The following is a 57,671-nucleotide window of genomic DNA, read 5'->3' on the forward strand; positions in this document are numbered from 1 at the left end:
CTTTCGCTTTTTCTTCTTCCGTTACTTCTTCTGTTCCTTCTCTTTTCTGCTTCGCTAACGCTGCCGCTTTTGCTTTTGCTGCCGCTGCTGCACGTCGTTTTGCTTCTTCTATAGTAATATCATCATTTTTTGGTAGCGCTTTCTCTTTTTCTTGATCTTCTGCCTCAAGCTCACTTATTTCCGCCTCGTGTTTCGCTACAAGGCGTTTTCTCGCTTCTTCTTTTGCACGCCTAGCTGCTTCTTTTTTCAGATCCTCTAAATCTTTGTTTGGATTACTCATTTATTCGTCACCTGCTTCCCGGTCTTTGCTTCGTAACGAATTTTTTCTTTTAATTTATTAATTCCATAAATTAAAGCAGCCGGATTTGGGGGACAACCAGGAATATACACATCAACTGGTACGATTTGGTCTACACCTTTCACAACAGCATATGAATTTACATACGGACCACCCGCTGTCGCACAAGATCCCATCGCAATAACCCATTTCGGTTCAGGCATTTGATCATATAAACGCCGAACAATAGGAGCCATCTTCTTCGTTACTGTTCCCGATACAATCATGACGTCCGATTGCCTTGGTGAAGTTCGAAAAAATGACCCAAATCGATCTAAATCATAATGTGATGAGCCTACTCCCATCATTTCAATTGCACAGCACGCCAGTCCGAATGTCATCGGCCATAAAGAATTGCTCCTCGCCCATCCTTTCAACTGTTCCAATGTAGAAAAAAAGATATTTCGTTCTAATTCTGCTCGCTCATTTGGATGTAATTCCTCAAAATTTATAACCATTGTAACACCTTCTTTTTCCAAGCATACGCTAATCCAACTAGCAACATTACAACAAAGATGAGCATCTCAATTAATGCAAATAAACCTAGCTTGTCATACGCAACAGCCCAAGGATATAAAAATAAAGTTTCTACATCAAAGATCACAAACAATAAAGCGAAAATATAATAACGAGCATGAAACCTAATATTTGCATCGTGAAAAGGCTCAATTCCACTCTCATACGTCGTCGCCTTTGCTGCACTTGGTTTATTTGGGCGCAGCATCCTTCCTAATGTAAGAGCCACTACCGGCAGCAATATACCTAATAGCAAGAAAATCAAAACGATCATATAACTATTTTCATATACACTTGCCATTGTGAAACCCTCCCCCCCTAAATTAAGAACAAGTTCACATAGTAAACAATATGTCCTAGTTGCAGTAATTATTATTTTTAAATTTTTCTAAATAATGCAACTATTCTAATCATTATAGCAAACTTCAAATTCCTATGTCGATATGTTGGGAGACAGAAACAAGAATTATTAAAATCTATCTTTACAACTTGCTATAATTGTGCAAAATAAATATAAAACTTATATATGCTTTTCAAGGAACCGTAGGTGATATAAATGAAAAAACAAACACATGTAAGTATTCTTATAAGCATTGTATTGCTGTCCATAACGCTTCACTACGTAGCGATGCCTTTTCTATATGAATACTCATTTCCTTTTCAGCTATTAATCGGAACGAGTACCCTATTAATTGATATTATCGCTTGTAGTTATATTCTTTACTTTTCAAACACGAAAGAAGGGCTACCTCGTTTATTTTGGATCATATTATCTGTTGGAGCTCTCTCTTATTTTATCGGTGATATAGTCGTTGCCTATCAGCGTTTAATTGTAAAGGACTTCTATACGTTCGTTGATCCGTCTGATTTTTTTTACTTACTTTTTTTAGTTAGTTTTGCATTTGCCTTTCTATACGAAATCATTTACAACCGAGATTTATTAGAAAAACTTTTTATGCTATGTGATATTTGTATTATCGTTACAGCCCAATTTACTTTAAGTTACTACTTACTTATTGAACGAACCATTCACATCTTTACAACATCCTATATCGACATATTTGTTCAACTTACCTATCCAATGGCTGATTTACTCTTTCTCTTAATAGGAATCAATCTTTTATTCAAACCACTATCCTTATTACCTAAAAAGGTTGGTGCGCTTCTTGGCAGTGCTTTAATTTTATATGCTACTACCGATGCGATTTATGCTTATATAAAATACTTCATACCAGAGTATTCTATGTTTACAGTTACTCCTTTCTATCAAGTAACCTTAGTACTAGTAGCAATTGCCTGTATTCTCCATACAAAAGAACCTGAAAAACAAGAACAAGTACTACTAACACTTAAAATTGGTGAAGCAATCCGATTATCATTACCGTATATTTCGGTAGTAATGCTTATTGTTTTTATATTAGTCGAATACGTTTTTGCACCTATTATAGTAATCGGACTTATAATAACTTTCTCTTTCGTTCTCATACGTCATAGTTTAGTTCGAAAACAAAATAAAATATTATTGCTAGCTCAAATGCAATTCAACTCAGAACTCGAGAAACAAATTGAACTACGTACAGAAGATTTAGTAGAACAGAAAAATGAACTCTATCATAATCAACAAATGTTTAAATCTTTATACGAGCATCATCCAGATCCAATCTTCACATTAGATTTGTACGGTAATTTTCTCAAAGTAAATAACGCTGGTACTACTTTACTTGGTTATCAAACGAATGAATTATTAAATCAGCCTTACTATTCACTCATATACGAAGAAGATTTAGAAGAAATGATTAACGCCTTTCATCGTGTAAAAAAGGGATATTCTATCTCTTTAGAAATACGGGCGTACCATAAAAACAGAGATATTTACTACTTGCACGTTACCGCCGTACCGATCTTTTTAAAAGAGAAAATTTCTGGGGTTTATTTAATGATTAAAGATATTACGGAAAGCAAACAACAACAAGAACAAATTAATTTCCTAGCATACCATGATACTTTAACAGAGCTTGCAAATCGTCGTGCATTTCATCAACATTTAGAACAGGCAATTGCACGAGCAAAAGTATCGAAAAAGTCTTTTGCTGTTATGTTTCTCGACCTAGACCGTTTTAAAGTTATTAATGATACCCTCGGTCATCGAGTAGGAGACCTATTGCTTATCGCAGTAGCAAAAAGGCTCGAAAGAATATCAACATCAAATATGAAACTCGCACGGCTAGCTGGGGATGAGTTCACGATCCTTATCGAAAATTACAAAAAAAAGCCAGATGTCCAAAAAATGGCTGATATGATTGTAGCGGCCATGAATGAGCCATTTGAAATCGAAAATCAACATTTACAAATCTCACCAAGTATCGGAATTGCAATATATCCTGAAGCAGGTGAAGATCCGCTATCCATTTTGCAGCATGCTGATATGGCCATGTACGAAGCAAAGAATAAAGGAAAAAACGGTAGCACTCTTTACACGAAAGAACTATATAAAAAAATGGAGCGAAAAGCTCGAATTGAAAAAGATTTGCCAATCGCTTTAGTAAACAAAGAATTTTATCTCGTTTATCAACCACAAATTGATACGACAACAAATAAAATTATCGGTGCTGAAGCTTTAATACGGTGGAAACACCCGCTATTAGGTGACATTTCACCATGTGAGTTTATTCCAATTGTAGAAGAGACGCCACAAGTAGTCCCACTTGGACATTGGGTATTACAAGAAGCTTGTCTCCAATTAAAAATATGGCATACCTTTGGCTACCAAAATTTAAAAATAAGTGTTAATTTATCTGCAAAAGAGTTCCGGCAAGATCAATTAATCGAAAACATTTCACAAATATTAAACGACGTGCAAGTCGATCCAAAATATGTAACCCTCGAGTTAACAGAAAGAATTGCAATGATTGACGAGAAAGAAACGTTATTGAGACTGAAGCAATTAAAAGAATACGGTATCCAAACTTCCATTGATGACTTCGGTACTGGGTATTCTTCTCTTGCTTATTTATCAATTTTTCCAATCGACACATTAAAAGTACCGAGAGAATTTACACAATTAGCTGATCATCGTCCTGAAGAACGAGCCATCGTTTCTACAATCCTTTCCCTCGCAAATACTTTAAATCTTTCAGTCGTTGCCGAAGGAATTGAAACCGAAAAACAGCTTAAGTTTCTGCAAAAACATAAATGTAAATATATGCAAGGTTACTATTTCAGTAAACCACTTACTAGCAATCAATTTATAAAGTTTCTACAAAAAACCCCCAGTATGAACAAATAATTCATACTGGGGGTTTTATAGTGCTAAATATTTTTCTCATAATATTCTTCTGCGATCTCTTCGTAAAAAGCCGCAGATGTTGTGTAGAAATATGGAATTAACCATAAGAATCCAATCCCTAACGTAATACAACTTAATATAAACCAACCGATAAAACTTAAACATAAAATGAAATACTCCATCTTATGTCCATCCATCATACGACGACTTTCTGTAATAGCTTGGTTCAGTGAATACTCAGGATGATCATTTATAATAAAGTATGTCATCGCATAAGAAAATGATTTAATAATACCTGGAATAACGAACAATAACGTCCATAAGAAAAGATAAAGATTTACTAATAAATATAATAAAAATGATTTTAGAAATCTCTTTCCCTCTGAAAACCAAATGAATACATTACCGATACTAGCTTGATTTTCACGAAGGATATTTAAACCAAGGTAATATCCACCTAAAGTTAACGGTCCAGTAACAAAAAATGTAAGAATATTCGTTGAAAGTGAACCATTTGTTTTTTGCCAACCGAAAATTAAAGAAAATCCCCAATCAACACTAAAACTAAAAGCCGTGATAAGAATTGAAATGAGCAGTGTAGCCCCAACAGCTAATCCCCATTTCCCTTCTAATGAATCTAGTGCTTCTCCTTTTAGATCACTAATCATGCGTAGCCTCGCCTCCTATACACAATAATTCTATTAGTATAGCATGTTCCTATTGAAATTCACCTTTTGAAATGTAGCGATAAAAGTGTGCTGTCGTTGTACTCATATACGGACTAAGCCAAAGAAATCCTATTCCAAAAGTAAGAAGCGCTAAAACAACCCAGCCTATGAAGCTCAGCCATAAAAGAAACAAATCTAACTTATGACCCCTCATAAGATTCTTACTTTCCTTCATCGCCTGCGAAACACTATATTCTGGATTTTCAATCATCACATAGTACGTCAGTGCATAAGAAAAATACATCACAATCATACCAACAATTGAAATTGCTAATAGTACGAAGAAAGCTATTGTAAACGACAGATTTCCTTCTTCACCTAAGAATATGAATAAACCTGTTAACAACATCGGAATCCATGTACCTGTATATAACAAAATCGCAAGCATTGCCCACATTGTTTTCATCATTCTTTTAAAGCCACGAAATCCTTCGAATAAGTAATCTACTTTAGCATCTTCTCGTTTACTAATCTGTAAAAATACATTTGTATAACCATATGACGTAATCCCATACGATGCGTTACTCAAAATTATCATAATGCAATAAAAAATTCCAAAGGTAATACCCGCTCCAATTGACATCTTTTCCGCTTCAAATGATCCAGTCACACTTACAACTAAAAGAAATATAATAATTCCTGGAATTAATAATATAAGCATTGCAGCCATCGAAACGACATAACTTAAAATAAAATATAAAATCGTTGATCCAACACCTAGTCCCCATTTCCCCTTTAAAGAGTACAATGCTTCTCGTTTCATTTCACCGATCATTGATTCATCCCCTTCATAAAATATAAATTGCTGTACACTTCTACTTATACAAGCATCAATATAATTATACCAGTTTTGTAAAATTATCCATAAAATACACAAAAAAATCCGTAAAGGCAAGGCCCTTACGGATTTTTTTACTTCATATCAGAAACATTTAAACGGTTCACAGCACGTTGTAATGCCATTTCTGCACGTCTAAAGTCAACATGTGCTTGTTTGTCTTGCATACGTTGCTCAGCGCGACGCTTCGCTTCATTTGCACGATGGATATCGATATGGTTTGCTTCTTCAGCAGATGATGATAATACAGTTACTTTATCTGGACGAACTTCGATAAAGCCACCGCTTACTGCTACATAATCAGTGTGTCCACCATTTTTCAGACGAACTGCACTAATTTTTAATGGTGCAACAGTTGGAATGTGACCTGGTAAGATCCCCATTTCCCCACTCTCTGCTTTTACACTTACCATTTCTACTTCTTTTTCGTAAACCGGTCCATCAGGAGTTACAATACTGACTGGAAATGTCTTCATACTTCGTCCCTCCTAAGGCCTTACGCCATCATTTTCTTCGCGTTCTCAATAACTTCTTCAATACTACCAACAAGGCGGAATGCATCTTCTGGAAGGTCATCATATTTTCCTTCTAGAATTTCTTTGAAGCCACTAACTGTATTTTTTACAGGTACGTAAGAACCTTTTTGACCTGTAAACTGCTCAGCTACGTGGAAGTTTTGAGATAAGAAGAATTGAATACGACGAGCACGATGTACAACTAACTTATCTTCTTCAGATAACTCATCCATACCTAAGATAGCGATGATATCTTGAAGTTCTTTGTAACGTTGTAAAGTTTGCTGCACTTGACGTGCTACTTCATAATGCTCTTCTCCTACGATTTCTGGAGAAAGTGCACGAGATGTAGATGCTAATGGATCTACGGCTGGGTAAATACCCATTTGTGTTAAACGACGCTCTAAGTTTGTTGTTGCATCTAAGTGAGCGAATGTTGTAGCTGGTGCTGGGTCAGTATAGTCATCGGCTGGTACATATACCGCTTGGATAGACGTGATAGACCCTTTATTTGTAGATGTAATACGCTCTTGTAATTGACCCATTTCTGTTGCAAGTGTTGGTTGGTAACCTACCGCAGATGGCATACGACCAAGAAGGGCAGATACTTCAGAACCCGCTTGCGTGAAACGGAAGATGTTATCGATGAACAGAAGTACGTCTTGTCCTTGCTCATCACGGAAATGCTCAGCCATTGTTAAACCTGTTAATGCAACACGTTGACGTGCTCCAGGTGGCTCATTCATTTGTCCGAATACCATCGCAGTTTTCTTGATTACGCCAGAATCGCTCATTTCGTGGTATAAGTCATTACCCTCACGAGTACGCTCACCTACACCAGCGAATACAGAGATACCACCGTGCTCTTGTGCGATGTTGTTAATTAATTCCTGAATTAATACTGTTTTACCTACGCCGGCACCACCGAATAGACCGATTTTACCACCCTTAATGTAAGGAGCAAGTAAGTCTACTACTTTAATACCAGTTTCAAGAATTTCTACTTTAGTAGATAATTCTTCGAATGCAGGTGCTTGACGGTGAATTGGATCACGGTGTACATCCGCAGGAAGTTCACCATCTAAGTCAATTGCATCACCTAATACGTTGAATACACGACCAAGTGTTGCATCACCAACTGGTACAGAGATTGCTTTACCAGTATCTTCTACTTCTGTGCCACGAACAAGTCCATCTGTGGAAGACATCGCAACTGTACGAACTGTATCATCACCTAAATGAAGTGCAACTTCAAATGTTAAGTTCATGCTTCCGTTTTCGTTGCTTTGTTTTACCGTAAGGGCGTTGTAGATTTCTGGTAGCTTTCCGCCATCAAACTTAACGTCTACAACCGGACCCATGATTTGCGTAACGCGCCCTTTATTCATCGGGTTCCCTCCTAGCTTTCTTTTAATTAGCCAGCTCTCTAAGCGAAGTCGGCTTTTAATTTTTTATTAGTTTAGCTTACGCGACTCTTTTGAAAGAGCCGCTTCCACTTTTTATTGAATCTAGTTCTAGCGGCTAGAACAGTCGGTCATTTCGCGCCTTCCTGTGAGGCAAACTACGCCTCTTCGTCAGGAGCTCCAATGCCCTCCTGTTCTGGACGAGCCGCTTCCACTTTTTATTACTATTCTAACGCTGCTGCTCCACCAACGATTTCCGTAATTTCTTGCGTAATCGCTGCCTGACGCGCACGGTTGAATGAAAGTGTAAGTGAATCGATAACTTCCATTGCGTTGTCTGTAGCACTCTTCATTGCTGTCATACGCGCTGCGTGCTCACTTGCTTTACCATCTAGTAATGCACCGTACACTAAGCTTTCTGCGTATTGTGGCAATAATACTTTTAAAATTTCTTCTTCAGAAGGTTCAAATTCATAAGCTGTCGTCGGTTTGTCAGACGCCACATCAGTAAGCGGTAAAATTTTATTTTCCGTTACTTCTTGTGAAATTTTACTTACGTAATGGTTGTAGTAAATATACAGCTCATCATAAGCACCATCTGCGAACATCGCAATTGCTCGAGAAGCAAGATCTTTAATATCAGTAAATGATGGGTGGTCAGATAATCCAACTACTTCATCAATGATGTTAAAGCCGCGACGTTTTAAATAATCACGTCCTAGTCGTCCAAGTACAATAATTGAATATTGATTTGAATCCATATTATGACGTTCACGAATTACGTTACTTACTGTACGTAATACGTTACTGTTATAACCACCTGCTAGTCCGCGATCAGATGTAATAACGATGTATCCTGTACGCTTTACAGGACGCGCATTTAGCATTGGATGATTAATTCCTTTACTTCCTTGCGCAATGCTCGCTACTACTTCTTGAATCTTTTCCATATACGGAACGAAAGATTTAGCATTTTGCTCTGCACGGTTTAACTTAGATGCAGATACCATCTCCATCGCTTTCGTAATTTGACTCGTTTTCTTTGTCGAGGTAATCTTCGCTTTTATATCGCGTAAAGATGCCACAGGTTTTCACCACCTTTTTTCCGGAAGTTGGCACGATTAGTAAGAATCCTCTTCCTAATCTACGTTGCAAGATATTCTTGCTCATGATTGAAGGAAAAGAATAGGTGCACCTACTCTTTTCCTTTACATAACCGTCAGCAATCTCAGAGTCTGAGATGCCTTATATATTATCTAGCGTCGGCGGCTTGTACGAGCCGCTTCCGCTTTTATTAATCTAGTTCCGCCTCTTAGCCGATGAGGCTGAACAGTCGGCTTCACTTTTATTATTATTCAGAAGCTACGAATACTTTTTTAAATCCGTTAATTGCTGCTGCAAATTTGTCGTCATCCGCAAGTTTCTTAGTTGTGCGGATTTCTTCTAATAAGTCAGTCGCATTAGAATCTAACCAAGCATGGAATTCTTCTTCGAAACGAGTGATATCTACTACCGGGATATCATCTAGGAATCCACGTGTTAAAGCGTAAAGAATGATAACTTGTTTCTCTACACGTAACGGTTTGTGTAATCCTTGTTTTAATACCTCAACAGTACGAGCACCACGGTTTAATTTCGCTTGAGTTGCTTTATCAAGGTCAGAACCGAACTGAGCGAACGCTTCTAACTCACGGTAAGATGCAAGGTCAAGACGAAGTGTACCTGATACTTTACTCATTGCTTTAATCTGAGCAGATCCACCTACACGAGATACAGAAGTACCAGCATCGATCGCTGGACGTACGCCAGAGAAGAATAGGTCAGATTGTAAGAAGATTTGTCCATCCGTAATAGAAATTACGTTTGTTGGGATGTATGCTGATACGTCCCCTGCTTGTGTTTCGATGAAAGGTAGTGCAGTTAAAGAACCGCCGCCTCTTGCATCACTTAATTTTGCTGCACGCTCTAATAAGCGAGAATGTAAGTAGAATACATCCCCTGGATAAGCTTCACGACCTGGAGGACGACGTAATAGTAATGACAGCTCACGGTAAGCCGCTGCTTGTTTTGATAAGTCATCATATACTACTAATACGTGTTTACCATTGTACATGAACTCTTCACCCATTGTTACACCAGCATAAGGAGCTAAGTATAATAATGGAGCTGGTTGAGAAGCAGATGCAGTTACAACGATTGTGTACTCTAATGCACCGTGCTTACGTAGTGTTTCTACTACGTTACGTACAGTTGATTCTTTTTGTCCGATAGCTACATAGATACAAATCATATCTTCATCTTTTTGGTTAATGATTGTATCAAGTGCAACTGCTGTTTTACCAGTTTGACGGTCACCGATGATTAACTCACGTTGACCACGGCCAATTGGTACAAGAGCGTCGATCGCTTTAATACCTGTTTGAAGTGGCTCATGAACAGATTTACGATCCATTACACCTGGTGCTGGACTTTCGATTGGACGAGTGTTTGTTGTATTGATTGGGCCTAAACCATCAACTGGTTGACCTAATGGGTTTACAACACGACCAATTAGTTCTTTTCCTACTGGTACTTGCATGATGCGACCAGTACGACGAACTTCGTCACCTTCACGGATTTCTGTGTAAGGTCCTAAAATGATAATACCTACGTTGTTTTCCTCTAAGTTTTGTGCTAGTCCCATAACGCCGTTAGAGAACTCTACAAGCTCACCAGCCATAACGTTATCAAGACCATGAGCACGCGCAATACCGTCACCAACTTGGATAACTGTACCAACATCACTAACTTCGATTTCAGACTGATAGTTCTCGATTTGTTGCTTTATCAGTGCGCTAATTTCTTCAGCTCTGATGCTCATGTGCTTCACCCCTATCTATTCTTCATTAATTCACGCTGAATACGTGCTAATTTTCCTTGTAAACTTCCGTCATAAATGCGATTTCCAATGCGTACTTTAATTCCGCCTAGTAAATCTTCATCTACAACATTTTTCACGCGAATTGCATCTTTTCCCGTTCTCTTTGCAAATGCTTCTGCAATGTTAAGCTTCTCTTCTTCAGATAGAAGACGAATAGAATATACAGTTGCATCCGCTACGTTACGTTCTTCATTAGCAAGAACAACATATTCATCTGCAATTTCAGGTAAGATATCAATACGCTTGTTATCAATTAAAATATATAACGTATTTAAAATTGATTCAGAAACAGATCCGAATACGTTTGCAAGAAACGTTTTCTTCTGCTCTTTTGAAATGTTCGGTTGCGTTAAAAAGCTATGTAGTTCTCCGTTCTTTACATAAACGTTTTGTACAAGGCGTAATTCTTCTTCAAACATTTCTAATACGTGTTTTTCTTTTGCAATTTTAAAAAGAGCGACAGCATAACGTTTTGCTACAATCCCATTGCTCATCGCGCTTCTCCTACTTCTTTAATATAATCGCGAATTAACTTAACTTGATCTTCTTCTTTTAATTCTTTTTCAATTACTTTAGAAGCAATTTGAACAGATAAAGAAGCGACTTGTTCTTGTAAAGCAGCAATCGCTTGCTCTTTTTCGCGTTGAATTTCTTGTACAGCAGATGCTTTAATTGATTCTGCTTCTTCTTTCGCAGCAGCAACAATAACATCCTTTTGATCTACAGCTTGTTTTTTCGCTCTTTCGATTAACTCTTGTGCTTCAACACGTGATTGTTTTAACATTTCACGTTGTTCTTCTACTAACTTCTTCGCTTCAGCGTTACTTCTTTCTGCAGCGTCGATTTCATTAGTAACATGCTCTTCACGTTCTTTCATAATTCCCATTAAAGGACCCCACGCAAATTTGCGTAGCATTACTAATAGAATTAAGAAAATGAACAATGTATAAGCAATCGTTCCAAATGGAATGGCAGCTCCTAATAATAAAGTTGGCACAAGGATTCACTCCCTTCAAAATATCTAAATTGATCATATGAAAAAAAAAGACATACGTTTCGTTCATAAAGCAATGGCGAAGAAAGTTCGGAAAAACACTCTTCGCCATCTATGTAAGGGGAGTCTCCCTTATTTGTTCATTACGATGAATGCAATAACTACACCGATGATTGGAAGTGCCTCAACTAAAGCAACCCCGATGAACATAATTGTTTGAAGTGCGCCTTTTAATTCTGGTTGACGAGCAACACCTTCGATTGTACGTGATACGATAAGACCGTTACCAATACCTGCACCTAATGCTGATAAACCAATTGCAATTGCAGCTGCGATTACACCTAAACTCATTTAATTTGTCCTCCTTTGTATTATAAAAAAATAAATTTTTTCTTACTTAAATTATATTAATGGTCATGACTTACTTTATGAGCCATATAAACCATCGTTAACATAACGAAAATAAATGCTTGGATTGATCCAACGAATACACTGAATCCCATCCATGCTAACATTGGTACAAGCGCACCTAATGCTCCAAGGAATGATGCCCCGCCTAACTTAGCAAGTAATCCTAATAAGATCTCACCTGCATAAATGTTACCGAATAAACGAAGACCTAACGTTAATGTGTTAGCAAACTCCTCAATAACCTTTAATGGGAATAAGAATTTCATAGGTTGGAAATAACCTTTAACATACTCTTTCGTACCCTTCATCTTAATTCCATAATAATGGGTGAGGGTAACTACCATCACGGCTAATGTTAATGTAACTGCTGGATCAGACGTTGGTGACCTCCACCATGCAATATGTTCGCCAGCTTCAGTTGCTGAATACATGAATGGTAAACCAAGGAAGTTCGATACGATGATAAACATGATAAGCGTAACGCCAAGCGTTAAGAAACGTCCACCTGTTTTCCAGTCCATCGTACTATTGATAATCCCTTTCACGAAGTCAAACACCCATTCCATGAAGTTTTGCATCCCGGTTGGGCGAAGGGCTAAGCTGCGAGTTCCGATAACAGCGATTAAGAAAACAATAACTGCTGCTACAGTAACCATCATAACTGATGACAAATCGAACGTTAAACCTAGAAATTCAACTAATTTACCGTGTTCCACTAGTAATTCACCTCTCTTCCCTGCTCTTATACTCTAAATAAAGAAAATCTATGATCATGACAAGGTATCCTGTCAGCAATCCTACACCTAAGCCCCACATCGCAATTAACTCTTGATATTTGGCTGCAAATAAAATTAATAACCCAATCGTGGCGAATCTTGAATATGTACTTACAGCTGTCGCCTTAAACTTCACGTTTTCTCCATTTGTTACGCGATCTAACAGCTTGTCTGTTCTACGTGCAATGATGCGCAAACTAAGAAAACTGAAAATCGTTCCGATAATCAGCCCAAGAAATACATCCTTGTAAGAGGTAAATCCCCATCCTAGCACTAGAAGCGCAAGCAAGTAGTACATATATTTCTTTTGTCTTTGGACAAGTCCATGTACGTCTATCATCATTGCTCTCCCGAATAGTAATGTCGAATGAGTCGAATCATTGCGTATACCCCTGTTCCTAACCCGAGTAATAACCCTATAATAAGAAACAATGGAAACGTTCCAACCTTATTATCAATCCACTGCCCACCAAAGATTCCAACAAGTATAGAACCGACTAACTGAGCAAGAATTCCTGACATTAAAGCATATGCTTTTATATGGCTGCGATCGTTTTTTTGCAAGGATTCATCCCTCCAATATGTAACCCTCATTCACGATGTATTAATAATAACTCATTTTTTTGCATAAATCCTATACAAAACAAAAAGTTTACATTTTCGTCACGGAATAGATGTAATTTTGTCACTGAAAGCCCTACCATCTATCCCCGTTGTTAGCATACAATAGGGTATTAACAGTGTCAACGAGAAATCGTAAAAAATCTAAAAATTTGAGTATTAGGCATTTCCTCCCAAAAATGAAAACGTTCCCCTTCTAAATACTGGTTACATATATGCAATTTCTAACAGTTTTCTCTTTATAATAGAAGGAAATGTTCACAAGTTTGTCACTATTATATTTTCGAGATATAACGCTTTTCTTCCATAATATAGTGTTCCTCAGACGTAAGACTTCTATATTATATGTGATGTGTATGCAACTTATGTTGTATATACGATGTATATTTATCCTCCCCCTCCCCTACTTGTTTGCAGCAAAAAAAAACGAGCAGGGGAATCTCCCCTGCTCGTCAGTTGTCTTACTTCGTTCCGAATAAACGGTCACCAGCATCACCAAGACCTGGTACTACATATCCGTGGTCATTTAATTTCTCATCTAATGCTGCTACATAAATATCAACATCAGGATGTTCTTCTTGTACTACTTTCACCCCTTCTGGAGCTGCAACGATACACATTAATTTAATTTGTTTCGCACCGCGCTTTTTCAGAGAGTTAATTGCTTCAGCCGCAGAACCACCTGTTGCTAGCATCGGATCTAGTACGATAAAGTCGCGCTCTTCTACATCCGTTGGAAGTTTCACATAGTATTCTACCGGTTGCAATGTTTTAGGGTCACGGTATAAACCAACGTGTCCTACTTTTGCTGCTGGAATTAATTTCAGAATTCCATCAACCATTCCTAAACCTGCACGTAAAATCGGAATTAAACCAAGTTTTTTACCAGCGATCACTTTTGTTGTCGCTTTGCTTACAGGCGTTTCAATTTCGATGTCCTTAAGCGGAAGGTCGCGAGTAATTTCGAAAGCCATTAAGCTTGCTACTTCGTCCACTAATTCACGAAAATCTTTCGTACCTGTATTCTTATCGCGAATATATGTAATCTTATGTTGAATTAACGGGTGATCAAATACATACAGTTTTCCCATGTGAATCTCTCCTTTAGATGATATTCATGCGTTTGCACGCTTTTTTACACTATTTACGATTGTAAAGAAAACGCTACTAATATTCAAGGGCAAATTTGGCAAAATCATGATTTTACGATGAATCTATCTAGTATCTTTACCAATTATGGGAGCTGTATCCTTCATTATATCGCCAAAATTTATTCATCATTTGTATACATACTTTAAAAATAATATATGTCCACAAAAAAGACCGCCAAAACAATTAAGTCTCGGCAGTCTTCTTCAATCTATTATAGATTTGGATACATTGGGAATTTGCTAGTTAACGCTTCTACACGCTTACGTACTTCTTCTAATGCAGCTTCATTTTCATGATTTTTTAATGTATAAGCAATAAGTGACGCAATTTCATCCATTTCTTCTAAACCGAAACCACGAGATGTTACAGCTGCTGTACCGATACGTACACCACTTGTTACAAATGGGCTTGCTGTTTCAAATGGAATTGTATTTTTGTTCACTGTAATACCAACTTCATCTAATACGTGCTCTGCTACTTTACCTGTGATTTCTAAGTTACGAACATCAATCAAGATTAAGTGATTGTCTGTTCCGCCAGAAACAAGTGTAAGTCCTTCTTTTTGAAGACCTTCAGCTAAGCGGTTCGCATTGTTAATGATATTTTGTGCATATGTTTTGAAATCATCTTGAAGTGCTTCACCAAACGCAACAGCTTTTGCAGCGATTACGTGCATAAGTGGACCACCTTGAATACCAGGGAAGATTGATTTATCAATTTGTTTTGCAAATTGCTCTTCACATAAAATCATACCACCACGCGGGCCACGTAACGTTTTATGTGTTGTCGTTGTAACGAAATGTGCATGTGGTACTGGATTTGGATGTAAACCAGCAGCTACTAAACCAGCGATATGTGCCATATCAACCATTAAATAAGCGCCCACTTCATCTGCAATCTCACGGAATCGCTTGAAATCGATAACACGAGGGTATGCACTTGCACCTGCAACGATTAATTTTGGTTTATGTTCTTTCGCTTTTGCTAATACATCATCGTAATTAATACGGTGAGAGTCAGCATCCACGCCATATTCTACGAAATTATATTGTACTCCACTGAAGTTAACAGGGCTTCCGTGTGTTAAGTGACCACCATGAGATAAATTCATACCAAGTACTGTATCGCCTTGCTCTAAAATCGTGAAGTATACTGCCATGTTCGCTTGTGCACCAGAGTGTGGTTGAACATTTACGTGCTCTGCGCCGAAAATTTCTTTCACGCGATCACGTGCGATATCTTCTACTACGTCTACGTGTTCACAGCCACCATAATAACGTTTTCCAGGATATCCTTCAGCATACTTATTCGTTAAAACAGAACCTTGCGCCTCCATTACTGCTTCACTTACGAAGTTTTCCGAAGCAATTAACTCAATCTTCGAACGCTGTCTTCCTAGTTCTGCCTCAATTGCAGCAAATACCTTTTCATCTTGACGTTTTAAATGATCCACCAAAATCCCCCTTTTCTGAACGAATTACATCAATTCCCAACAGTTTTTTCTTATTTATTCAGAAAAAACGAAAATTCAGGTTGTAATTCTTTCGAACCTTCATGTTTTCAACTACATTCTAACATGACTTTCTATATCATAAAAGAAAAAAAAGACCGAAAATCGGTCTTTTCTTTCTTCTACTATAAAGTCAGACAACATACCTTTTATCTTATGATAAACAGCTACTATATGACTTCCTAATTTCTCATATTTAACTGCAAGTGGTAGTCTCTTCCGCCACCGCGTAAACAGCACGTGCTCCACCTATTAGTTTTCCACGTGTTTTGGCCATCGTTACATGTGCACTTCCAATTGCCTTCACACTTGTACGAACCGGAACAGCTACATGTTTTAAATGCATACCAATAAACGTATCACCAATATCCATTCCTGCATCTGCTTTAATAAACTCAACTACTACCGGATCTTTCAAATTGTGATACGCATATGTCCCCAATGCACCACCTGCTGATCTAACAGGCGTAACTGTTACAATTTCAAATTGATATTTTATCGCTACTTCTCTCTCAACCACTAAAGCACGGTTTAAATGCTCACAACATTGAAACGCTAATTCAATACCTGTTTGCTCTTGAAATTGTTTTAACTCAGAAAAAATCGCCTCTGCTACTTCCATCGTTCCTGATGTTCCAATTCTTTCGCCTAGCACTTCACTCGTGCTACAACCCACTACAAAAATTTGACCGCTTTGTAATGAAGCTTGTTCTTGGAAATCAGAAAGCGACATTTGTAGCTGTTCTCTTACCTTTACGATTTCTGTCATTACGCCTCTTCCTTTCACAGGTTGGTTCACCAAATTATATTTCACACTACTGATAGTTAGAATGTATTACTTTGTTTCGTATGTTTTAATTTTTCCTACGCGGTTTTCGTGACGACCACCTTCATAGTCAGTTGTTAACCAGATTTTCGCGATATCACGCGCTAGACCAGCACCAATTACACGCTCGCCCATTGCTAGCATGTTAGTGTCATTATGCTCTCTCGTTGCTTTCGCGCTGAAAGTATCATGAACTAACGCACAACGGATACCATTTACTTTGTTTGCTGCGATTGACATACCAATGCCTGTCCCACAAACTAAAATACCACGATCCACTTCACCATTCGCTACCATTTCAGCTGCTGGAAACGCAAAGTCAGGGTAATCAACAGAACCAGCTTCACATTCACAACCTAAATCAACATATTCAATATTTAACTCTTCTAATAAATTTACAAGTTCTTTGCGGATATTCATACCGCCGTGATCAGATGCTATTACTACTTTCATTTTTACCCCTCCAAAGTTTCAATCAATTATCTTCATTTCACACTCGCTACCTCAATAGGACGAAGTGATCTCCAATATCGTATTATACACGAAACATCAACCTACCGAATGTTTTTTCAGTAAAGTTTGTACAAGTTTTTCCATCTCATCTAACGTTTCTTTATAAATAGAAAGCGAGCCTCCAAATGGATCTGAAATGTCCTTGCCTATACCTTCAGTTAATCCATATAACGTATTCAATTTCTTTTCAACACTCGGATAATGCCCAAGTACAATTTGTTTATGATTTTCTGTCATCGTTACGACAATATCAGCCCAATCAAGCAAAGTTTCGTTTACTTGCTGCGCGGTATGGTCAATTGAAATCCCTTTTTCAGCTAAAGCTTCCTTCGCATGTACCGATGCATCGCTCCCAGGATAGGCGAAAACACCGGCAGATTGTACTTCAAACCTATCTCCTCCGTGATGACGAAGCAACGCCTCAGCCATTGGACTACGACATGTATTGCCAGTACAAACAAATAATACTCGTTTCATCCAAACCCACCCCTATATTCGATTTCTTACCACTCATCATAACTTACATTAGAATAGAACAAAAGAAATGTGAATATACAAAAGGCGCATTTCTCTTATATTTTTTCTAAGAAAAATGCGCCTTATCCACATATATGTGAAACCCTATTTCCAAGTGCCCAGAGTATTTTAACATACCTACTGAATATGCAACAAAAATAAGGAATCCATTTCATACGAAACGGATTCCTCTTATACAGCAATTATTTCATTGTAACTTTCATTACTTCTGTTGAACCTTTTGTAGCTGTTACGCCTACAGTTGTCTTAATAGACTCAGCTGCATCTGTGTTTGTAATAACGATTGGAGTAATTGTGCTTTTCGCTTTTTCACGGATTAATTCTAAGTCGAATGAGATTAATTTATCTCCAGCTTTTACAGCTTGGCCTTCAGAAACGTGAGCTTCGAAACCTTCGCCTTCCATTTTTACAGTTTCTAACCCAACGTGGATTAAAATTTCTGTGCCATTTTTCGCTTTAATTCCGATAGCATGTTTTGTGTGGAATAATTGTACGATTTCACCATCAACTGGAGATACAACTACACCTTCAGTAGGATCGATTGCAACACCGTCACCCATCATACGACCAGCGAATACTGGATCTGGTACTTCTTCAATATTTTTCACTGCTCCAGTTAATGGAGCTACGATTGTTTCTTCATTTGTTTTTGAACCAAGACCGAATAATTTTTTAAACATAGGATAGTCCTCCTTATAATTTACCTAAAAGTTTATAGGGCAATCCCTAGTAAAGCTCGGGATACATGTAAGACTTCATACTTCGAATATTATACTGTAAAAACGCTTTCGAAATAAATTACGTCATTACTAATAGACTCTTATTGTAGCGCTTCACAAAATTCCAGTCAATTCTGATTGTCTGAATAACAATAAGAAGTTAACTTCTATTTATATTTTCTCTTTTTTTGCCCAACTTGTCTAGAGGTCTTTACTACATTTTATTTTTTGTTGTTAATTTGTAAAATTTAATTCAAACTTTTTTCAAAATCCACTTGACTAAAGTAAGTAACTATTTTATTATTACTTACGTAAGGTAAGTTAATAACTTTTAGGAGGTTTTTAAAAATGATGGATTTCGGTCTACTTATTATTCGTCTTATTATAGGAATTACATTCATGGGTCATGGCGCTCAAAAATTATTTGGTTGGTTCGGCGGTTACGGTTTAAAAGGAACAGGTGGCTGGATGGAGTCAATCGGTTTACGCCCTGGTGTATTTATGGCATTTATGGCTGGCGCAACTGAATTACTAGGTGGTTTCTTATTCGCATCAGGTATTTTCATTGTAGTTGGTTCATTATTTATCGTTGGAACAATGTTAATGGCTATCTTCACTGTTCACGGAAAAAATGGTTACTGGGTAACACAAAATGGATATGAATATAACTTAATGTTAATCGCTGTTGCTGTTGGTGTAGCTTTAATCGGACCTGGCGCATACGTTTTACTTTAATTTTTATCTCAGATTTGAGATTCTTGAAAAAGAACTTACTTCATTACAATTGAAGTAAGTTCTTTTTATGAAACAAAATATTATTTCCAGCAGGATTTTCTCATCGTTATCTTGTAAACAAACAATAAGTATTCATATTTAGAAAGGGGATTACAAGCATGTTATCCATTAATCCAAATGAACAAACTGAAAAAGATAATTACAAATTACTTACTGGAAGTATCATCCCTCGCCCTGTCGCATTCGTTACTTCTTTAACAAAAGACGGTGTATTAAACGGCGCACCATATAGTTATTTTAATATTGTCGCTGCTAATCCACCACTTATCTCAGTATCTGTACAACGAAAAGCCGGAGAAAGAAAGGACACTTCCCGAAACGCAATTGAAAAAGGTGAATTTGTCGTACATATTTCTGACGAATCATATGTAGCAGCAATTAATGAAACAGCAGCTAATCTCCCGCCAAATGAAAGTGAAATTGAACTAGCAAAACTAACACCAATTGAAAGTGAAGTCATCTCCGTTCCAGGTGTAAAAGAAGCAAATATTCGAATGGAATGCGTATTAGAACGTGCAATTCCACTTGGTGGAACAGAAGACTCACCAGCTTGTGATCTACTAATTGGACGCGTCGTTCGTTTCCACGTTGCCGAACATCTATATGAAAAAGGGCGCATTCACGCAGAAGGACTCAAACCAATAAGCCGCCTAGCAGGACACAACTATGCAAAATTAGGAGAACAATTTGAATTAGTTAGGCCAGTTTAAAGGTGGAAGTGGCCCGTTTAGCTCTGACCAGCTAAGGTTCTCTCGCACAAAAGGTGCTTTTTACCTTTCGTGCGGGAGGTTCTTAGATGCGAAGAGCTGGCCACTGGAACTGGATAATATCTAAAAGCGAAAGCGGCTCGCTCAGAATCGATTCCTGCCATCACTCAAACATAAAAATCCCCTGCTTTTTAGCAGGGGATTTTTATCATTGTAATTCTTCCTTCTTTTCCTCTAAAGTAGGCAGTTTTTCTTTTTTCGGTTTCCCTAGCTTCATTACGAAGAAGTATAGGGAAAGCAGTGTAATAAGAAAAACAATTAAAAACGGGTACGGAGAGTAAAAGGCACGCGCCGCCTCAGTCTTTCCTGCAACAAATTTCAATGACTCAATATCTAAAAACTCAGCAAACATTTGTACACCGAGCATACTAAACCAAAAAACAAAAAAACTAATAATAATACCGAAAACTTGCTTCAATCTCGTCATTCATCTCATCCTTTCTATATCTGTAATTTTTAGTGCAATAAATATAGTACCAACAAAATATTCACAGAAAGGAACCGTCTCACCATTCACGAATTAACTTAATCCAACCTAACATCGAAATTTGCAAAATAATACCCCAAATTATAAGTATTCTTAGCCATCGAGGAAAGAAGGTTAAAAACTTAACCTACCATTCCAATAGATTGTTCATAATTCCCTCCTACATAAAATTATATAGGAAAAAGGATATACAATCCAAATCCAACCAAAATGATGCCACCTACTATCTCGCCATATGTACCGAGCATATCTTTCGCATGTCTACCAATTAATAAACCAATCCACGCTAATAACATGCTAACAAATCCAAAAAGTAATATTGTAATGATTGTTTGTGCCCCATAAATACCAAGACTAAGCCCTACTGAGAAACTATCTATACTAACGCCAAATGCAAATACGAATAAGCTAATTCCAATAGGGGCAGTTCTAGTCTCTTCATTTTGTAAAATGGTCGAATATACGATATAAAAACCTAGTCCGATTAATAAAATAGCACCCGCAAAATGTGCAATCTCTCCATACTTCTCTGATAAAAAACGACCTAGTACCATTCCTATAAACGGCATAATAATATGAAATATCCCTATCGTCATACCAATATACAGGATTTGTCTTAACTTTAGGGGCATCATCCCCATACCAAGACTCACCGAGAACGCATCCATCCCTAAGGCGAATGCCATAATTATTAAAGGTATTAGCTGTTCAAACGTCATTCATGCCCCTCCTTGGACGTGCTACTTCACAATATGCTTATCCAAGGAGAAATATTCTGTTTGCTAATCGTACCTTATCATTCAATAATAATATGATGTCCTGCCGCTTTTGTTAAACGATTCATAATAGCATTTCCTATTCCTTCATTAGGGAACGACTCACTAAAAATAACATCCACTTCACTTGCATCAAATGTTCTAAGTACATCATATAATTTAGTCGCAACGCTAGCTAAGTCACTTCGAACACCACAAGATAATATAACATCTGCGCTATATACATGCTGATACTCTTCCGTCGTTAATACGCCTACTTTAAATCCTTCTTCCTTTTTCTCATCTACAAGATGCTGAATAAACTCACGTGAGCCCTCAACAATACTAAGTGGTGCTTTCGGCGCATAATGTGTGTATTTCATTCCAGGTGATTTCGGTTTTTCCTTCTCATCCTTTAAAGCTGGATCTAAAGAAACGGTACCTATCACTGCTTCTAATTGTTCTTTCGTAATCCCACCTGGACGTAATATTGTTGGAACCGTGCTTGTACAATCAATTACAGTTGATTCAACGCCTACTCCAGTTGCACCACCATCAACAATACCTGCGATCTTCCCGTTCAAATCTTCATATACGTGAGAAGCTAGTGTTGGACTTGGACGCCCTGAACGATTCGCACTTGGTGCCGCAACAGGTACATTCGCCTCTTCAATAAGAGCAAGTGCAATTGGATGATCAGGCATTCTTACTCCAACCGTATTAAGTCCTGCGGTCACCTTCTCTGAAATCCCTTCTTTTCTCGGCAAAATAATTGTTAATGGCCCTGGCCAAAAATGCGCCATTAACTTCTCTGCAACTGGTGGAATTTCTTTCACAATGCCATCTAACTGAGATTTTGTACCTATGTGGACAATGAGTGGATTATCACTCGGTCTTCCTTTCGCTTCGAAAATTTTTGCGATTGCTTCATCATCCATCGCGTTTGCACCTAACCCATATACTGTTTCCGTAGGGAAAGCAACCGCCTCATTTTCTCTTAATAATTTTGCTGCTTCTTGTAACTGTGGATAATATTTTTTTCTTTCCACAACATTATCCACAACCCACATATTTGTATGCATTTTTTTCCACGTCCTTTTCTACCCTTAAATACTTGTCTATTTTTAGTTTACTATGAGATTTATCCAAAAGACAAACAAGGTTTATCCACAAAATGTGGATAAACCTAATTAATCCGTGGATAACTTTGTGAATAGCTGACAATTTAGTATTATTGCATTCTGCTCTTTTATATTTTTACAAAAATGTTCTAACTGTTGAATTCCCTCTGGAACCTCATCCTTTTCTATAGTAAAAAAGTCAAAGAACTGAAAGATTGGTACAGATTGTGGATGGTTTGTTAGTAAGTACAATTGTTGAACACTTTTTTCTTTCATATACTGCAAAAACATTTCAAAAAAATATAAGAAAGTCTGTTTATCCACATGAGGTGTGAATAAACAAGAACGAATAAGTACATCTTCCCCACTTTGTTCATAACCAATTACAGCTCGTATTTCTTCCGCCTCTTCCAAAATCATAAATTGTGCGTACAACTCATTTATTTTATCATCTTTTTTATTAGCTTGTCCGAAAAAAGAATGTAATCTTTCCACATCTGCCTTCGTAGCAAAATACACTTTCTTCATAATAAATCCCTCCTCATTTTTATATATGAGGAGGGATTTATTAATAGTACTATTTAGAGAATAAAGATGTAAAAGCTTCTACAATAAACAATTTAACTTCTGGCTTTTCTTCTTCCTCTTCTACTTTTACATACTCATTTTGCTTTTCTTGTTTTTTCTCCACAGGTTTCTCCACTTTTTCCACAGTTTTTGTTTCTTCTTTACTTACAGGCTGCTCTTCGACTTTTGTTTCATTTTTTACTACTTTCTTTTCAGAAGATGTTACTTTTTTTACTACTTCCTGTTTTACAACTTTCGTTTCTTTTACCTTATCCACTTTCTTCTCTTCTGTATTTACTACTTCCTCATCTAGTTGTTTCACCTGCTCCTCTTCAGGAGATTCCGCCTTCACAACGTGCTCTTCTTTTCTTACAGCTGTCCCACTCGAAAAATCTAAGAAACACATTGGTGGAAATAATACACACCACCAGTTCGCCCCTTCACCTTCTCCAATTGTAATCAATACCGCTTCATATTCTCCTGCTGGATAAATAAAATTCCCATATACCTTTGTAGGAAACTTTACATTCTTACTAAATTTCACTTGAAATGATTCTTTACTTCCTTCTCTTTTTAACGTATTTTCCACCGTTTTCTCGATTTCTGGAATATGACTTTGAATTACTTTGCGCGCCTCTTCAAATGAAGTTAAATCCGCTACCCATCCATCAATTTGTGCTTTTACTTCATCACGCACTTTACGCTTTAATGCCTGGTCTTTATCTGAATCACTATTTGCTAAAATTCGTAATCGAACGGCCTCTTTCGGAATAACTGAAGGCCCTTTTGCATCAGCTTTCATATATCCAAACTGCACAAGTAACTGTGCACCAATTAATAATATAAGAAGATAAGCAATAACTTGTTTTTTCATTTCCTCCACCGTCCCCTCTACAAACAGTGTGGACAGACTTTCATATTTCTAAACTATTAAATTCAAAATCTATATGAATTTTCCCACAAAAAAATGGAGTAAGGTGTGAACCTTACTCCATCTCTGCAAATACCATACGGTCTTTTCCGTTAATATCGAAAACAACCTCAACATTGGCATGTGGAAAAGCTTGTTGTAACAATCTTTTTACATCCTCACCTTGTCCTACTCCAATTTCAAACGCTACAATTGCTTTCTCCTGCAACACATTCGGCAATTCTTCCATAAAACGGCGATAAAAATCTAATCCGTCTTCTCCACCAACAAGCGCTCTCTTCGGTTCATGCTCTTTCACAACAGGAGAAAGACCACGCCAATCCTCTTCCGGTATATATGGAGGATTTGAAACAACAACATCTAGCTTTTGACCCGTTTTATGAAATGGTGACAATAAATCACCGTGATAGAACGTTACTTCTGCACCTAAAGCTTTTGCATTTTCTTTTGCAACTTCAATCGACTCTTGTGCAATATCTACTGTATACACGTGGAGATTTTTATTTTCTAAAGCAAGCGTAATAGAAATCGCTCCACTACCTGTGCCTATATCTGCTACATGTAGTTCCTTGTCGCCAAAATGGCGCTCAATTCTTTCTAATACTCCTACTATAAGCTCTTCTGTTTCCGGTCTTGGTATTAATACTTCTTCATTCACAAAGAACGACCGGCCATAAAACATTTCATAACCAATCATATATTGAATAGGAATACCTTCTACATGCTTGTGGATAAACTCCGTAAAGCTTGCCTCTTGTTCCTCATTTATTTCTTCACGCATATTCATAAGTAATCCTGTTCTGTTCATCTTTAATACATGACAAAGGACAATTTCTCCCGCATTTTCATCTCGTCCATTTTCCTGTAAAAAAGAAGAAGCCCATTTCAGGGCTTCATAGACACGCATTACTCAGCTGCCTCCATCCTTTGAGCCTGATCTTCCATCACTAAGGCATTGATGAAATCATCTAACTTACCTTGTAAGATTTGATCTAGCTTTTGAATCGTTAAACCGATTCGATGGTCTGTAACACGGTTTTGCGGGAAGTTATACGTACGAATACGCTCTGAACGATCACCCGTACCAACAGCTTGTTTACGGTTTTGATCATATTCAGCTTGTGCTTCTTGTCTAAACTTATCATAAACACGTGCGCGTAATACTTTCATCGCTTTTTCTTTATTCTTAATTTGTGATTTCTCATCCTGACAAGATACAACTACACCAGTCGGTAAATGCGTTAAACGTACCGCTGACATCGTTGTATTAACACTTTGTCCACCAGGACCACTAGAAGCGAATGTATCAACACGAACATCTTTCTCGTGAATGTCGATTTCTACTTCCTCTGCCTCTGGTAATACAGCTACAGTTGCTGTAGATGTATGAATACGTCCACCAGATTCCGTTTCAGGAACACGTTGTACACGGTGAGCACCATTCTCGAATTTCAGCTTCGCGAAAGCACCTTTACCGTTAATCATAAAGATAATCTCTTTATATCCACCTAACTCTGTATAGCTAGCCTCGATAATCTCCGTTTTCCAGCCCTGTACCTCAGCGTAACGGCTATACATACGGTATAAGTCACCAGCAAATAAAGCGGCCTCGTCGCCACCAGCAGCCCCACGAACCTCAACGATAACGTTCTTATCATCATTAGGGTCCTTTGGAACTAGTAAAATTTTCAGACGTTCTGATAACGTTTTTTCTTGTGATTCTAACTCAGAAACCTCTTCTTTTACCATGTCACGCATTTCTGCGTCTAACTTCTCTTCTAACATTGCTTTCGCATCTTTTAATTGCTCACGAACATCCTTATACTCACGATACACCTCTACCGTTTCCTGTATATCAGACTGTTCCTTTGAATATTCACGAAGTTTATTTGTATCGCTAATAACCTCTGGGTCACTTAACAATTCATTTAACTTCTCATAACGATTTTCTACAGCTTGCAAACGATCTAACACATCATTCACCTCTACATCCTAGTATCTAATACAAATAGTATATGGTACTTACTCAAAAAAACGCAAATTATATTTAAAAGCGTAAGCGGCTCACACCAACCACACTCTCTATTCTGAAAAAAACCCGCCTTGCGCAGCGAGTTTTACTTATCTTTGTTTGTAGGAACTGCATGACAATGACGACAGCGTGGCTCATACGATTCTGAAGCCCCAACTAAAATAATCGGATCATCAAATGCCGCTGGTTCTCCATCAATTAATCGTTGTGTACGACTTGCCGGAGATCCACATGCAGAACATACTGCTTGTAGCTTTGTTACATGTTCAGCAATCGCCATCAGCTGAGGAACTTGTCCAAATGGTAGACCACGGAAATCTTGGTCTAAACCAGCTACAATGACACGATAGCCACGATTTGCCAATACTTGCACCACTTCCACAATGTCCCCATCAAAGAATTGTACCTCATCGATTGCAATTACATCCATATCTTCAGTGATATGTTCAAATATATCTTTTGAAGCTGAAACAGGAACTGCTTTTACCTTTAATCCGTTATGTGATACAACGTCTTCTTCACTATAGCGATTATCAATACATGGTTTAAATACAATTGCATGTTGTTTCGCAAATTGCGTACGGCGCACACGGCGGATTAACTCTTCTGATTTACCAGAAAACATACTACCGCAAATCACTTCAATCCAGCCATTTTGATTTATTAAGTACATGAAGCTCTCCTTTCATCTACTTTTTAGTTAAAAGTAGGGTAAAGGTATAATATTTTCACAAAAAAAACAGACAAGCGAATACATACACTTGCCTGTTTTATGTTTTTATTACTTGATACCGTATTTCTTATTGAAGCGATCAACGCGTCCGTCTGCAGTAGCAAACTTCTGACGTCCAGTGTAGAATGGGTGAGAATCAGAACTGATCTCAACTTTTAGTAATGGATAAGTGTTACCATCTTCCCACTCAACAGTTTCGCTAGAGCCTTTAGTAGACCCGCTTAAGAATTTGAAGCCTGTGTTTGTGTCCATGAATACAACTTTCTTGTAATCTGGGTGAATTCCTGCTTTCATTCTTTTCATCTCCTTCCGCCCTGAATCATTTTCGAAACAGAGTTTTTCATCTTCAGCTGCATACACAACTATATTGATGAAACACATATGATGAAATTATAACAAGGCTAACTTCATTTTGCAACTACCTGTTTTTGTCTTTTGAAATTAAAAGTGTAGACGGCTCGTTTAGCTCTGACTGGCTAAGGTTCTCTCGCACAATAGGTGCTTTTTACCTTTCGGGCGGGAGGTTCTTAGACACGAAGAGCTAGCCGTCGGAACTAGATACAATTTAAAAGCAGAAGCGGCTCGTTCAGAATGGGAGGGGGATGGAGCTTCTGACGTAGAGGTGCTTTTTACCCCGTAGGAAGACGCGAAGCCACCTACCATTCTAGCCGCTGGAGCTGGATATCACCTTAAAAGTGGCGGGGGCTCGCTCAGCTCCGACCAGCTAAGGTTCTTTCGCCCTAAAGGTGCTTTTTACCTTTCGGGCGGAAGGTTCTTAGATGTGAAGAGCTAGCCACCGGAACTGGATATCACTTAAAAATCCAGGACACTTCACACCCTCTCACTTGAGGCGCTTTTTGCCTCATGGAAGACGCGAAGCCACCTACCATTCTAGCCGCTGGAGCTAGATATCACCTTAAAGTGGAGGCGGTTCGTTCTGCTCTGACCAGCTAAGGTTCTCCCACTTATTTCTCTCTTTAATATCACCTAAAAGGCATAAAAAACTCGCTTACTATAAAATAAGCGAGTCCCAATCTTTTCCCTTTACTTAGTTGTTACATATCTTTTCGAGTCTGCAACAATGTTTTGTAAAAATTCTTCGTTTGTCTTCGTTTGACGAAGCTTACGTAAGAAACTTTCAACAAAGTCTGGTGTATCACGCATTGTTTTACGAATGCCCCATAACTTGTCTAAATGCTCTTTTGGAATTAATAGATCTTCTTTACGTGTACCAGAACGACGAATATCAATCGCTGGGAAGATACGACGTTCAGCTAACGAACGATCTAAGTGAAGTTCCATATTTCCAGTTCCTTTAAATTCCTCGTAAATAACATCGTCCATACGAGATCCTGTATCAACAAGGGCTGTTGCTAAAATCGTTAAGCTACCGCCTTCTTCAATATTACGTGCAGCTCCAAAGAAACGCTTCGGTCTATGGAAAGCCGCTGGGTCGATACCACCCGATAATGTTCTACCACTTGGCGGAATAACGAGGTTGTAAGCTCGCGCTAAACGGGTAATACTATCCATTAAAATGATAACATCTTTTTTGTGCTCTACAAGACGCATTGCACGTTCTAACACAAGTTCAGCTACTTTAATATGATTTTCTGGTACTTCATCAAAAGTAGAACTTACAACGTCGCCCTTAACAGAACGTTCAATGTCTGTTACTTCCTCTGGACGCTCATCAATTAAAAGCACAATTAATTCTGCTTCTGGATGATTTGTTGTAACACTGTGTGCAATTTCTTTTAATAGACTTGTTTTACCAGCCTTTGGAGGCGCAACAATTAAACCACGTTGTCCAAATCCAACTGGTGCGATTAAATCCATGATACGTGTCGGTAACTTTTTCGGTTCCGTTTCCAATTTCATTTGGCGATCTGGGTATAATGGTGTTAATGCAGGGAAATGCACACGCTCTTTTGCTGAATCTGGATCATCTCCGTTTACAGCTTCAACTTGTAATAACCCAAAATAGCGTTCATTTTCTTTCGGAGGTCGTACTTTACCAGAAACTTTGTCTCCATTACGTAAATCGAAACGACGAATTTGCGAAGCTGAGATATAAATATCTTCTGAGCTTGGAGAATAGTTGATAGGACGTAGGAATCCAAATCCTTCTGATTGAATAATTTCTAATACGCCTTCCATGAAAAAGAAACCTTCTTTTTCTGCTCGAGCTTTCAAAATAGAAAAGATTAACTCTTTTTTCGTTAACTTGCTATAATACGAAATCTTAAATTCTTTCGCAAGCTCGTATAACTCTTTTAATTTCATGTTTTCTAATGCTGCAATTGACAAATTCATTCAGACACCACACTTTAACGTTATTCTCTTTTTTCATGGGTAAAGGGAAAAAATACGGAAGGCAAATAATTAATAATGAAAGGCAATAAGTTCAAGTAGGGTAATATTCACTATTGTAACCCTTTTATCTAGTTTTAATCAATACGTTGGAACACAAATACAAGAAGCGAAGACAAGAAAATTTGTCTTCGCTTCTTATTTAATTTAGTTCCGGCTCCGATAGTTAAAAAGATCGACCATTTTAACCTTTCTGAACGAGCCGCTTACGCTTTTTACTTAATCCAGCTTCAGCAGCTAGAATGGTCGGTGGCTTCACTTCTTTCTGCGAGGCAAAAAGCGCCTCTACGTCAGAAGCTCCATCCCCCTCCCATTCTGAACAAGCTGCTTACGCTTTTTACTTAAATCCAGTTCCAGCGGCTAGAATCTCCGGTCATTTCACTCTCTCACTCGAAGCAAAGAGCGCTTCAAGGTCGAGAGTTCCAATGTCCTGCGATTCTGAACGAGCCGCTTCCACCTTTTACTTAATAACCAAGTTCGGTTTTTTATTTAAGCTATGACGACCATCTACGAAACGAACTGTGCCTGATTTTGCACGCATAACAAGAGATTGCGTTGTTCCTACGCTACCTTTAAATTGAACACCACGTAATAGTTCACCATCTGTTACACCTGTTGCTGCAAAGATTGCATCGTCACCTTTTACTAAGTCCTCCATACGAAGGATACGATTAATGTCTTCTATGCCCATTTTTTTACAACGTGCTAATTCAGCTTCGTTTTGTGGCAATAGTTTTCCGTGAATTTCTCCACCTAAACATTTTAAAGCAACTGCTGCCAATACACCTTCAGGTGCTCCACCAGATCCAAATAGAATATCTACACCTGTACGATCAAACGCTGTATTAATTGCTCCAGCTACATCTCCATCATTAATTAATTTAATACGAGCACCAGCCTTACGAATTTCTTCGATAATTGCTTGGTGACGTGGACGGTTTAAAACTGTTGCTACAACATCTTCAATGTCTTTATTTTTCGCTTTCGCAACTGCACGTAAGTTATCAATAATAGGCGCATCAATGTCGACTGCCCCAACTGCTTCTGGGCCAACCGCGATTTTATCCATGTACATGTCAGGAGCATGTAACAAATTACCGTGGTCTGCAATTGCAATAACAGCAAGAGCATTCCAGCCACCAGCTGCTACGATATTTGTCCCTTCTAAAGGATCAACCGCAACGTCTACACGTGGTCCATATCCTGTACCTAATTTCTCTCCGATATATAGCATTGGCGCTTCATCCATCTCACCTTCACCAATTACAACTGTACCTTTCATCGGAATTGTATCAAATACATCACGCATAGCTGATGTTGCTGCACCGTCTGCTTCATCTTTTTTCCCGCGCCCCATCCAACGCGCTGATGATAATGCTGCAGCCTCTGTTACACGTACTAACTCCATAGATAAACTTCTTTCCACAATAATCCCTCTCCTTTAAGTCTTTATATTTCTGCCGTATTTTGTGAACCGTGTTTTTCTATAAAGTGTACTTCCGCAAGTAGTGATGCTTCGCTTCCCCCTTACGGAAGTATCACTTATGCGTTCTTCATCTCTTCAATTTCTTGTTTTGTCATTTGTTCTCGCCAAATGTTTGCTCCAAGCCCTTTAAGCTTGTCCACTATATTCTCATAACCTCGATCAATATGCTCAAGTCCTGTTACTTCTGTAATTCCATCTGCCATTAACCCTGCAATAACAAGTGCTGCTCCCGCTCGTAAATCACTCGCCTTCACTTTTGCACCTTGCAGTAACACAGGACCAGTTACAATTGCCGAACGACCTTCTACTTTAATTTGAGCATTCATACGACGTAATTCATCAATGTGTTTGAAACGGGCACCGTAAATTGTATCTGTTACAACTCCCGTCCCGTGCGCCTTTGTTAAAAGCGTCGTAAACGGCTGTTGTAAATCTGTTGGAAAACCTGGATATACAAGCGTTTTGATATCAACTACTTTTAACTTTCTATTACCGTTCACTGTAATTTGATCATCATTCGTTTCAACTTGAACACCAGCTTCTCTTAGCTTAGCAGTAACTGATTCTAAATGCTGAGGAATAACGTTATCAACCGTTACTTCTCCTCCTGATGCAGCTCCTAGAATCATATACGTACCAGCTTCAATACGATCTGGGATGATAGTATGGTGACAACCATGTAAAGAGTCCACACCATCTATTCGGATTACATCTGTACCAGCACCTTTAATACGTGCTCCCATGCTTGTTAACAATGTAGCTACATCAATAATCTCGGGCTCTTTCGCTGCATTTTCAATAACAGTTCTACCTTTTGCTCGTACAGCTGCTAGCATAATATTAATCGTAGCCCCCACACTAACAACATCTAAATAAATACGTGCTCCATGTAGTTCATCTGCTCTTAAATAGATGGCACCTTGTTCATTTGTAACATGTGCACCTAGCGCTTCAAACCCTTTAATATGCTGATCAATCGGCCTCGGTCCTAAGTGACATCCACCCGGAAGCCCAATAACAGCTTTTTTAAAACGGCCAAGCATCGCACCCATTAAATAATAAGAAGCGCGCAATTTTTTCACTTTTCCATTTGGCAAAGGCATTGCAACCATGTTAGAAGGATCGACTACCATCTCTTCCTCCTGTCCATAAGTTACTTTCCCTCCAATTTCCTCTAGTAAGTCGCCTAACATTTTCACGTCCGAAATATTAGGGACACCACCAATAGTTACTGGAGTATCTGCTAAAATTGTCGCTGGAATTAATGCAACAGCACTGTTCTTTGCACCGCTTACTCGAATTGTTCCATTTAAAGCTCTTCCGCCTTCAATTAGCAATTTTTCCATATTGAGCTCCCTTCTTGTGAATGTATTTACTTTCTATCTTTTTATAGAAAGCTCCCCTTAAGAATCTCAATTACTCTTTCCATCCCAAAACTCAATAAATAGGAAACCATTATCTTCATTTCTCCTGTAGCACGAATAGATAAAGATCAACTATTCATCGAATTCACTTTATCAATTTAGATACGTTATCACATTTATTAATAGGACTATGCACATTATTTTCTATTTAAAAACCAAAAATGATAAAATCTTTCGACTTGTTCACGCTTTCATTATACAACGAAAGGAAACCGTCTAAAAGACTAGACGGTTTCCAAAACGGAATTTTATTCTTACGCTTTACCGTTAGAACCGAACTCACGCATTTTACCAGCAACAGTTGCTTTAATAGCGTCGCGGCCAGGTCCAATAAATTTACGAGGATCGTAAACTTCTTGGTCTTTGTTTAATACTTCACGAACAGCTTTTGTAAACTCGATTTGGTTCTCAGTGTTTACGTTGATTTTTGAAGTACCTAAAGAGATAGCTTTTACGATATCAGCAGTTGGGATACCAGTACCACCGTGTAATACTAAAGGTACGCCAGTGAAGTCACGAACTTGTTCCATTTCAGCGAATCCTAAGTTAGGCTCACCTTTGTAAGGACCGTGTACAGAACCTAAAGCTGGAGCTAGGCAATCGATACCTGTTGCTTCAACAAGGTGTTTACACTCTGCAGGATCAGCGTAAATTACGCCTTCAGCGATTACGTCGTCTTCTTGTCCGCCAACTGTCCCAAGCTCAGCTTCAACAGATACGTTACGAGCGTGTGCGTATTCTACTACTTTTTTAGTAGTTTCAACGTTTTCTTCGAATGGGTGGTGAGAAGCGTCGATCATTACAGATGTGAAACCTGCATCGATTGCTTCTTTACATTTTTCAAAGCTTGAACCATGGTCAAGGTGAATCGCTACAGGAACAGTGATGTTCATTTCTTCGATTAAAGCTTTAACCATAGCTACAACTGTTTTGAAACCAGTCATATGACGAGCTGCACCCTCAGATACACCTAGGATTACAGGAGATTTTTCTTCTTCCGCAGCAGCTAAGATAGCTTGAGTCCACTCTAAGTTGTTCATGTTGAATTGACCAACTGCGTATTTTCCTTCTAGTGCTTTGTTTAGCATTTCTTTCATAGAAACTAAAGGCATGGTGAATCCTCCTAAAAAACGTTTTTTGTATCCGATAAATTCTTATCGCTGGTAGTATGACCAGGATAAGGTAAATTATGTATATTTACCTACCGGACTTTTTTCTACACTCAATAGGATAACAACTTGTACTCAAAAACTCAACTGTATTCACCTGCTCAATAGTCCATGTAAACGCTTTTTTCCATATTTTTTATAAAAAATTCATTTTTACGCCTCTACAGCGAGCTCATTTCTCACAGCTTGACGAATTTCATCAATATCAAATGGTTTAGCAAAATGCATTAAAGCTCCTAAATCTTTTGCTTCTTGGATCATATCAAGCTCTCCATAAGCAGTCATTAAAATGACTTTAATACTCTCATCAATCTCTTTTACATGCTTTAAAATCTCTATACCATCCATGCCTGGAATTTTCATATCTAACACTACTAAATCTGGATTATCTTTTTTCACGATATCTAAAGCTTGAAATCCATTCGCTGCTTGGAATGTCTGATAACCTTCTTTTTGGAACACTTCATGTAATAACACACGAATCCCATATTGATCATCAACAATTAAAATTTTACCTTCCATAATTCCCAACCTTTCTGTGTAAGTACAAGATTTAAAGCTTCTTATATCTTAACGATTTATTTTCGCTATTCTTTGGCAAATTCCTTCCTATTCTTTCTTATTTTACCGTTTCCTATTTTGTTATGCTACCCTACGATTTCACCTTTCTAAAAAAATAAACTATAATGAAAGCCGGCAAACACGTACGAAGGGAGTAACATTATGTTAAAAATTTTTTCAACTCAATTAAGTGGTTATTTCTCCAGAGTTTCTCAAAAAGAGGAAATGAATATAGAAGATAGCGCTCGTTTACTTGCTCAAGCACTAGTTGGCGATGGTTTCATTTATTTATATGGTACAAATGAAATGGAGGGCGTTGTTGCCGAAGCACTATTCGGTGCTGAACCAATGAAGCAAGCAAAACGCTTATTTGAAAATGGTAAAGAAGCAGAAGTAACCTCTGCAGATCGTGTACTTCTTATTAGCCGTTTTTCAACAGATGAAGCGGTTGTAGAAATTGCAAAAAAACTACAAGAAGAGGGACACTCTATTGTCGGCATTTCTGCTCTTCAAGAAGGTACGGAATCACTGGAACAATATACAGACGTACATATTGATACAAAACTGTTAAAAGGTCTTATTCCAGACGATGAAGGTAATCGCTACGGGTTCCCAAGCTTAATAGTAGCTTTATTTGCTTATCACGGAATCAAATTTACAATTGATGAAATGTTAAATGAATATTAAAAAAAGCGCCTTATTTCAGGCGCTTTTTTTATTACTTGCTCTCTTTATTCGTAATAGAAGCTCTTACGAAGTCATGGAACAATGGTTGTGGACGGTTTGGACGAGAAACAAGTTCTGGGTGGAACTGTGCCGCCACGAACCAAGGGTGGTCTTTTAATTCAATGATTTCAACTAGACGGCCGTCTGGGCTTGTACCAGAGAATACGAATCCTTCTTTTTCCATATCCGGACGGAACTGGTTGTTGAACTCATAACGATGACGATGACGCTCATATACAACCGGCTCATTATAAGCATTGTAAGCATTTGTTTCTTCAGCAAGCTTACATGGGTATAGACCAAGACGAAGTGTACCACCTAAGTCCTCTACATCTTTTTGTTCTGGTAATAAGTCAATGATTGCATATGGCGTATCAGGATTGATTTCAGAAGAGTTAGCACCTTCTAAACCTAATACGTTACGTGCAAATTCGATTGATGCAAGTTGCATACCTAAGCAAATTCCTAAGAATGGAACTTTGTTTTCACGAGCATATTGAATCGCAACGATTTTACCTTCTACACCACGATCGCCGAAGCCACCTGGTACAAGGATACCATCTGTGTCTCCTACTAATTCTTGTACATTTTCTGCTGTTACGTGCTCAGCATTTACCCATTTTACTTCTACATCTGTGTCGAATGAGTAACCAGCATGACGAAGTGCTTCTACAACAGAAATATATGCATCTTGAAGTTCTACATATTTACCAACAAGAGCGATTTTTGTTTTCTTAGAAAGATTACGTACTTTGTTAACTAGCGCAGTCCACTCTGTCATATCTGCAGCTGGATTGTCTAATTTTAAGTGGTCACAAACGATTTGGTCCATGTTTTGTTCTTGAAGAGATAATGGAACCGCATATAAAGTATCTGCATCGCGAGCTTCGATAACTGCTTTTGTATCGATGTCACAGAATAATGCAAGCTTGTCTTTCATATCTTGAGAAACAGGAAGTTCTGTACGAACAACGATAATGTTTGGTTGAATACCTAAGCTACGAAGTTCTTTAACGCTATGTTGCGTTGGTTTTGTTTTCATTTCACCCGCTGCTTTTAAGTACGGGATTAACGTACAGTGAATGTACATTACATTGTCACGACCGATGTCGCTCTTAATTTGACGGATTGCTTCTAAGAATGGTAGAGACTCGATATCACCAACAGTTCCACCGATTTCTGTAATAACAACATCCGCATTTGTTTCACGGCCAGAACGATATACGCGCTCTTTAATTTCGTTAGTAATGTGAGGAATAACTTGAACTGTTCCTCCTAAATATTCACCGCGACGCTCTTTTTGAAGAACTGAAGAGTAAATTTTACCTGTTGTTACGTTGCTGTATTTGTTTAAGTTAATGTCGATAAAACGCTCATAGTGACCAAGGTCTAAGTCAGTTTCTGCGCCATCATCTGTTACGAATACCTCACCGTGTTGGTATGGGCTCATAGTCCCTGGGTCTACGTTAATGTATGGATCAAACTTTTGAATCGTTACATTTAAACCACGATTTTTTAAAAGTCTTCCAAGAGATGCTGCTGTAATACCTTTCCCTAAAGACGATACTACACCGCCTGTTACAAAAATATACTTAGTCATGAAAAAGCTCCCTTCTATTTTGCTGTTATATAATCACCGTTGCAAAGCGCAACGTATGTAGATAACACTGTATCCATCTTATTGTTAGACTCTTTTTATTTTCTAAACAAAAAACAAAAAAGAAAATTGCTCCCCTCATCACATAAAGTAATAAGTAGGGAGCAATTTTCTTTTATATTTACACTTTAAAAGTATTATCGTCCTTTTTTAAAGAGCCCAAAAATGATTCTACATGGACGATAATGAAAAGTCAAGAACTACAGTTCTTCCTCTTCTTCTTCTTCAGTTTCATCATACTCAAGTTCTTCTTCAGCGAAGTCGTCGTCTTCATCCTCTTCTAAATCATCAAGATCGTCGTCATCTCCGTCTTCATCTTCAAGAACCTTGTCCAAATCTTCTACATCATCTTCTTCGTCTGCATTTCCGTCTGCATCGTCAAAGTCATCTTCATCTTCTTCAATGTAGTCGTCAAAACCGTCTTCTTCAACTTTACGTTTCTTCTTCGGTTTTGGCTGCGGTAAGATTTCTTCATCAATTTGCTCATATGGGTACCAGCTGCGTAGTCCCCAACGATTTTCTCCTAAATTAATGAAACGTCCATCGATGTTTAAGTCTGTATAAAATTGTGCGAGTTTCGCATTAACTTGCTCTTGAGATAGTCCCAGCACTTGAGCGATTTCTTGAACCAACTCGTTGAATGTCGTTGCTTGTCTTTTATCCCCTAAAACGCTATGTACAACTTCAATCATTGAACATTCTTTTAGCTCTTCTGGTGAATATTGCTTAAAATTCACTTATGCGGCACTTCCTTTCATCAAATATAACCTTATATATAACGGTCTGCCTAAAAAAATCCATACTATTCATTATAAACAAAAGTCGCACAAATATGCTACAAAAAAAACGTGAAACTTTTATATGGTAATAAAATTAATAATTTGTCTGTTCCTTATTTCGGAAGCATATGGGCACCTTGCAACACATACCTAATTTGCATTTCTGTATATTCTTCGAGCGTATACAGTTTTTGCAGTGCCCAACGTCTAAACCCCCACATTTGTCCTTGTATAAAAATATTATGTGCAAGAAGCTGTATTTCTTTTTTATTTAATATAAATGTTCCATTTTCCGTACACTGTTCTAAAATATCCTCAAACATCCCTACCATTTGAAACTCTTTTTCTAATACATATGGGAGAGATTCTTTCGGTAAAAAACGTACTTCTTGATACATAATTAATACTTCTTCTTGTAATTCGTCCATCACTTTAAAGTAATTCTTTATCGCTACCTTTAAACTTTCTATACTCCCTTTTTCTGTACACACTACTTCCTCTAATCGTTCTTTTACATGTTCATATATACTATCACAAACTAAATACAAAACATCATCTTTTGTACGAATGTACTCATAAAGTGTCCCTATACTAAATCCAGCCGCTTTTGCAATCTCTCTCGTTGTTGTACGCGGAAATCCTTTTTGTTTAAACAGTTGCACCGCACCTTTAATCATTTGTTCACGTCTTAACGCAACTAATTTTTCATCTTTCACCGATGCATGTACATTATGTTTAACCATTCCCTTCACCTCTCTCTATTATTTTTTGGAAGGAAAAAGCGTAGGAGAATACCTACGCTTTCGTTCCTACTTCGTTAACATACGAGAAATTACAAGCCTCTGAATCTCTTGTGTTCCTTCATATATTTGTGTAATCTTTGCATCTCGCATATAACGCTCTACTGGATAATCTTTCGTATAACCGTAACCACCAAATACTTGCACCGCTTCAGTCGTCACCTTCATCGCTGTATCCCCTGCAAATACTTTTGACATCGCTGATTCTTTTCCATACGGAAGCCCTTCTGATTCAAGCCAAGCCGCTTGATATGTTAAAAGGCGTGCCGCTTCTACATCTGTTGCCATATCCGCAAGTTTAAAGCCAATCCCTTGCTGCGCCGCAATTGGTTTTCCAAATTGATGGCGCTCCCTTGCATATTCTACAGAAGCATCTAAAGCCCCTTGTGCAATACCAACAGCTTGCGCCGCAATACCGTTACGACCTCCATCTAATGTTTGCATCGCAACTTTAAATCCTTGCCCCTCTTCTCCAAGTAGATTCTCTACCGGAATACGGCAATCTTCAAACATAATTTCAGTCGTTGGTGAAGAGCGAATCCCTAGCTTGCTCTCCTTCTTCCCAACTGAAAATCCCGGTGTATCACTTTCTACAATAAATGCACTCGTACCACGCTGCTTCGATTCAGGATCAGTTAGCGCAAAAACAACATAAATATCAGCAATACCGCCATTTGTAATGAAAATTTTTGATCCATTTAAAATATAATGGTCGCCATCTCTCTTTGCGATTGTCTTCATTCCACCAGCATCCGATCCAGATGCTGGCTCCGTTAAGCCGTATGCACCAATTTTCTTCCCTTCAGCCATCGGTCGTAAAAACTTTTGCTTTTGTTCTTCTGTCCCAAATTTAAAAATTGGCCATCCCGCAAGTGAAGTATGCGCAGATAGTGTTACACCTGTTGAAGCACAAACTCGAGATAATTCTTCAATCGCAATTACGTAAGCTAAGTAATCGCTTCCAATTCCGCCGTACTCTTCAGGCCATGGAATACCGGTTAAACCAAGCTCTGCCATTTGATCAAATAACTCTCGATCAAATCGCTCTTCCTCATCACGCTCAGCTGCTGTTGGTGCTACTTCATTTTTAGCAAAATCTCGAACCATTTTTCTTATCATTTCATGTTCTTCTGATAGTTTAAAATGCATCTCCGTCTCCCCCTCGCCCTTTTATAAAGCACGGCTAATAACAAGTTTCTGTATTTCACTTGTTCCTTCATATATTTGCGTGATTTTCGCATCCCGGAAAAATCGTTCTACTGGATATTCTTTCGTATAACCGTAACCACCAAATACTTGCACCGCCTCAATCGCGACTTCAACCGCTGTCTTAGAAGCAAATAATTTCGCAATAGATGCTTCTTTACCGCATGGTAATCCTTGTGCCCTAAGAGACGCCGCTCTATATACGAGTAACCTTGCCGCTTCGACACTTGTTGCCATATCTGCAAGCTTGAAGCCAATCCCTTGCTGCGCCGCAATTGGTTTCCCAAATTGTTCTCGTTCTTTTGCATAATCAATCGCACATGCAAGCGCCGCTTCAGCAATTCCGAACGCCTGTGCACCGATTCCAATTCGCCCAACATCTAAATTCGCCATCGCCACCTTGAATCCTTGTCCTTCTTCCCCAAGTAAATTCTCCGCTGGTACTTTCATATCTTCAAAAGTAAGTTGTACTGTACGAGAACCAAGGAGCCCCATCTTATGTTCATCTTTTCCGATGATTAAACCAGGTGTATCTTTCTCTACTATAAATGCAGAAATACCACTTTTTCCTGCCTCTGGATTTGTAGAAGCGAATACAATGTATGTACTTGCTTCACCACCATTTGTAATAAACACTTTTGATCCATTAATAATATAATGATCGCCTTTTTTGACAGCTCTTGATTTCAAACTCCCTGCATCTGATCCTGCATTTGGCTCTGTTAAAGCAAATGCGCCTAAATATTCCCCGGTTGCAAGTTTAGAAACATATTTTTTCTTCTGTTCTTCTGTTCCGAAATATAAAATCGGATTCATTCCAACTGACGTATGTACAGCTAAAATTACCCCAACTGTTGCACTTACCTTTGAGATTTCCTCAATGGCTAGAATATAAGAAATAAAATCCATTTCTGCCCCGCCGTATTTTGCAGGCGCTGGAATACCCATTAATCCAAGCTCACCCATCTTTTGCAAAATCTCTTTCGGGAACACCCCTTGTTCCATACTAGGAACAAAGGGAGCAATTTCCTTCTGTGCAAAATCCCGAACCATTTTCCTCATCATTTGCTGCTCTTCATTAAAACGAAAGTTCATATATTCCGCCTCCATTTGCTATATATCCTTTAAATAATTTGGTAAGACCACTATTTTGTAACAAAAGGGGCATTTATTCGTAAACGTAGAATCCACGACCTGTTTTACGCCCTAACCATCCTGCATTTACATACTTACGTAATAACGGACATGGGCGATATTTACTATCTCCTAATCCTTCATGCAACACTTCCATAATGTATAAACACGTATCTAAACCGATAAAATCAGCGAGTGTCAAAGGCCCCATCGGATGGTTCATACCAAGCTTCATGACCTCATCAATTGCTTCTTTCGTCGCTACACCTTCATATAACGTATAAATTGCTTCGTTAATCATCGGTAGCAAAATGCGGTTTGATACAAAACCTGGGAAATCATTTACTTCAACTGGTACTTTCCCAATTTTTTTCGTAATATCTTCAATTGCTTCATATACTGCATCATCTGTAGCCAAACCACGAATAATCTCAACAAGCTTCATAACTGGAACTGGATTCATAAAGTGCATGCCGATTACTTTTTCCGGACGCTTCGTTACCGCTGCAATTTCTGTAATTGGCAGAGATGACGTATTCGTCGCTAAAATTGCGTGTTCTGGAGCAATTTCATCTAGATTCGCAAAGATTTTCTTTTTAATATCCATTTTCTCAACAGCTGCTTCAATAATAAGATCCGCTTCTTTCACACAATCTAAATCAAGCGTTACTGTAAGACGATTTAATGTCGCTTCCTTCTCTTCTTCCTTCATGCGTCCTTTTTCTACTTGGCGCGCTAAGTTTTTCGTAATGATAGCCAATCCTCTATCTAATTGCTCTTGTTTTAAATCTTGTACCTTCACGTCATATCCTGCCATTGCACATACTTGTGCAATTCCTGATCCCATTTGCCCTGCACCAATTACAACAATGTTTTGTACACCCATTTTTTCTTCCCCCTTAATTGTTAATAAATTTTATACCCTCGAACTTTAATTAGTGAACTTCAATCATCACTGCGTCCCCTTGACCGCCACCGCTACAAATCGATGCAATTCCAATTCCGCCGCCGCGCTGCTTAAGTGCATGGATTAGCGTAACGATAATGCGCGCTCCGCTTGCTCCAATTGGATGGCCCATCGCTACCGCGCCGCCATTTACATTCAATTTTTCTGGATCAATTCCTGCGATTTCTGTACTTGCAATTGCTACCGCTGCAAATGCTTCATTAATCTCGAATAAATCGATGTCTTCAATTGTCTTTCCTGTTTTTTCAAGCAATGCGTTAATTGCATAACCTGGCGTTCTTGGGAAATCTTTAGATTCCACTGCAATTGCTGTATGCGCCAAAATTGTCGCTAATGGCTTTCTTCCTTCTTGCTTCGCTCTGTCTTCGCTCATTAACACAAGTGCGGCACCACCATCGTTTAGTCCTGGCGCATTACCAGCTGTCACTGCCGCTGTCTTATCAAATACAGGTTTTAACTTTGCTAACTTTTCAATCGTTGTATCTTCACGTGGCGCCTCATCCTTTGCAACGACAATAGGATCGCCTTTTCTTTGCGGGATCGTTACTGGCACGATCTCCTCTTCAAAACGTCCTTCTTTATGCGCTGAAACCGCACGCTGATGGCTACGATATGCCCATTCATCTTGTGCTTCGCGAGAAATTCCATCTTCCTTCGCAACTTCTCCGCCATAAACACCCATGTGTGTACCTGAAAATGCGCATGTTAAACCGTCAGCAACGTTTAAATCAATAACTTCGTTGTTGCCCATTCTGTATCCCCATCTTGCTCCGCGTAAAATGTAAGGACTGTTACTCATCGACTCCATACCGCCAGCTACAATCAGTGATTGATCGCCAGTACGAATAATTTGATCCGCTAACGTAACCGCACGAAGTCCTGATGCACAAACTTTATTCACTGTTTCCGTCTGCACTTCCCAAGGGATTCCAGCAGCCCTTGCAGCTTGACGCGATGGAATTTGCCCCTGTCCCCCCTGAATAACCGTTCCAAATATAACTTCTTCAACATCACTAGCCGCAACATTTGCTCTTTCAAGCGCTGCTTTAATTGCAATTCCTCCAAGTTCCGTCGCTTTTACATCTTTTAAAGATCCTCCAAATTTTCCAACTGGTGTTCTTGCAGCACTTAAAATAACTGTTTTACTCATGTTTCTTTCCCCCATTTCATTTTTTAACACTGAGCGCTCGCTCGGTATCCCTACGTTGAGAAGAGGTGCAATCATTGCACCTCTTTCTAAAGTTGTATACATTCTTATAAACTACATCGCTTCTTTTTTCTGTCCGATAACAGATCGTTCTAAAATCTCTGTCACATCAAGAGTTTGAACTTTCTCTTCTACCTCTTTCGCTTTCGTTCCATCACTGATCATCGTTAAGCAATATGGACAACCTGTACCGATAATGGATGGCTGTACAGCTAATGCTTGTTCTGTACGAGCAACGTTAATACGAGAACCTGTTGTTTCTTCCATCCACATTAAGCCACCACCTGCGCCACAGCACATTCCAGTTTCACGGTTACGTGCCATTTCTACAAGATTCACTCCAGGAATCGCTTTCAAAATGTCACGTGGCGCTTCGTACACTTCGTTGTATCTTCCTAAATAACAGGAATCATGGTACGTAACTGTTTCTTCAATAGCGTGAACAGGCTTTAAGCGCCCTTCTTTCACCCACTGAGCTAACAATTCTGTATGATGATAGACTTCTGCTTGCAAGCCAAAGTCCGGATACTCATTTTTAAATGTGTTATAAGCATGAGGATCAATCGTAACGATTTTCTTCACTCCTGCCTTTTCAAATTCTTCGATATTCTTTGTCGCCATCTCTTGGAATACAAATTCATTTCCAAGGCGGCGTGGTGTATCTCCAGAATTCTTTTCTTTATTACCGAGAATTGCGAATGAAATGCCTGCTTCGTTCATTAACTTCGCAAACGATATCGCAATCTTCTGACTACGATTGTCGTATGATCCCATTGAACCAACCCAGAATAAATACTCGAATTCCTCCCCAGCTTTTGATTTTTCTTTTACAGTTGGAACTGTTACTTCGTCATCACCTTGGCGCCATGTTTCACGCTCTTTACGGTTCAGACCCCACGGATTCCCTTGACGCTCGATATTTGTCATCGCGCGTTGTGCTTCCGCGTCCATTTTTCCTTCTGTTAAAACGAGATATCGACGTAAATCAATAATTTTGTCAACATGCTCATTCATAACTGGACATTGATCTTCACAGTTACGACACGTTGTACATGCCCAAATCTCTTCTTCTGTAATAACATCTCCGATTAAACTCGGATCGTAAGCGAGAGTTGTAGCCGCTGATTCTTGTTGTCCTTTTCCAGCTGCCATCATCGCTAACTGATTTCCTTGTGTATTATTGAAGGCAACTACTGGAACCCACGGTGCTTTTGATGTTACCGCAGCTCCTTTATCAGTTAAATGATCACGAAGTTTTAAAATTAAGTCCATCGGCGATAACATTTTTCCTGTTCCTGTTGCCGGACACATATTTGTACAACGACCACACTCTACACAAGCGTATAAGTCAATAAGTTGATTTTGTCTAAAATCTTCAATTTTACCAACACCAAATGTTTCTTGCGTTTCATCTTCAAAATCAATCTTTTCAAGCTTCCCTGGGTTTGAAAGACGACCGAAGAATACATTAGCTGGTCCCGCAATTAAATGCGCATGTTTTGATTGTGGAACATAGACTAAAAACGTTAACAAAATTAGTAAATGCACCCACCAAGAAAAATAGAACACTGAAATGGCTACGGTTTCATTTATCCCGCTAAAAACGTAAGCGATTGCAGAAGCGATTGGTTCACTCCATGAAAGCTCCTCGCCATGCCATATAAGTCCCATACCGTTACCAAGTAGCACAGAAATCATTAAGCCACCGATAAAGATAAGAACAAGACCTGATTTGAAGTTACGTTTTAAACGAACAAGCTTTTCTACATAACGTCTATGAAAAGCCCAAAATACTGCAATTAAAATAACAAGTGTGACAATTTCCTGGAAGAATGTAAATGCAGGGTATAGTGGTCCAAGTGGAAGATGTGATCCTGGTGCGAGTCCTTTCCAAACGAAGTCAATTGCTCCAAATTGGACAAGAATAAATCCGTAAAAGAACATAACGTGAATGATGCCGCTTTTCTTATCTTTCAGCAGCTTTTTCTGACCGAAAACATTGACCTTAAGGAGATCCCAACGCTCTTTAAAACGACGGTCAAATTCAATTTTTTTTCCTAATTGTATGTAGGCCATTCTCGTCCGTATAAGATATACAAACAAATATCCTGCATAAGCAATAACAGCAATGGCAGCCAGCCAATTAATGATCAGTAAGCTATTCATTTTTATGCTACCCCTCTCTTTGTAAGCCCTTTTTCTTTTTGAATCTTCAAAAATATATAATTTTCTGAATTATATCCCCTATCCCCATTATATAATGAGTGAGCATTCAGTCAACAGTTTTTTGTTATAGAACAACACATTTTTTCATAAAGCTGTTTATTTCGGTGAAACTATAAAGTGAAACTTTAATCAGTGCAACATACTATCATCTGATGAAATTTATAATAACAGCCGTACTACCCATATCATTTGTAACACACTGAAGGTGAAAAGAATGCAAAGGAGGGAATTCACTGATGCTCTACTTATCTCTTTTGTTAATATCCGTTGCTCTTTGGATTACAATTGACCTTTCATACGGGCGACTTCTTCATTTAAAACGAGTAAGCTCTCGCACTTTCCCTTTACGTCAAAGTGATTTTCACCTTTATACATACGGGAAAGATTTATATGACGCTTTATTTACTGATATAAAACAAGCACAGCACCATATTCATATTTTATTCTTCATTGTAAAAAATGATAAAATCAGTCGTGAATTTTTAAAATTGCTGATTGATAAGGCTCAGGAAGGAATTGAAGTACGACTTTTACTTGATCGATTTGGCAGCCATTCTTTATCAAACGAAGCTATTCGCTCCCTGCAAAAACATGGTATATCTTTTTCATTTTGTCATAAGGTAAAATTTCCTCTACCTTTCTTTTCTGCTAATCAAAGAAATCATAGAAAAATTACAGTGATTGATGGGAAAACCGGCTATATCGGGGGATTTAATATTGGCGAAGAGTATCTAGGGCATAATGAACACTTAGGATTATGGCGAGACTATCATTTACGTCTTACAGGAGAAGGGGTTCAAGATTTACAAAAGCAATTTTTGCATGATTGGTTTGATGATACGAAACAGAATTTATTGGATGCTTCTCTTTATTTTCCAAAACAACAACCAGGTACCATCCTGCATCAATTTATTCCGACTGATGGTGCTTATTTACAGCATACTTTTTTACATTTAATTAACGCGGCAAAAAAAGAAATCTGTATCGGTACACCATATTTCATTCCTGGAAAAAAAATTATGAATGCCTTATTAAAAGCAAGAGAAAGAGGGGTTCAAATCACAATTCTTGTTCCAGAAAAAGCTGATCACCCTCTCGTTCGGGAAGCAAAATTCCCGTACTGCCGAAAATTAATACAGGCTGGTTGCAATATTTATGCATTTCAACAAGGGTTTTTTCACGCAAAAATTATTATAGTGGACGATAATATTTGTGATATCGGAACGGCAAACTTTGATATGAGAAGTTTATATATTAATCATGAAATAAACTGCCTGTTATATAATAAACATTTCATTCAAACAGTAAAAAATAAATTCCATGAAGATCTAGAGAATGCATCCGTACTTTCCTATAGCGATGTAAACCCGCCTTCTCTTATCGATAGAGGAAAGGAATGGATTGGAACAATGTTTGCTTTCTTTTTATAGGAAAGACAATGAATAAAAGAGGTGTATCTAATATGATTATACGGTTTGGATATGTCTCACATGCAATGGCACTCTGGGACTGTTCTCCTGCCAAAACAATGACGTTTACAAGCTTTAAGAAACTTAGCAAGCAAGAACGAGAAGACAAACTGTACCATGTTATAAGGCAAAATTTAGAGCACACAATACGTATCCTTCATTACAATATAGCACATGAAATCCCACTATATCGCCTATCGTCTTCCATCGTCCCACTTGCAACACATCCCGAAGTCGAGTTTGACTATATTGGGGTATTCACACCACTTTGGCATAAAATAGGGGCTTTAATTAAAGAACACAATTTACGAATAAGTTTTCATCCGAATCAATTTACGCTATTTACAAGCGACAAACCACATATTACTACTAACGCTATTACGGATATGACTTATCATTATAAAATATTGGATGCTATAGGCATTGCAGATTCTTCTTACATTAATATTCATGTAGGTGGAGCCTATGGAAATAAAGAAAAGGCAATTGAGCGCTTCCATGAAAACATAAAAAAACTTCCTACACATATAAAAAAACAAATGACTCTTGAAAATGATGATAAAACCTATACAACCGCTGAAACTTTATCCATTTGCCAAAAAGAAAATATTCCATTTGTATTTGATTATCATCATCATATGGCCAATCTTTGCGAGGAACCACTAGAAGAGTTGCTTCCTGCAATTTTTGAAACTTGGTCACATACAAATATCTCTCCTAAAGTTCACATTTCCTCCCCGAGATCGGAAAAAGAATTTAGGGCTCATGCTGAATATATCGATTTAGAGTTTATTAAGCCTTTCTTACACATTGCAAAAAAACACAATCATAATTTCGATATTATGATTGAAAGTAAGCAAAAAGACTTAGCACTATTCCAATTAATAGATGAACTTTCTGCTATAAGAGGAATTAAAAGAATAAGTGGTGCAATGTTACAGTGGTAAATTGTAACTTTGCACCATTTTTTCAAAAAAGTAATTTTTATAGTAAAAAACATTCTGTTTTATATGCTATTATTTAAATTAGCATTTTCTCCCCGAGATTCAACTTTATTGAAACGGAGTCATAATATGATTAATCAAAAAAAGTATATACAATCTGTCATAATATACATATTTATATTTGCTCTTTGGATATTCCTTATACCAAATGAGTCGAATATAAAAGAAATCGGGATTCTTTTCTTATTCTGTTTCGCTGCACTTTTTTCTTGCTATTGCTTATGTAAAGCGATTAGAAAAATGACGCATGGTGATAAATTATTTTGGATTTTATTATTATGTACTTGTCTATGCGGGTTAGCTATGGAAATAACTTTATTTCTTCCTTCACTTTCTATTCATAAGCAAGTTATATTCTCATATAAAGCATTACCTTTTTTTATCATACAATATGTTTTACTCTTTGTTGGATTTGCTATAAAGTTTATAAAAATTTACTCTATTAAGGGTCTTGCTCAATTTTCATTCGATAGCATCTTTATTGTTATTATGAACATTTATTTCACTTTAACTTTTATCTTGGACCTTTCAAGCTTCCGTATGTTAACAAAGGAAACTTGGATTTTAATTGGCTATTTTATTGCACAATCATTAGTAATTTACGCCGTTATTAGTCTTTATAGAAGAGAACAATATTCTTCTAGTAGAATCGCATTAATTATCGGTTTCACTATTATACTCGTATACGGTTACATTCATCTGTTTCAATTAAATTTTGGGATGAAAACTTCTCCTGAATTTAATTATTTAATACACACTGCTTCTATTTTATTAATTGGACTTTCTTCCATACTATATATCTTGGATAAACCAATGCAACATGAAACGAAAGCAAAATATTATCGATTCGATTATGTACGTTTTATACTACCTTATTTTAGTATAATTATTACTTTTTCCTTTATTATCATTCAACCTTGGGATGATAAATTTATGTTAATTGGTCTCGTATTATCACTTATTTTGTTATTCTTGCGGCAACTTTACATGTGGAAAGATAATCAAGCACTAATCCTTACATATGAACAGTTGACTACACAACTAGAGGACGAAGTTGAAGAAGGTGCATTTGCATTATCAAAAAGTGAACAACGCTATAAGTCTTTATTCGAAGATCATCCCGATGCCGTTTTCTCTTTAAATATGAATGGCATTTTTCAACAATCTAATAAGGCATGCGAAAGCTTATTTACTGCCTATTATTGTGAAGTAGCAAGCTATTCTCTGGTACACTTCATTGATTCAAAAGACCACGAACTACTAAAGAAGGCTTTACAAATTACAAAGGAAGGTAGGCCACAAACGTTAGAAGTTCGTACAAAAGAACAAGAAGGCTATTATTATTATCTTCATATTACACTTATCCCTACTTTTATAAACAAAGAAGTGGTCGGAATGTTTGGGATAGCGCGTGATATTACAACTTTATATGAAAAACAAAAACAAGTAGAGCATTTAGCCTTTCACGATGCACTTACTGGATTACCAAATCGCCGAAAGTTCGAAAAAGATTTAAAAGCCATTTTAAATACAGCCCAAACTAACGCAAATGATGTTGCCGTCATATTCCTTGATTTAGATCGATTTAAAAAAATTAACGATAGACTTGGTCATGACGTCGGAGATTTATTATTAATTGAAGTAGCAAAAAGATTACGCGGTTGCTTGCGTTCAAAAGATATCGTCGCTCGCCAAGGTGGAGATGAGTTTACAATTCTATTACCAGAAATGTACTCAGAAAAAAGTGCAATTTTTATAGCTGAACAGATTTTAACTATTTTAAACAAACCATTCTTCATTCAAGGCGAAGAACTCTCTATTACACCAAGTATCGGAATTGCGATGTACCCTGATTATGGAACTAATGTAAATGAGTTAATGAAAAATGCTGATATGGCTATGTACCGTGCGAAAGCAAATGGAAAAAACAGATTTGTTTTCTTCTCAAAAGAAATGAGTATCGCTCAAAATGAAATTCAATTCTTAGAAGGTGAACTTTCAAAAGCATTACAACAAAATGAATTTTTCCTTGAATACCAGCCACAAGTAAGCACAAAAACAAAACAAATTATCGGTTTTGAAGCATTAATACGTTGGAAGCATCCAAAACTCGGTATCGTATCTCCGGCCCAATTTATCCCTCTAGCAGAGGAAACTGGTTTTATTATTGAACTTGGCAATTGGATTTTACGTACTGCCTGCTTAGAGGCAAAAAGATGGCATAATCAAGGTTTTTCTCACTTAAAAGTTGGTGTAAATTTATCTGTTGTTCAATTTAACCATGCAGATTTAATCCCAACTATTTCAAAGGTGTTGGAAGAAACAGAACTGAAACCAGAAGCACTAGATATTGAAATTACGGAAAGCATCGCAATTAATCAAAATCAATCTGTAGTTTCAAAACTAGAACAACTTCAAAATCTCGGTATTCAAATTTCAATCGACGACTTTGGAACTGGTTATAGTTCTTTAGCTTATTTAACAAAATACCCAATCAACACATTAAAAATCGCTCGAGAGTTTATTTGTGGAATTACAACTAGTCCTTTAGAAGAAGCAATTGTCTCTTCCATTATTACACTATCAAAAGAACTAAATTTAAAAGTGATTGCAGAAGGTGTAGAAACAGCAGAAGAATGGGAATTTTTACATAAACAAAATTGTGATCACATTCAAGGATTCTTTATTAGCAAACCTGTTTCTAGTAAAGACGTTTGGATGTTACTCCATAAAAAAACAACCGTCTAAATAAGGCGGTTGTTTTTTAAAACTCAAAAGGTAAATCTGCAGCTACTTGTACCTCTTGATCATTATGAGAAATTATTTGACTTTTCTCTAATGCTGTATCACCTAATGAAATACCCCATGCCATTGCTAACGTTAATAAACTACCAATAAGTAATTTCTTCATATTCCATCACCCACATTTTTTACTTTTAATATATCATGAAAATTTATTCACATTGTATGCAATTATGCATATCCACTTTTTAGGTTATTTATCTGCTGATTTTATTTACAAGCGCTTCTTTATATGCATGCATTTCTAATATATCAAAAAAGAAACTTGCCTTCTTATATGCATCTTCAATCTCTGCCTCTTCATACTCCAACTTCCTTAGGCATTCACCTCTTTGATAATATAGCTGTCCAATTAATGCCATACTATTAATTCGGCATGATATTTCAATCGCTTTATTTACTTGATAAAGTGATTCTTCATATCGACTATCTAAGTATAATGCTTTTGCATGATTATACCTTACCTTTACGTCAAATTCTTCATTATCATGCAATGCCTCTAATTGTTTTAATATTTGTTCAAATAAATCAATACCCTTCTTCAAATAGCCATTTTCAGCATAAATGTTTGCAATTGCGTTTTCAATATAAAGATTCTGATATACATCTATTCCTGTCAATTGTTGATTAAGCAATTTCTTTAATTCTAAAATACAATATTCGTAATCGACTTTTTTCAATACGTAAGCAGCTACATAATATTGCCATTGAAGAAATTGCTGGAATTCAGGATGATATTCTTCCTTTTTCAGCTCATTCCATACTTTATTATAAATTTCTTTATATCTTTTTTGCTTACAAAGCATAATGATTTGATCTTTAAACTGTTTTTTTCTTTCAATATCAGAATAAATGAGTACCTCATAAAAATGAATAATGGGAACTTGTAATTTTGCTGCGATACCTTGCAATATATCCATACTTGGGTATACCGCGCCCGATTCAATTCGACTTACTTCCGATTGATGACATATGTTCTCGGATAACTGTTTCTGTGTTAATCCTCTCATCACCCTAATTTTCTTAATTTCACTTCCTAATTTTTCTGCGTGCATACTTACTCACCATCCCATTAGAACAATCTAATTTTTTGAGTTGTCATACCACTACAATAATGTGAATTCGACAATTTTTGATATGAAATAATGCATAATATATATAAAATTCGGCAAATTTTTCATACAATTCATCTCACATACAATAATAGATTAGGAGTGTTATAGATGAATTATAGAAAACTTGCTAGTGCTTTCGTTACATTCGGTCTTCTTTGCCCTTTATCAACAGAAGCTATTCATGCTCAAGAATTAGACAAAGGTGCAGTCAAAGTTGAAATTGCTCAGCCTGGTTTAACAATCGGTAAATTAACACAACCTCAAAATGATACGAAAGAAAATATTGCTAAAAAGTATTTAAAAGGTGAGGTAAATGGGGCGAAAGCTCAACAAGAACAAGTCACTACTGAAAAAAATGTAGATTTCCAACCTACAAATAAAGAAACCAAAGAAAATCAAACCGAAGTTCGCCTTGCACAAACATATAAAAACTATAAAGTATATGGCCAAGATCTCATTGTAAAAGTAGATAAAAATGGAGTAATCACAACTGTTAGTGGTAAAGTTGTTCAAAATTTGAATCAACAACCTAATCTTACTATAACAAATTTTTTGTCGAAAAATGAAGTAAAATCTAAATTACGCGATATAGTTCAAATTCCAAGTGATGCAGTTGAGACAGAATTCTCTAGCGAAACCGTTGTTTATAAGAAAAAAGATGGCTATTATACATTCGCAACTGTTATTACATTTACTTATGAAAACAATGAACAAATTATAAACGGCAATGCTATAGTTGATTTAAAAACTGGCGAAGTACTTTTCCAAGAAAAATTCATTAAAAACAAAGAGAATAAGACTATAAATCAAGTAACATCACCTAGATTATCCCCCGCAAGTGAGCAAGGAACTGGGAAAAATGCACTTCAAGAAAACATCTCTTTCAATATTGCCAAAGGAACTGATGGAAAATTTTATTTAGCGGATTTATCACGCGGAAATGGTATTTATATTTATAATGCAAACTACGCCGATTCCCTCGGGGGATATAGTCAAGCTGGTTATCCAGGGACACTAATTTCAAGTAGTACTCCTAATTTTGCAGATAAAGAAGCCGCGGGCGCTATGAAGAACATGAGTGATATTTACGATTACTTTAAGAAAGAACATAATCTAAAAAGTTACGACAATAAAGATTCAAAAGTTGTTGCTAGTGTACACGGTTTTGATTCTACTGAAGTTAGTGATGGTGTAAAAGAAGACTATGTAAATGCATTTTGGCATCCCGCTTGGAACCAAATGGTATTTGGTGATGGTTTAGACGGAAAACTAACATCCGCTCTTGATGTAACAGCTCATGAATTTGGACATGCTGTATTTAGTGGCACGACGAAAAATAAAGTCGTGAGATATCCAAGCGCTGAAACATCTGCACTAAACGAGGGATTAGCGGATTTCTGGGGTACACAAATCGAATATTACGTAAAGAAAGATAAAGGAAACTGGATTATGGGCGATACATTAGGTGGCCTAACAATTCGTGATATCCCAAGGGAAATTGGTGACGGCGGTCATAAATTATATACAAATTTACAAGATTTCTATAACGATGGTAATAATCAAGAATCACACGTGAATTCTGGTATTATCAGTCACGTATTATATCAATTAGCTGAAGGTAAAACATATAACGGTGTTGCTGTTCAAAAGCAAGGAAATGAAAAAGTAAGTAAAGTTGTTATGCGTACATTGCAAAATTATGCAACTTCCGCTGAAGACTTTGAATCACTTCAATCTCACATCGTACAAGCTGCAAAAGATTTATATGGCACTGCCGTATCAAATGAATTTGCAAAGGCATTTGAAGCACATGGTTACAAGTCGTTACAAAAAGTAAATAAGGTAATAGAAGTACAATAACAAAGAAGAAGAAGTTTACTCCTCTTAGGTAAACTTCTTCTTATATCCAACCCTTTTCTTCCGCAATTGTAATTGCCTCAATTCTATTTTTCGCATCCAGCTTCGTTAATACTTCAGAAATATAATTACGTACTGTACCCGGTGAAAGATAAAGTGCCTTCGCAATTTCGTTTGCCGTCTTTCCTTCTTTCGCAAGCAACAATACTTCCTTTTCGCGATCTGACAACGGATTTTGCTCCTGCCATAGACCGAACATTAACTCTTGGGAGACCTCTCGTTTCCCCTTCATTACATTACGAATTGCTGCTGCTAAATCTTCACTTGGGCTATCTTTTAATAAATAGCCGTGCACGCCAGCTTTCATTGCTCTTTCAAAATATCCTGGCCGTGCAAATGTTGTTAAAATCATAACTTTACATGGTGATTTTTCTTTCTTTAACGCTTCAGCAACATCTAATCCACTTTGAATTGGCATTTCAATATCCATAATACTGATATCCGGTTTTAACGATTCAATTAATTTTAGCGCCTCTTCCCCGTTTGCCGCTTGCCCAATTACTTCGATATCATCTTCTAGATCAAGTAAGGCACCTAATGCACCACGAAGCATCCGTTGATCTTCTGCAATAATAATTCGAATCATGCCCTCACCTCATCTTTTCCTGTTCTAATAACAACTGGAACTTTTACTGTTAACAACGTCCCTGGATTGATTGTACCTAGTTCAACAAATCCATCAATAAGAGCAATTCGTTCTTTCATGCCGCGGATACCATTTCCATCATGATTTTGATCTGTTAAACCAATTCCGTTATCTTCTACTTTCAAAATCAGCTCACCTTGCGATTCTAATACAGAAACTGCACACCGCTTTGCCTTACTATGTTTTACAACATTTGTAACGGCCTCACGTAAACACATCCCGACAATATTTTGTTCAATTGGTGATAACGAGCTCGAGCTTGCTTCTTGCCTCACTTCTAATTCAATATTAGCTGCTTGTAAGATTGCCTTTATTTGCTCTAGCTCTTCTTCTACCGTAATCATACGCATATCAGAAATTAATTCTCTCAGCTGCTTTAAGGCTGTACGAGACGTTTGTGTAATTTCCTTCGCTTCCACACTTGCACGCTCTGGATTTTTCACAATTAACTTCTCTACAAGCTGGCTTTTCAAAGTAATAAGAGATAACGTATGCCCTAATGTGTCATGAAGATCTCTCGCAATCCGCTGCCGTTCTTCACGTTTTACTAAGTCTTTAATTTGCTCGTTTGCTTCGTTTAATTGATTTCTTAATATCTTTTTTTGATTAAAATTGCGCATCCCAAAAGGCGCAACAAGCATTAAAATAAGCATCGGTACAGTATTTATAAAGCTTGTAAATGAAAAACCCGCACCATATACAAATGTTATAAGTGTTACAACTAATAATCCCAATAGTATTCGAAACATTTTTTTCGTAGGTGCGAATGCTATGGCATTTGATGTGAAAAAACATAAAAAAATAAGATACGGACTATAAAAAAAACTAAATAACAAGGCTATAACCATTTGCATACAAGCCCACATCGCGAACATTTTTGTAACAAAATACAGCTGCCGGTATGCTAATACAAAAAGAATTAGCATACCAGTCCCAAACATTAACCTTAAGCCCTCCTCTTGTACAAGTGCATAAATCGGAAACGCTAAATACACAAGCCACATATACGGAAAGAACCCCATATGTTTCGGAAAAACCTCAATCCTCTTTTTCTCTATCATTTATACCGCTTCCTGTCTTTTTCTTATATATATTGATACTACAACAAATATAAGGAAATAACCTCCTAATACCGCGATATTTTCCCATCCAATTGATTTTCCAGCTACAATATCCCACGCACCACTTCCGAAATGGTATGTCGGTGTCCACTCACCAATCGTTCTTAATATTTTGGGGAATACTTCAATCGGCATCCATAACCCGCCAACTATAGCTAAACTCATATTTAAAATATTTGCTAAGCCAGCAGCTGCGTCCGCCTTCTTAATGGAACCTATTACTGTTCCTAATGCTAAAAATGGTGTTACCCCTAACAATAACCATAGCCCCGCACCAATCCATTGCCCTACCGTTAACTCAACATGATTAATTAGTATCCCTGCAATAAAGATAACTAATATTGAAAAAGCATTTACTACTGTTTGAGCGATAATTTTTGCTGTTAAATATGCTCCCTCTGGAAGCGGTGTAATTTTTAGAAGATGTGTCCACCCTTGCCCTCTTTCCTGAGAAAGTCTCACACCGAAACTAAAGAGTGCAGTCCCTACAATGCTGAAAGTTGCCATCGAAATTAAATAGTGTGCCTTCCACGCATCTCCGTTTTGTGGTACTTGAACAACATTTGTAAAAATGTAGTAAAACATAACAGGCATTAATAATGAGAAAAAAACAAATAATTTATTGCGGAATGTACGTAAAATTTCTATTTTGCATTGCATCCATAACGCTCTCATGCGATTTCCCCCTTCTGATTTGCGACAAACTGTTCAAATGCCTCATCAAGGCTTCCACGTTCAACTGAAACATCTGTTACAGGTAAACTCCTTTGATAAATGGCTTTTAAAGTTGCATCCGTATCCTCCGTTGTTAAAATGAAGCGTCCTTCGTTTGACTTTACTTCTGTTACATTTGGTAATTCCTTTAGTAATTTTGTAGGAATGCTTTCCTTCGAATAAAATGTGATTGTTTTTCTCGAAATCGTTGCTTTCATTTCGTCTGGTGTACCATCTGCGATAATCTTTCCGTTCGCAAATAATAAGATACGATTTGCTAAAGCATCTGCTTCTTCTAAATAATGCGTCGTTAAAATAATCGTTTTCCCTTCACTTGCTAACTTTCGAATCGTTTCCCAAAACGTTCTTCGAGACGTAATATCCATTCCGACTGTCGGCTCATCTAAAAATAACAAATCTGGATTTCCCGCAAGTGCAAGCGCAAAGTTTAACCTTCTTTTTTGCCCACCTGATAACTTCTCACATCTTTGCTTTCGCTCTGATTCTAAATTTGATAACTGCAGTAACGTTTCTTTCGCTATAGGATTCGTATAATAACTACGGAATAACTCAATTGCCTCTTCCACCGTAATACTATCAATGACACTTACTTCTTGCAGCATCGCACCGAGGCTATTACGAACATCTCTATGCTTTGGACTCTTTCCAAATATAAAGACCTTACCTTCTGTTGGGTCCTTTAATCCAAGCATCATCGACATCGTCGTTGTTTTCCCCGCACCATTCGGACCAAGTAACGCTACTATTTCCCCTTTATTTACATGAAATGAAACATTATTTACTGCGTTTTTATGTTTAAATGTTTTAGAAACACCATTTACTTCAATAATCTTTTCCATCTCTCCACCCCCGCTGTTTCTTATATTTACATTGTATTACTTGGAAAACTTAGGAAACAGTATGATGCGTCATGACATCGATATGACAATTGTCATGTATTCTTTATGAGAGGAATCAACCCGCATACCGCAAGCGAGTAGCAGGACGAAAATAAACATGATACAATCGGATAAGATATATATTCGAGGAAGGACAGTGGTTTTCATGATTATTCGTAATGAACAAGATTTAGAAGGCTTACGAAAAATCGGCCGCATCGTTGCGCTTGCACGTGAAGAAATGAAAAAACAAGCGAAGCCAGGTATGACAACGAAAGAGCTTGATTTGATCGGTAAAAAAGTATTAGATGAGCATGGTGCTATTTCTGCACCTGAAAAAGAATATGATTTTCCAGGTGTAACTTGCATTAGTGTAAATGAAGAAGTTGCTCATGGTATTCCAGGAGATCGTGTATTAAAAGAAGGCGATTTAGTAAACGTCGATGTATCTGCTGCACTTGATGGCTATTATGCTGATACAGGTATTTCATTTGTACTTGGAGAAGACGAGGCAAAAGAAAAGCTTTGCCAAGCAGCGGTTGATGCATTTTGGGCAGCAATGAAAAAGGTTAAAGCTGGCTCAAAACAAAATCAAATTGGTCGTGCTGTTTCAAACTTCGCACATAAAAGTGGATACAATGTTATTCAAAACTTAACTGGTCACGGCATTGGTCTTAGCTTACATGAAGCACCAAATCACATTTTAAGCTACTATGATCCAATGGATAATACGCTTCTAAAAGACGGTCTTGTTATCGCTGTAGAACCGTTCATATCTATGAAAGCTGATCATATTATTGAGCGTGGTGACGACGGTTGGACATTCATTACACCTGATAAAAGTCTTGTTGCACAATGTGAACATACCGTTGTCGTAACACGCGGCGAACCAATAATCTTAACAGAAATCTAATATAAAAAAACGGCTGTTTTGTAGATTTATTCCACATAAAACAGCCGTTTTTTAATTTTGGGAAAATATGTGAACTATTGTTGAACTCTTTATCATTTAAGTATATAATCTTTAGCGGAGGTTACTTAAGCTTATCTTTACTAAAAAGATATTGTAGCTAAGGAGGAAAACACCTTCTTTTTTATTGTTTAAACAGTCTCAAAAATGACCGTAGTAACGGGTTAGTCGAATATTCTGTAATCCTTATATTCCTCTAACAATGTAAGAAACTATCGTCTTTCAACTTCGGTCCACTAATCGTACAACTCTCTTTAGACAAAATAGATGACTATTTTCAAAGTACATATTGTCTTCATTCTGACCAAAAACAACCCTATCTAGCTTTTTATCTCCACATAACTTTAAGGCAAAAATAAGCCTTCACAAAGGGATACACTACCTTGGTTAGTATGTATCGTAAAACTTACCTTTATAACCATTCTTTTTTACTAGATATACATGAAAACTATCTCACATATAAAGGTCTGATATCATTCTTTATATCAGTATTTTTTTCGACATTTTTT

At 37.4% G+C, this 57,671-nt stretch carries 58 protein-coding genes and 1 pseudogene; 9 read left to right on the forward strand and 50 right to left on the reverse strand.

All coding sequences use genetic code 11. The features are described 5' to 3' along the window. The 3 genes and pseudogenes from BUA87_RS14515 to nuoA all read right to left on the reverse strand — a co-directional run. A pseudogene (locus BUA87_RS14515) lies at positions 1 to 280 on the reverse strand (NADH-quinone oxidoreductase subunit C); the annotation flags it as partial. Continuing rightward, a complete protein-coding gene (gene nuoB, locus BUA87_RS14520; RefSeq protein WP_000236331.1) occupies positions 277 to 795 on the reverse strand; it encodes an NADH-quinone oxidoreductase subunit NuoB in 519 nt (172 codons plus the stop codon). The gene nuoB and the pseudogene BUA87_RS14515, both read right to left, overlap by 4 nt. Beyond that, a complete protein-coding gene (gene nuoA / locus BUA87_RS14525; protein ID WP_000179273.1) occupies positions 786 to 1,154 on the reverse strand; it encodes an NADH-quinone oxidoreductase subunit NuoA in 369 nt (122 codons plus the stop codon). Before nuoA ends, nuoB begins: the two co-directional genes overlap by 10 nt. A 255-nt stretch (positions 1,155 to 1,409) precedes the next feature. Between nuoA and BUA87_RS14530 the strand changes: the two genes are divergently transcribed. Beyond that, positions 1,410 to 4,139 (forward strand): putative bifunctional diguanylate cyclase/phosphodiesterase, encoded by a 2,730-nt coding sequence (locus tag BUA87_RS14530; protein WP_000745000.1) that lies wholly within the window; start codon positions 1,410 to 1,412, stop codon positions 4,137 to 4,139. A 23-nt stretch (positions 4,140 to 4,162) separates the two neighbouring features. Here BUA87_RS14530 and BUA87_RS14535 read toward each other — a convergent pair whose 3' ends face one another. From BUA87_RS14535 to BUA87_RS14630, 19 genes are all read right to left on the reverse strand, one after another. After that, the gene (locus BUA87_RS14535; RefSeq protein WP_000622468.1) at positions 4,163 to 4,807 is read right to left on the reverse strand and encodes a DUF975 family protein; all 645 of its coding nucleotides are present in this window, start codon (positions 4,805 to 4,807) and stop codon (positions 4,163 to 4,165) included. A 49-nt stretch (positions 4,808 to 4,856) separates the two neighbouring features. After that, a complete protein-coding gene (locus BUA87_RS14540; RefSeq protein WP_072940104.1) occupies positions 4,857 to 5,642 on the reverse strand; it encodes a DUF975 family protein in 786 nt (261 codons plus the stop codon). A 137-nt stretch (positions 5,643 to 5,779) separates the two neighbouring features. After that, complete coding sequence (atpC, locus tag BUA87_RS14545) at positions 5,780 to 6,181, reverse strand: F0F1 ATP synthase subunit epsilon (RefSeq protein WP_000847215.1); 402 nt, start codon at positions 6,179 to 6,181, stop codon at positions 5,780 to 5,782. A gap of 20 nt (positions 6,182 to 6,201) precedes the next feature. Further along, positions 6,202 to 7,608 carry a F0F1 ATP synthase subunit beta gene (gene atpD, locus BUA87_RS14550; protein ID WP_001032596.1) on the reverse strand — a complete coding sequence of 469 codons (1,407 nt, stop codon included), beginning with the start codon at positions 7,606 to 7,608 and terminating at the stop codon, positions 6,202 to 6,204. 239 nt (positions 7,609 to 7,847) lie between these two features. Continuing rightward, the gene (atpG, locus tag BUA87_RS14555) at positions 7,848 to 8,708 is read right to left on the reverse strand and encodes a F0F1 ATP synthase subunit gamma (protein ID WP_000157703.1); all 861 of its coding nucleotides are present in this window, start codon (positions 8,706 to 8,708) and stop codon (positions 7,848 to 7,850) included. 266 nt (positions 8,709 to 8,974) lie between these two features. Beyond that, complete coding sequence (gene atpA, locus BUA87_RS14560) at positions 8,975 to 10,483, reverse strand: F0F1 ATP synthase subunit alpha (protein WP_000027521.1); 1,509 nt, start codon at positions 10,481 to 10,483, stop codon at positions 8,975 to 8,977. A gap of 11 nt (positions 10,484 to 10,494) precedes the next feature. Beyond that, the gene (gene atpH / locus BUA87_RS14565; protein ID WP_000064682.1) at positions 10,495 to 11,037 is read right to left on the reverse strand and encodes a F0F1 ATP synthase subunit delta; all 543 of its coding nucleotides are present in this window, start codon (positions 11,035 to 11,037) and stop codon (positions 10,495 to 10,497) included. Beyond that, positions 11,034 to 11,540 carry a F0F1 ATP synthase subunit B gene (gene atpF, locus BUA87_RS14570; protein ID WP_001142615.1) on the reverse strand — a complete coding sequence of 169 codons (507 nt, stop codon included), beginning with the start codon at positions 11,538 to 11,540 and terminating at the stop codon, positions 11,034 to 11,036. The genes atpH and atpF overlap by 4 nt, the downstream gene beginning before the upstream one ends. 129 nt (positions 11,541 to 11,669) lie before the next feature. After that, positions 11,670 to 11,888, reverse strand: a complete 219-nt coding sequence (gene atpE, locus BUA87_RS14575) for a F0F1 ATP synthase subunit C (RefSeq protein ID WP_000052064.1) — start codon at positions 11,886 to 11,888, stop codon at positions 11,670 to 11,672. Between the two features lie 56 nt (positions 11,889 to 11,944). Further along, complete coding sequence (atpB, locus tag BUA87_RS14580) at positions 11,945 to 12,664, reverse strand: F0F1 ATP synthase subunit A (RefSeq protein ID WP_000399870.1); 720 nt, start codon at positions 12,662 to 12,664, stop codon at positions 11,945 to 11,947. Positions 12,665 to 12,671: 7 nt separating this feature from the next. After that, on the reverse strand, positions 12,672 to 13,064 hold the full coding sequence (locus BUA87_RS14585) for an ATP synthase subunit I (protein WP_000567600.1): 393 nt from the start codon (positions 13,062 to 13,064) through the stop codon (positions 12,672 to 12,674). Next, positions 13,064 to 13,288: an AtpZ/AtpI family protein gene (locus BUA87_RS14590; protein WP_001171223.1), complete on the reverse strand. Its 225-nt coding sequence runs from the start codon at positions 13,286 to 13,288 to the stop codon at positions 13,064 to 13,066. Before BUA87_RS14590 ends, BUA87_RS14585 begins: the two co-directional genes overlap by 1 nt. 26 nt (positions 13,289 to 13,314) lie before the next feature. After that, positions 13,315 to 13,428, reverse strand: a complete 114-nt coding sequence (locus BUA87_RS14595) for a DUF4024 domain-containing protein (protein WP_072940107.1) — start codon at positions 13,426 to 13,428, stop codon at positions 13,315 to 13,317. Between the two features lie 378 nt (positions 13,429 to 13,806). Further along, entirely contained in the window at positions 13,807 to 14,436 is a 630-nt protein-coding gene (gene upp / locus BUA87_RS14600) for a uracil phosphoribosyltransferase (RefSeq protein WP_000517539.1), read from the reverse strand. A 272-nt stretch (positions 14,437 to 14,708) separates the two neighbouring features. Beyond that, positions 14,709 to 15,950, reverse strand: coding sequence for a serine hydroxymethyltransferase (gene glyA, locus BUA87_RS14605; RefSeq protein WP_000349806.1), 1,242 nt, complete (start codon positions 15,948 to 15,950; stop codon positions 14,709 to 14,711). A gap of 253 nt (positions 15,951 to 16,203) precedes the next feature. Beyond that, positions 16,204 to 16,776 carry a TIGR01440 family protein gene (locus tag BUA87_RS14615; protein WP_000136377.1) on the reverse strand — a complete coding sequence of 191 codons (573 nt, stop codon included), beginning with the start codon at positions 16,774 to 16,776 and terminating at the stop codon, positions 16,204 to 16,206. 66 nt (positions 16,777 to 16,842) lie between these two features. Further along, positions 16,843 to 17,286, reverse strand: a complete 444-nt coding sequence (rpiB, locus tag BUA87_RS14620; protein WP_000869539.1) for a ribose 5-phosphate isomerase B — start codon at positions 17,284 to 17,286, stop codon at positions 16,843 to 16,845. A gap of 96 nt (positions 17,287 to 17,382) precedes the next feature. Then, positions 17,383 to 17,823: a low molecular weight protein arginine phosphatase gene (locus BUA87_RS14625; protein ID WP_000832375.1), complete on the reverse strand. Its 441-nt coding sequence runs from the start codon at positions 17,821 to 17,823 to the stop codon at positions 17,383 to 17,385. 242 nt (positions 17,824 to 18,065) lie between these two features. After that, positions 18,066 to 18,563: a PTS sugar transporter subunit IIA gene (locus BUA87_RS14630; RefSeq protein ID WP_000473666.1), complete on the reverse strand. Its 498-nt coding sequence runs from the start codon at positions 18,561 to 18,563 to the stop codon at positions 18,066 to 18,068. Positions 18,564 to 18,950: 387 nt separating this feature from the next. Here BUA87_RS14630 and BUA87_RS14635 point away from each other — a divergent pair, with 387 nt between their 5' ends. Then, complete coding sequence (locus BUA87_RS14635) at positions 18,951 to 19,337, forward strand: DoxX family protein (RefSeq protein ID WP_000968616.1); 387 nt, start codon at positions 18,951 to 18,953, stop codon at positions 19,335 to 19,337. Between the two features lie 158 nt (positions 19,338 to 19,495). After that, positions 19,496 to 20,107 carry a flavin reductase family protein gene (locus tag BUA87_RS14640; protein ID WP_000949046.1) on the forward strand — a complete coding sequence of 204 codons (612 nt, stop codon included), beginning with the start codon at positions 19,496 to 19,498 and terminating at the stop codon, positions 20,105 to 20,107. A 205-nt stretch (positions 20,108 to 20,312) separates the two neighbouring features. Here BUA87_RS14640 and BUA87_RS14645 read toward each other — a convergent pair whose 3' ends face one another. The 14 genes from BUA87_RS14645 to spo0F form a co-directional block, all read right to left on the reverse strand. Next, positions 20,313 to 20,591 carry a DUF3935 domain-containing protein gene (locus BUA87_RS14645; protein ID WP_000197475.1) on the reverse strand — a complete coding sequence of 93 codons (279 nt, stop codon included), beginning with the start codon at positions 20,589 to 20,591 and terminating at the stop codon, positions 20,313 to 20,315. 230 nt (positions 20,592 to 20,821) lie between these two features. Further along, positions 20,822 to 21,370, reverse strand: a complete 549-nt coding sequence (locus BUA87_RS14650) for a manganese efflux pump MntP (RefSeq protein ID WP_000142477.1) — start codon at positions 21,368 to 21,370, stop codon at positions 20,822 to 20,824. A gap of 77 nt (positions 21,371 to 21,447) precedes the next feature. Continuing rightward, positions 21,448 to 22,488 (reverse strand): L-threonylcarbamoyladenylate synthase, encoded by a 1,041-nt coding sequence (locus tag BUA87_RS14655; protein WP_000557352.1) that lies wholly within the window; start codon positions 22,486 to 22,488, stop codon positions 21,448 to 21,450. Positions 22,489 to 22,596: 108 nt separating this feature from the next. Then, positions 22,597 to 23,055 (reverse strand): GNAT family N-acetyltransferase, encoded by a 459-nt coding sequence (locus BUA87_RS14660; protein WP_000758437.1) that lies wholly within the window; start codon positions 23,053 to 23,055, stop codon positions 22,597 to 22,599. 49 nt (positions 23,056 to 23,104) lie between these two features. Further along, positions 23,105 to 23,968 (reverse strand): stage II sporulation protein R, encoded by an 864-nt coding sequence (gene spoIIR / locus BUA87_RS14665; protein ID WP_000745068.1) that lies wholly within the window; start codon positions 23,966 to 23,968, stop codon positions 23,105 to 23,107. Positions 23,969 to 24,080: 112 nt separating this feature from the next. Further along, positions 24,081 to 24,932, reverse strand: coding sequence for a peptide chain release factor N(5)-glutamine methyltransferase (prmC, locus tag BUA87_RS14670; RefSeq protein WP_072940109.1), 852 nt, complete (start codon positions 24,930 to 24,932; stop codon positions 24,081 to 24,083). After that, positions 24,932 to 25,999, reverse strand: coding sequence for a peptide chain release factor 1 (gene prfA, locus BUA87_RS14675; protein WP_000887066.1), 1,068 nt, complete (start codon positions 25,997 to 25,999; stop codon positions 24,932 to 24,934). The genes prmC and prfA overlap by 1 nt, the downstream gene beginning before the upstream one ends. 143 nt (positions 26,000 to 26,142) lie before the next feature. After that, the gene (locus BUA87_RS14680) at positions 26,143 to 26,730 is read right to left on the reverse strand and encodes a thymidine kinase (RefSeq protein ID WP_000280851.1); all 588 of its coding nucleotides are present in this window, start codon (positions 26,728 to 26,730) and stop codon (positions 26,143 to 26,145) included. A 108-nt stretch (positions 26,731 to 26,838) separates the two neighbouring features. After that, on the reverse strand, positions 26,839 to 27,084 hold the full coding sequence (locus BUA87_RS14685) for a type B 50S ribosomal protein L31 (protein ID WP_000643435.1): 246 nt from the start codon (positions 27,082 to 27,084) through the stop codon (positions 26,839 to 26,841). 750 nt (positions 27,085 to 27,834) lie between these two features. Beyond that, the gene (gene rho, locus BUA87_RS14695) at positions 27,835 to 29,106 is read right to left on the reverse strand and encodes a transcription termination factor Rho (RefSeq protein ID WP_001053903.1); all 1,272 of its coding nucleotides are present in this window, start codon (positions 29,104 to 29,106) and stop codon (positions 27,835 to 27,837) included. 517 nt (positions 29,107 to 29,623) lie between these two features. After that, entirely contained in the window at positions 29,624 to 30,589 is a 966-nt protein-coding gene (gene glpX / locus BUA87_RS14705) for a class II fructose-bisphosphatase (RefSeq protein ID WP_000442336.1), read from the reverse strand. Positions 30,590 to 30,705: 116 nt separating this feature from the next. Beyond that, a complete protein-coding gene (gene murA, locus BUA87_RS14710; protein WP_000413248.1) occupies positions 30,706 to 31,995 on the reverse strand; it encodes a UDP-N-acetylglucosamine 1-carboxyvinyltransferase in 1,290 nt (429 codons plus the stop codon). 332 nt (positions 31,996 to 32,327) lie between these two features. Then, the gene (locus BUA87_RS14715; protein ID WP_001131852.1) at positions 32,328 to 33,185 is read right to left on the reverse strand and encodes a class II fructose-bisphosphate aldolase; all 858 of its coding nucleotides are present in this window, start codon (positions 33,183 to 33,185) and stop codon (positions 32,328 to 32,330) included. Between the two features lie 210 nt (positions 33,186 to 33,395). Next, positions 33,396 to 33,764 carry a sporulation initiation phosphotransferase Spo0F gene (gene spo0F, locus BUA87_RS14720; RefSeq protein ID WP_000398594.1) on the reverse strand — a complete coding sequence of 123 codons (369 nt, stop codon included), beginning with the start codon at positions 33,762 to 33,764 and terminating at the stop codon, positions 33,396 to 33,398. Positions 33,765 to 33,965: 201 nt separating this feature from the next. Between spo0F and BUA87_RS14725 the strand changes: the two genes are divergently transcribed. Further along, positions 33,966 to 34,490 (forward strand): DUF2529 domain-containing protein, encoded by a 525-nt coding sequence (locus BUA87_RS14725; protein WP_000912413.1) that lies wholly within the window; start codon positions 33,966 to 33,968, stop codon positions 34,488 to 34,490. 31 nt (positions 34,491 to 34,521) lie between these two features. Here BUA87_RS14725 and pyrG read toward each other — a convergent pair whose 3' ends face one another. From pyrG to BUA87_RS14765, 8 genes are all read right to left on the reverse strand, one after another. Continuing rightward, complete coding sequence (gene pyrG / locus BUA87_RS14730; protein ID WP_016079639.1) at positions 34,522 to 36,129, reverse strand: CTP synthase; 1,608 nt, start codon at positions 36,127 to 36,129, stop codon at positions 34,522 to 34,524. A gap of 257 nt (positions 36,130 to 36,386) precedes the next feature. Beyond that, positions 36,387 to 36,923 (reverse strand): DNA-directed RNA polymerase subunit delta, encoded by a 537-nt coding sequence (rpoE, locus tag BUA87_RS14735; RefSeq protein ID WP_001009771.1) that lies wholly within the window; start codon positions 36,921 to 36,923, stop codon positions 36,387 to 36,389. A gap of 155 nt (positions 36,924 to 37,078) precedes the next feature. Continuing rightward, complete coding sequence (locus BUA87_RS14740; RefSeq protein ID WP_000238600.1) at positions 37,079 to 37,708, reverse strand: TetR/AcrR family transcriptional regulator; 630 nt, start codon at positions 37,706 to 37,708, stop codon at positions 37,079 to 37,081. Positions 37,709 to 37,774: 66 nt separating this feature from the next. Further along, positions 37,775 to 38,914 (reverse strand): acyl-CoA dehydrogenase AcdA, encoded by a 1,140-nt coding sequence (gene acdA / locus BUA87_RS14745; protein ID WP_000545539.1) that lies wholly within the window; start codon positions 38,912 to 38,914, stop codon positions 37,775 to 37,777. 21 nt (positions 38,915 to 38,935) lie between these two features. Next, positions 38,936 to 40,066, reverse strand: a complete 1,131-nt coding sequence (locus BUA87_RS14750) for an acyl-CoA dehydrogenase (RefSeq protein ID WP_072940115.1) — start codon at positions 40,064 to 40,066, stop codon at positions 38,936 to 38,938. 73 nt (positions 40,067 to 40,139) lie between these two features. Further along, complete coding sequence (locus BUA87_RS14755; protein ID WP_000538874.1) at positions 40,140 to 40,991, reverse strand: 3-hydroxybutyryl-CoA dehydrogenase; 852 nt, start codon at positions 40,989 to 40,991, stop codon at positions 40,140 to 40,142. Positions 40,992 to 41,040: 49 nt separating this feature from the next. Then, complete coding sequence (locus BUA87_RS14760; RefSeq protein ID WP_025118040.1) at positions 41,041 to 42,324, reverse strand: acetyl-CoA C-acetyltransferase; 1,284 nt, start codon at positions 42,322 to 42,324, stop codon at positions 41,041 to 41,043. Positions 42,325 to 42,333: 9 nt separating this feature from the next. Further along, positions 42,334 to 44,445, reverse strand: a complete 2,112-nt coding sequence (locus tag BUA87_RS14765) for a (Fe-S)-binding protein (protein ID WP_001086772.1) — start codon at positions 44,443 to 44,445, stop codon at positions 42,334 to 42,336. Between the two features lie 296 nt (positions 44,446 to 44,741). Here BUA87_RS14765 and cls point away from each other — a divergent pair, with 296 nt between their 5' ends. From cls to BUA87_RS14780, 3 genes are all read left to right on the forward strand, one after another. Further along, entirely contained in the window at positions 44,742 to 45,935 is a 1,194-nt protein-coding gene (gene cls, locus BUA87_RS14770; protein ID WP_000966415.1) for a cardiolipin synthase, read from the forward strand. A gap of 32 nt (positions 45,936 to 45,967) precedes the next feature. Further along, positions 45,968 to 46,921 (forward strand): UV DNA damage repair endonuclease UvsE, encoded by a 954-nt coding sequence (uvsE, locus tag BUA87_RS14775; RefSeq protein ID WP_002094209.1) that lies wholly within the window; start codon positions 45,968 to 45,970, stop codon positions 46,919 to 46,921. Between the two features lie 126 nt (positions 46,922 to 47,047). Continuing rightward, on the forward strand, positions 47,048 to 49,726 hold the full coding sequence (locus BUA87_RS14780) for a DUF4084 domain-containing protein (RefSeq protein ID WP_072940118.1): 2,679 nt from the start codon (positions 47,048 to 47,050) through the stop codon (positions 49,724 to 49,726). Positions 49,727 to 49,742: 16 nt separating this feature from the next. Here the strand turns inward: BUA87_RS14780 and BUA87_RS14785 are convergent, their stop codons facing one another. Beyond that, on the reverse strand, positions 49,743 to 49,889 hold the full coding sequence (locus BUA87_RS14785) for a quorum-sensing peptide PapR (protein ID WP_016079631.1): 147 nt from the start codon (positions 49,887 to 49,889) through the stop codon (positions 49,743 to 49,745). Between the two features lie 88 nt (positions 49,890 to 49,977). After that, a complete protein-coding gene (locus BUA87_RS14790) occupies positions 49,978 to 50,835 on the reverse strand; it encodes a helix-turn-helix domain-containing protein (protein WP_071713932.1) in 858 nt (285 codons plus the stop codon). 168 nt (positions 50,836 to 51,003) lie between these two features. Between BUA87_RS14790 and BUA87_RS14795 the strand changes: the two genes are divergently transcribed. Continuing rightward, the gene (locus BUA87_RS14795; RefSeq protein ID WP_071713931.1) at positions 51,004 to 52,755 is read left to right on the forward strand and encodes a M4 family metallopeptidase; all 1,752 of its coding nucleotides are present in this window, start codon (positions 51,004 to 51,006) and stop codon (positions 52,753 to 52,755) included. A 40-nt stretch (positions 52,756 to 52,795) separates the two neighbouring features. Here BUA87_RS14795 and BUA87_RS14800 read toward each other — a convergent pair whose 3' ends face one another. Genes BUA87_RS14800 through BUA87_RS14815 form a run of 4 tightly spaced genes read right to left on the reverse strand, consistent with a single transcriptional unit; the run spans position 52,796 to position 56,153 of the window. Then, a complete protein-coding gene (locus BUA87_RS14800; RefSeq protein WP_000619243.1) occupies positions 52,796 to 53,398 on the reverse strand; it encodes a response regulator transcription factor in 603 nt (200 codons plus the stop codon). Further along, a complete protein-coding gene (locus BUA87_RS14805; protein ID WP_071713930.1) occupies positions 53,395 to 54,519 on the reverse strand; it encodes a sensor histidine kinase in 1,125 nt (374 codons plus the stop codon). The genes BUA87_RS14800 and BUA87_RS14805 overlap by 4 nt, the downstream gene beginning before the upstream one ends. After that, a complete protein-coding gene (locus BUA87_RS14810; protein WP_001202435.1) occupies positions 54,520 to 55,254 on the reverse strand; it encodes an ABC transporter permease in 735 nt (244 codons plus the stop codon). It lies immediately after the preceding gene. Then, positions 55,251 to 56,153, reverse strand: a complete 903-nt coding sequence (locus BUA87_RS14815; protein ID WP_071713929.1) for an ABC transporter ATP-binding protein — start codon at positions 56,151 to 56,153, stop codon at positions 55,251 to 55,253. The genes BUA87_RS14810 and BUA87_RS14815 overlap by 4 nt, the downstream gene beginning before the upstream one ends. Before the next feature lie 157 nt (positions 56,154 to 56,310). Here BUA87_RS14815 and map point away from each other — a divergent pair, with 157 nt between their 5' ends. Then, on the forward strand, positions 56,311 to 57,105 hold the full coding sequence (gene map, locus BUA87_RS14820) for a type I methionyl aminopeptidase (RefSeq protein ID WP_002083543.1): 795 nt from the start codon (positions 56,311 to 56,313) through the stop codon (positions 57,103 to 57,105). The last annotated feature ends 566 nt before the right edge of the window (positions 57,106 to 57,671 follow it).

Source organism: Bacillus sp. bc15, from assembly GCF_900142585.1.
Taxonomy (GTDB): Bacteria; Bacillota; Bacilli; order Bacillales; family Bacillaceae_G; genus Bacillus_A; species Bacillus_A cereus.

What these genes read in the sequence shown, in the direction of transcription:
- rho (WP_001053903.1), bottom strand. Translation starts at nt 29,106, where the DNA reads ATGAATTTGTCAATTGCAGCATTAGAAAACATGAAATTAAAAGAGTTA.
- BUA87_RS14645 (WP_000197475.1), bottom strand. Translation starts at nt 20,591, where the DNA reads ATGACGAGATTGAAGCAAGTTTTCGGTATTATTATTAGTTTTTTTGTT.
- BUA87_RS14680 (WP_000280851.1), bottom strand. Translation starts at nt 26,730, where the DNA reads ATGTACTTAATAAATCAAAATGGCTGGATTGAAGTGATTTGCGGTAGT.
- nuoA (WP_000179273.1), bottom strand. Translation starts at nt 1,154, where the DNA reads ATGGCAAGTGTATATGAAAATAGTTATATGATCGTTTTGATTTTCTTG.
- BUA87_RS14585 (WP_000567600.1), bottom strand. Translation starts at nt 13,064, where the DNA reads ATGATAGACGTACATGGACTTGTCCAAAGACAAAAGAAATATATGTAC.
- map (WP_002083543.1), top strand. Translation starts at nt 56,311, where the DNA reads ATGATACAATCGGATAAGATATATATTCGAGGAAGGACAGTGGTTTTC.
- BUA87_RS14815 (WP_071713929.1), bottom strand. Translation starts at nt 56,153, where the DNA reads ATGGAAAAGATTATTGAAGTAAATGGTGTTTCTAAAACATTTAAACAT.
- BUA87_RS14615 (WP_000136377.1), bottom strand. Translation starts at nt 16,776, where the DNA reads ATGACAGAAATCGTAAAGGTAAGAGAACAGCTACAAATGTCGCTTTCT.
- BUA87_RS14685 (WP_000643435.1), bottom strand. Translation starts at nt 27,084, where the DNA reads ATGAAAGCAGGAATTCACCCAGATTACAAGAAAGTTGTATTCATGGAC.
- atpA (WP_000027521.1), bottom strand. Translation starts at nt 10,483, where the DNA reads ATGAGCATCAGAGCTGAAGAAATTAGCGCACTGATAAAGCAACAAATC.
- BUA87_RS14805 (WP_071713930.1), bottom strand. Translation starts at nt 54,519, where the DNA reads ATGATAGAGAAAAAGAGGATTGAGGTTTTTCCGAAACATATGGGGTTC.
- BUA87_RS14795 (WP_071713931.1), top strand. Translation starts at nt 51,004, where the DNA reads ATGAATTATAGAAAACTTGCTAGTGCTTTCGTTACATTCGGTCTTCTT.
- BUA87_RS14810 (WP_001202435.1), bottom strand. Translation starts at nt 55,254, where the DNA reads ATGAGAGCGTTATGGATGCAATGCAAAATAGAAATTTTACGTACATTC.
- BUA87_RS14715 (WP_001131852.1), bottom strand. Translation starts at nt 33,185, where the DNA reads ATGCCTTTAGTTTCTATGAAAGAAATGCTAAACAAAGCACTAGAAGGA.
- BUA87_RS14790 (WP_071713932.1), bottom strand. Translation starts at nt 50,835, where the DNA reads ATGCACGCAGAAAAATTAGGAAGTGAAATTAAGAAAATTAGGGTGATG.
- uvsE (WP_002094209.1), top strand. Translation starts at nt 45,968, where the DNA reads ATGATTATACGGTTTGGATATGTCTCACATGCAATGGCACTCTGGGAC.
- BUA87_RS14655 (WP_000557352.1), bottom strand. Translation starts at nt 22,488, where the DNA reads ATGCATACAAATATGTGGGTTGTGGATAATGTTGTGGAAAGAAAAAAA.
- prmC (WP_072940109.1), bottom strand. Translation starts at nt 24,932, where the DNA reads ATGCGTGTCTATGAAGCCCTGAAATGGGCTTCTTCTTTTTTACAGGAA.
- BUA87_RS14780 (WP_072940118.1), top strand. Translation starts at nt 47,048, where the DNA reads ATGATTAATCAAAAAAAGTATATACAATCTGTCATAATATACATATTT.
- BUA87_RS14595 (WP_072940107.1), bottom strand. Translation starts at nt 13,428, where the DNA reads ATGGTAGGGCTTTCAGTGACAAAATTACATCTATTCCGTGACGAAAAT.
- BUA87_RS14650 (WP_000142477.1), bottom strand. Translation starts at nt 21,370, where the DNA reads ATGACGTTTGAACAGCTAATACCTTTAATAATTATGGCATTCGCCTTA.
- BUA87_RS14660 (WP_000758437.1), bottom strand. Translation starts at nt 23,055, where the DNA reads ATGAAGAAAGTGTATTTTGCTACGAAGGCAGATGTGGAAAGATTACAT.
- BUA87_RS14635 (WP_000968616.1), top strand. Translation starts at nt 18,951, where the DNA reads ATGATGGATTTCGGTCTACTTATTATTCGTCTTATTATAGGAATTACA.
- rpiB (WP_000869539.1), bottom strand. Translation starts at nt 17,286, where the DNA reads ATGAAAGTAGTAATAGCATCTGATCACGGCGGTATGAATATCCGCAAA.
- BUA87_RS14625 (WP_000832375.1), bottom strand. Translation starts at nt 17,823, where the DNA reads ATGAAACGAGTATTATTTGTTTGTACTGGCAATACATGTCGTAGTCCA.
- BUA87_RS14540 (WP_072940104.1), bottom strand. Translation starts at nt 5,642, where the DNA reads ATGATCGGTGAAATGAAACGAGAAGCATTGTACTCTTTAAAGGGGAAA.
- BUA87_RS14630 (WP_000473666.1), bottom strand. Translation starts at nt 18,563, where the DNA reads ATGTTTAAAAAATTATTCGGTCTTGGTTCAAAAACAAATGAAGAAACA.
- upp (WP_000517539.1), bottom strand. Translation starts at nt 14,436, where the DNA reads ATGGGAAAACTGTATGTATTTGATCACCCGTTAATTCAACATAAGATT.
- BUA87_RS14785 (WP_016079631.1), bottom strand. Translation starts at nt 49,889, where the DNA reads ATGAAGAAATTACTTATTGGTAGTTTATTAACGTTAGCAATGGCATGG.
- atpE (WP_000052064.1), bottom strand. Translation starts at nt 11,888, where the DNA reads ATGAGTTTAGGTGTAATCGCAGCTGCAATTGCAATTGGTTTATCAGCA.
- BUA87_RS14535 (WP_000622468.1), bottom strand. Translation starts at nt 4,807, where the DNA reads ATGATTAGTGATCTAAAAGGAGAAGCACTAGATTCATTAGAAGGGAAA.
- BUA87_RS14725 (WP_000912413.1), top strand. Translation starts at nt 33,966, where the DNA reads ATGTTAAAAATTTTTTCAACTCAATTAAGTGGTTATTTCTCCAGAGTT.
- atpH (WP_000064682.1), bottom strand. Translation starts at nt 11,037, where the DNA reads ATGAGCAATGGGATTGTAGCAAAACGTTATGCTGTCGCTCTTTTTAAA.
- spo0F (WP_000398594.1), bottom strand. Translation starts at nt 33,764, where the DNA reads ATGGAAGGTAAAATTTTAATTGTTGATGATCAATATGGGATTCGTGTG.
- BUA87_RS14530 (WP_000745000.1), top strand. Translation starts at nt 1,410, where the DNA reads ATGAAAAAACAAACACATGTAAGTATTCTTATAAGCATTGTATTGCTG.
- spoIIR (WP_000745068.1), bottom strand. Translation starts at nt 23,968, where the DNA reads ATGAAAAAACAAGTTATTGCTTATCTTCTTATATTATTAATTGGTGCA.
- BUA87_RS14640 (WP_000949046.1), top strand. Translation starts at nt 19,496, where the DNA reads ATGTTATCCATTAATCCAAATGAACAAACTGAAAAAGATAATTACAAA.
- pyrG (WP_016079639.1), bottom strand. Translation starts at nt 36,129, where the DNA reads ATGACTAAGTATATTTTTGTAACAGGCGGTGTAGTATCGTCTTTAGGG.
- BUA87_RS14750 (WP_072940115.1), bottom strand. Translation starts at nt 40,066, where the DNA reads ATGAACTTTCGTTTTAATGAAGAGCAGCAAATGATGAGGAAAATGGTT.
- nuoB (WP_000236331.1), bottom strand. Translation starts at nt 795, where the DNA reads ATGGTTATAAATTTTGAGGAATTACATCCAAATGAGCGAGCAGAATTA.
- murA (WP_000413248.1), bottom strand. Translation starts at nt 31,995, where the DNA reads ATGGAAAAATTGCTAATTGAAGGCGGAAGAGCTTTAAATGGAACAATT.
- BUA87_RS14740 (WP_000238600.1), bottom strand. Translation starts at nt 37,708, where the DNA reads ATGGTTAAACATAATGTACATGCATCGGTGAAAGATGAAAAATTAGTT.
- BUA87_RS14760 (WP_025118040.1), bottom strand. Translation starts at nt 42,324, where the DNA reads ATGTATACAACTTTAGAAAGAGGTGCAATGATTGCACCTCTTCTCAAC.
- acdA (WP_000545539.1), bottom strand. Translation starts at nt 38,914, where the DNA reads ATGCATTTTAAACTATCAGAAGAACATGAAATGATAAGAAAAATGGTT.
- atpD (WP_001032596.1), bottom strand. Translation starts at nt 7,608, where the DNA reads ATGAATAAAGGGCGCGTTACGCAAATCATGGGTCCGGTTGTAGACGTT.
- cls (WP_000966415.1), top strand. Translation starts at nt 44,742, where the DNA reads ATGCTCTACTTATCTCTTTTGTTAATATCCGTTGCTCTTTGGATTACA.
- BUA87_RS14765 (WP_001086772.1), bottom strand. Translation starts at nt 44,445, where the DNA reads ATGAATAGCTTACTGATCATTAATTGGCTGGCTGCCATTGCTGTTATT.
- BUA87_RS14800 (WP_000619243.1), bottom strand. Translation starts at nt 53,398, where the DNA reads ATGATTCGAATTATTATTGCAGAAGATCAACGGATGCTTCGTGGTGCA.
- atpC (WP_000847215.1), bottom strand. Translation starts at nt 6,181, where the DNA reads ATGAAGACATTTCCAGTCAGTATTGTAACTCCTGATGGACCGGTTTAC.
- BUA87_RS14755 (WP_000538874.1), bottom strand. Translation starts at nt 40,991, where the DNA reads ATGGGTGTACAAAACATTGTTGTAATTGGTGCAGGGCAAATGGGATCA.